We start from the raw sequence: 56,369 nt of genomic DNA, 5'->3' as shown, positions 1-56,369 counted from the left end.
TTCCTCGGCTTCAACCTCTTCTTCCACAGCATCGGGCGCGCGATCATCACCCCGACCTACGAGATCCAGGGCTGAGCACCACGGGGGGCGGCGGTGGAGGGGGACGACGAGCGGCCGCTGCCCACCCTCGAGCGCGTCTCGGCGTTCAGCGACGGCATCTTCGCCATCGCGATCACGATCCTGATCCTGCCGCTGACCGACGTGCAGGTCCGGGACGGGCAGGTCGTCGCCGACCTGCTCGCCCTGGGCCACCAGTTCCTCGCCCTCGTGGTGAGCTTCGCGGTCATCGGCGGCTTCTGGGTCCTGCACCACGACGACCTCACGGCCCTGACCGGCGCGAGCAGGCGGCTGCTGGTGGCCAACCTCGTCTTCCTGTTCTTCGTGGTGATGCTCCCGTTCCCCACCGCGCTGCTCGGCGACGGCGACAGCATCGCCGCGACGATCATCTACGCCGGCTCGATCATGGGCACGTCGCTGACCTCGCTCGCGCTGTGGCGGGTCGCGGAGAAGGACGGCCTGCTCAAGCTGGGCTGGGCCCGCCGCTGGGGTCACGGGAAGTACTGGGGCACCGCCGCGCTGGTCGTCGGCTTCCTGCCGTCGATCCCGCTCGCGTTCGTGTCGCCGACGTGGGCGCGGATCAGCTGGGCGCTGGCGATCCCGTTGAGCATGGTCGCCGACCGGCTCGAGGCGAGGACGGCCCGATGAACGCCGAGCACGTCCACCCCGACGACGTCGACGCCTGGCGGGCCTGGCTCGCCGAGCACCACGACCGCGGCGAGGGCGTCTGGCTCGTCACCTGGAAGGCCCGCACCGGGCGCCCGACCGTCGGCTACGAGGAGTCCGTCGAGCACGCCCTGTGCTTCGGCTGGATCGACAGCACCACGCGCTCGCTCGACGACGAGCGGACCGCGATGTGGTTCAGCCCCCGCCGCCGCGGCAGCGGCTGGGCACGCTCGAACAAGCAGCGCATCGAGCGCTTGGAAGCCGCCGGCCTGATGGCCGCACCCGGCCGCGCGCTGATCGACGCCGCGAAGGCCGACGGCAGCTGGACGATGCTCGACGACGTCGAGAACCTGGTCGTCCCGCCCGACCTCGCCGAGGCCTTCGACGCCCACCCCGGCGCCCGCGAGCACTGGGACGCGTTCTCCCGCTCGGCGCGGCGCGCGATGCTCGTCTGGGTCGTCGAGGCCAAGCGGCCGGCGACGCGCCGCAACCGCGTCACGCAGATCGCCGAGCGCGCCGCCGTCGGGGAGAAGGCGCACCCGAGGGCGTGAAGCACGGACGCACCGGGGTAGCCGGGCGCCCATGATGACCGTCATCACCCACGTCACCCTCACCCCTGGCCGCGAGCCGGAGTGGGACGCGGCGATGCGCGACCGCCTCGAGACCGCCCGCGGGAAGGAGGGCTGGATCGGCAACCAGCTCGTCATCCCGCTCGACGCGCCGCACGAGCGCACGGTGATCGGCACCTGGTCGACCCGCGCGGCCTGGGAGGCCTGGCACGCCGACGACGCGTTCCTCGAGACCCGCGAGCGCATGGAGGGTCTGCAGGAGGGCCCGAGCGAGATGAGTTGGTACGAGGTCGTCTCCGACGAGCGCGCCTGAGGCCAGGATGGCGGGGTGTCCGCACCCTGGGTCCTCGACGAGGACGACGCGCTCGAACTGCTCGCCTACCTGGTCACCGCCGCACGCACGCAGGTCGACGAGGCCGCCGAGTACGGGCCCATGCGCCTGCTCACCGCGGCCCACCGCCTGGCCGAGGCGATGGGGCCGCGGGCCACGGAAGCAACGGCCGAGGCCCTCGACGGTCCGTTGAGCCAGATGCCCCTGCTCGCCGTGCCCCGCGGAGACCGCGAGCAGTACGTCGAGCAGCTCGACGGCGTGTGCCGCTCCGTCGCCGCCCACCTGAAGACGAAGTACGCGCCGTGACCGACCCCGTGCTCGATCCTGTTCTCGCTGCCATCCGCCGCCGGCGGGTCACACGGGCGATGACCGACGAGCCGGTGGCGCGCGAGCAGATCGAGACGATCCTCGACGCCGTGCGCTGGGCGCCGACCGCGGGCAACCGCCATCTCCAGCGCTTCGTCGCGACGACCGACCCGGGCACGCTGCGGGTGCTGCGCATGGTCTCCCCCGGCATGATCGCGAAGCCGACGGCGGCGATCGCCGTCTGCGTCGACCACGCGCTCGTCGCCGAGTACGGCTTCCCGCCGGAGAACCACGGCCCGTGGATCGACGTCGGCACCGCGACGGCGACGCTCCTGCTGGCCGCGCAGGCGGTCGGGCTGGGCGCGGGGCCGGTGAGCTCGTTCAGCCGCGCGGCCGTCGGCGTCGTGCTCGACCTGCCCGAGGGCTGGGTCGCGGAGCTGGTCGTCTGCCTCGGCCACCCGGCGCCCGACCAGCCGCGGGCGATCAAGCCGGCCCGCCTGACCTGGCGCGACCTCACGCACTGGGTGCCATGAGCCCATGGCCCAGCTCGCCCAAGTCAACGCCGCCGTGCTGCGCTTCCCGCTCGACGACGCGCGCCTCGCGGGCTTCCTGACCGCGGTCGACCGGATCGGGACGCTGGCGGAGCGAGCGCCCGGCTTCGTGTGGCGTCACCCCGACGCGCACGTGCAGCCGCGCGTCGAGACGATCGTGAACCTGAGCGTCTGGACCGACTACCCGTCGCTGCACCGGTTCGTCTACCGCAGCGCCCACGGGCAGCTCGTGCGCCGGCGCGGCGAGTGGTTCCGGCACACGACGGGGCCGACCACGGCGTTGTGGTGGGTCCGCGACGGACACGAGCCCACGCCGGACGAGGCACTGGCGCGGCTGACGTACCTGCGCGCCCACGGACCGACGTCGCGCGCCTTCACCGTCCGCCGCCGCTTCGACGCCGAGGGGCGCCCGGAGCGGCGGTGATCAGGGCACGTCGACGCGCCGCGTCACGATGACGCGGTCGCTCTCGTTGCCCCGCGCCTGGCGCAGCTCGGGCGGGCGGGGACGGAAGGTCGGGACCTGGGCCAGCCCGAGGGTCTGGTCGTCGACGAGCAGGGTCGCCGGGCCCGCCAGCTGCAGATCCACGAGAGCCCCCTCGCGCGGCACGTCGTCGAGCTGGAGCCGGAGCGGCCCACCCGCGAGCGGCGTCGACACCGGTGGGCGCCCGGGGTAGGACACCGTGACCGAAAAGGCCGGGACGTCGGAGCGCACCGCGATCGTCGGCGCGCCGCGGGGCGACGACACCTGCAGGCGCACGCCGTCGGGGGTCCGCGCCGCCACGGTGACCGGGCCCGGCACCGGCAACGGAGGCGCCTGCCCGGTGCTCACGGGTTCGTCGAACGCCGGGAGCTGAGCGGGCGCGTCCGGCGTGTACGACCGCGTCCAGTCGGCCGGCGCGGTGTCGGTGGTGACCCAGCGGGCGACGCCCGTGTCCGCATCCAGCGCGTAGTCGAGGCTCGCGCCCTGCGGGGTCCGGGCGTCGGGGCGGTCGAGGAACAGCCCGCCGGCCGCGAGGATCAGCACCCAGACCAGGGCCATGATCGGCAGCGCGTACCCCCGCACCTGACCGGGCCGCGGCAACGCGGACAGCCCGGCGGCGATCGGCACCCCCACCAGCACGAACAGCGCGACCGGCAGCCCGTCGGACACCCCCGCGACGCCGTAGGACGCCACCGCGAACGGGATCAGCAGCGCCACCGCCGGCACCGCGCCGAGCACGAAGAACGGCACCGCGAGCCACGGCCGCTCCCCCGCCAGCGCCACGACGGTGAGCCCCAGAGCCAGCCCCACGACCGGCCACGCCAGCAGGAACACCGAGCCCGGCGCGACGACCGCCAGCCCGATCGCCAGCAGCGCGAGCACGAGCAGCGACCCGGCCGCGAACGCCATCCCGCCGGGCCGGCGCCGCAGCAGGCTGACCATCAGGGTCACGACGACGAACGCCGCGAGGCCTGCGGCGATCTCGTACATCAGCGGGCGGCCGACGAACGGGCCGGTGTCGGCGTACGACGGGCGGATCGCCACGAGCGCCTGCCAGAACCCGATCCCCACGGCGAGCCCGAGCACCAGCGAGAGCAGGTAGCCGAAGAAGCCGCCGACGACCCCGGAGATCGTCGCCTGACGCCGCACCCGCGCCACCACCACGAGGACGAGAGCGAGCAGCAGCGCGAGCCCCGCGACCGGCCAGGCCCACCAGCTGTCGTAGGTGACGGTGCGGCCGAGGACGGTGAAGTAGGTGGAGTCGCCCGAGGCCGGCGCGCCCGAGGCGACAGGGTCCAGCGGCGCCAGGTCGGACGACCCGAGCGTCCGCGTCAGCGCCAGCGCGTTCCCGCCGTGGTTCTGCACCGAGGCCGGGCTGAGGTTCGGGGGCACGTCGCCGGGCGTGTGGTACTGCTCGGCGCCGCCGATGAACGCCGAGTTCATCCCCGGTCGGCCCGCGTCGAGCACGGGCGAGAGGTCGGTGTCGTTGGGCAGGAACCGGTAGATCTCGACCTGCGACGAATCCCCGCGCGGCGCCGGCACCGAGCGCGCCCAGGCGTCGACCAGTCCGGCGTTCCCCGGCGAGGTCTGGAACAGCATCGACGGGCCGGAGACGCCGCGCGCCTCCCAGTTGAGGACCACGGTCGGGCGGTCGCGCGGTAGCTGGTCCCGCACCCACGCCCGCGCCCCGTGCAGGCCCGCCTCCTCGCCGTCGGTGAGCACGACCGTCACGTCGTTGCGCAGCGGCGGGCCGGCACGCAGGGCCCGCACGGTCTCGAGGATCGTCGCGACGCCGGACATGTCGTCGGCGGCGCCCGGCCCGGCGGCCACCGAGTCGTAGTGCGCCATGAGCACGACCTGGCCCGTGGGGTCGGTGCCCGGCAGGGTGGCGACGACGTTCTCCACGCGCGCCGCTCGCGCCTGCCCCTCCTCGGCCGCGATCGACGCCGTCGCCTCGACCCGCGACGCCAGGCCCTCGGCGGCCAGCTGCCCGACCAGCGCGTCGCGGGCGGCATCCGAGGCGGGCGAGCCGATGGGCCGCGGAACTCGGGCGAGTTGGTCCACGGTCGCGACCGCCCGCTCGGCACTGAAGTCACCCGGCGGCGCCGACGCCGGCACCGGGTCGGGCGGCCCCTCCAGGATCACGGCGTAGACGCCGACGACCGCGAGCAGCACCACCGCCACCAGGCGCCCGATCACGTGGAGAACCGTGCCGTACCGATCACCGGCGCGCCATCCGTGATGGTTCCGTGTCCAAACTAAGTGTCCGATTGGTCTGTCTGGGCGTTACGTGATCGACACCGTGTGCGACAGCGTGAGGGCTCGGACAACGACGTCGAGCCGAGGAGTCGGACCATGGGTCAGCTGGACGGGAAGGTCGCCTTCATCACCGGAGCGGCGCGCGGCCAGGGCCGCAGCCACGCGCTGCGCCTGGCCCAGGAGGGCGCAGACATCATCGGCGTCGACCTGTGCGAGCAGGTCGGCACGGTGCGCTACGCGATGTCGACGCCCGAGGACCTCGCGGAGACCGCCAAGCTGGTCGAGGACCTCGACCGCCGCATCGTGACCCGCCAGGCCGACGTCCGTGACCTCGGCGCGCTGCAGGCGGCGTTCGACGCCGGGATCGCCGAGCTCGGCCGCGTCGACATCGTCCTGGCCAACGCCGGCATCGCGAACCAGGTCGGCGGCGAGCCCGACGACGAGGAGCGCGGCTGGCAGGACGTCATCGACATCAACCTCACCGGCGTCTACCACACGGTGAAGGCCGCGGCACCGCGCATGATCGAACAGGGCGACGGCGGCGCGATCGTCCTGACCAGCTCCACCCAGGGCCTGTCCGGGCGCGGCGGGGACGGCGGCGGCGCCTACAGCGGGTACGCCGCGGCGAAGCACGGCGTCGTCGGGCTGATGCGGTCGTTCGCCCACTGGCTCGCCCCGCACAACATCCGCGTCAACACCGTGCACCCGACCGGCGTCAACACGCCGATGGTCGTGAACCCGCAGCTCGAGGCGTGGATGAACGAGAACCCGGAGAAGGGCGACGCGCTGGCGAACCTCCTGCCGGTCGAGATGGTCGAGGCCGTCGACATCTCCAACGCGATCCTCTACCTCGTCAGCGACGCGGGCCGCTACGTCAGCGGCGTGACGCTGCCGGTCGACGCGGGGTTCAGCGCCAAGTGACGGACGATCTCGCCGATGTGCGGGAGAAGGTCGCCGCGCGGGTGGTCGGCCGGGAGCGGGAGCTCGACCTGCTCCTGGCCGCCGTCGCGGCCGGGCGCGACATCCTGCTCGAGGGCCCGCCCGGCACGTCGAAGTCGACGATCCTCGCCGCGATCACCGCGGAGTGGGGCGTGCCGATGGTGTTCGTCGAGGGCAACGCCGACCTGACCCCGACACGCTTGGTCGGCCACCACAGCCCGGCGCGGGTGCTGCGCGACGACTACTCGGCGGACACGTTCGTGCCCGGCCCGCTGCTCGAGGCGATGCGCTCCGGCGGCTTCCTCTACGTCGAGGAGTTCAACCGGGCGCCCGAGGACACCCTGAACACGCTGCTCACGGCCATGGCGGAGCGGCGGATCGCCGTTCCGCGCGTGGGCACCGTGGAGGCGGCGCCGTCGTTCCGGGTGATCGCGACGATGAACCCGTACGACACGATCGGCACGACGCGCCTGTCGACGTCGGTGAGCGACCGGCTCTGCCGCCTCGCCGTCACCTACCAGGACGCCGACGCCGAGCGGGCGATCGTCGCGGCGCGCACCGACCTCGACGCGGACCGCCTCGTCACCGACGCCGTCGCCCTCACCCGCGCGACCCGCGAGCACGAGGCGATCCGGCAGGGCAGCAGCGTGCGCGGGGCGATCGACCTGGCGCTGGTGGTGGACCGGTTGGCGCGGTTGCGGGGTGCTTCCGTGCCTGTCGAGACGGCTCTGCGGGACCTGCCCGCCGCCTACACCGGGCTCGTCCTCGACGGGATGCTGCTCGCGCTCTCCGGCCGCATCCACCTCGACGAGGTCGTGGAGGCGACGCCCGAGACGGTGCTCCGGACGATCTGGGAGTCGTACTTCGTGCTCGACCCCGCGCGCGCCGAGCCGGGTTGAAAGCAGGTCTCGGCGGACGGCCCGATCGTCGACCGGTCGGCGCGCCCGCTGCGCCGCAAGCCCAAGCGGCTCTCGGAGGAGCCCGCGCTCTACGAGCGCGGCGGCGTGGGTGGCGGGCTCGTGCTCTCCGAGGGCACGCGCCGACGCCGGCGCGGGGACCGGTCGGTCGGCGGCCCGACGGCGCCGGGGGCGTCCGACGAGCCCGCCGAGGTGGTGGCGCTGGAGTCGTTGGGGGACCGCACGGTGGACGACGTCGCCCGCGCCCGGTCCCGGCGGATCGCCCGGCGCCTGAGCCTGCGGCCGCCGACCGCGGAGGACCGGCACACCGGCGTCGCGAGCGACCTCGTCAGCACCCGCTGGCACGGCGCGGGCGACGACCTCGATCTCGACGCCACGCTCGAGGTGCTCGCCGCCAACCCGCTGCCCGAGGACGAGGACCTGGCGGTCCGCGAGCGGCAGCGGACGGCGCGGACGGTGGTGCTCGTCGTCGACGTCTCCGGGTCGATGACCGGCGAGCGCGCGCTGACCGCGGCCGCGACCGTCGGCGCCCTGGCCGGCGAGCTGGGGCGGGACCGGCTGGCGGTGGTCGCGTTCTGGTCGGACGCCGCGGTGCTCGTGCGCCCCGGCGAGCGCGTCGAACCCCTGGCGGTGCTCGACCTGCTCCTGCGCGTACCGACCCGCGGGCTCACCAACGTCACGTTCGCCCTGACCACGGCCGCGCGGATGATCACCGGCGCCGGGTCGGGCGACGCGCGCGTGCTGCTGCTCTCCGACGCCGTGCACAACGCGGGCCCCGACCCGCGCGGGATCGCCGGGCGGCTGCCGCGCCTCGACGTGCTGCTCGACGTGTCCGGCGAGCGCGACGTCGAGCTGGGCCGCGACCTCGCCCGCACCGGGCGGGGACGCTGCCGCCTCGTGCGCGACCACCGGGATGTCGCCCCGGCGCTGTCAGCGATCTTCGCGCGCTGAAGCCGTCGCGGCGACCACGACCGGCCACACCGCCTGGGCGAGCACGACGATCCGCTGCGAGAGGCCGTACCAGGTGCCGGTGGTGACGAGCTGGACGGTGAACCAGACGACGAGCACGGACAGGAGGACCGTCGCCGCGGCCGAGGCGACCCGGAGCCGACGGTCCATGGTCGACGAGAACGCGATGCCCAGCGGCCAGAGCGTGTAGGCGGCCCAGGCGAAGCCGCCGGCGACCATGTGGATCACCGAGTAGCCGCCCACCGGCTGCGGGCTCAATCCCGCCACCACCAGCAGGATCCCGCCCGCCGCGAGCACCCGCCAGGCCATCGGCGGGACGCGGGGCCGCAGGCCGTACGCCACGAGCACCGTGAGCAGGCCGACCAGCGCGAGCGTCGTCGCCATGATCCAGCGGCCGGTCGCGGCGAGCCCGGAGAGCGCGCTCAGCGACTGGTCGACGGCGTCGGGACCGGGCTGGACGGACTGCGCGAAGAGCAGGCCGACGACGAACACGACCGGGGTGAGGACGGCCAGCGCCGCCGTCGACCAGCGCGGAGATCGCAAGGCCCACCCCACGACGACGATCGGCCAGACGGTCTCGCCGAGGATCAGGGTGCGCTCCGCGACGCCGAGCCAGGTCCCGTCGGTCCAGGCCTGGGCGCACAACCAGGCGAGCAGCCCGAGCATCGCCAGGACGGCGAGGCCCGAGCCCCGGCGCAGCGTGGCGGTGAGGGAGCGGTCGGCGACCAGCGGGATCGGCCAGAGCGCGAACGCGATGGCCGCGGCGACCGTGAAGGTCATGTGGATCGCGGAGCTGCCGTGCGCGGGCTGGGCGGCGAGCGCGGCGACGATCACCGCGAATCCCCCGCCGGCGAGGATGCCGCGGGCGAGCGCCGGGATGCCGCGCAGCCCCAGCGCGACGAGCACGTAGAGCACGCCGATGAGGGCCAGGGCGGCCGTCATGATCCAGCGGTCGGTGGCGCCGCGGCCGGCGAGCGTGCTGATCGTCTGGCCGACCGGGTCGTACTCGCCGGGCGGCTGCACGGCCTGCGCGAGGACCGCGCCGACGACCAGGACGACCGGCGCCGCGAGGGCCAGGACCAGCAACGTCGGGCGGCGCAGGCGTCCGAGCGCGTCGGGGACGAGGGCCACCGTCACCCGGAGATCCTCCCGCGTCACCGTCCCACCGGCTCACGCAGCATCAGCCACGTCCGGGGCCCGGCGTTGTCCGGGACGGCGTCGCGCACGACCGCGAACCCGGAGCGTGCGTAGTAGGCGATGTTCCCCTCGTCGGTGGTCTCGAGGTAGGCGGGCAGGCCGCGACGGTCGGCGTCGGCGAGCGTCTCGGCCAGCAGCGTGGTGCCCACCCCGCGGCGCTGCCACACGGGGTCGACGCCGAGGGCCAGCAGGAACCAGTGCGGGTCGGGGACGAGCGCCTTGCGCTGCCCGTCGAGCCAGCCCGTGTAGGCGACGAAGCGCCGGAACGCGCCCGGCCCGAGCGTCACGGGGAACGCGAGCATGCCGGCGCGGGCCATGCCGACGACCGACATATCGACGCTGCCGGGCGGGAGCCAGATCGCGACGCCGGCGCGCTCGGGCGTGGTCACCGCCTTCCCGGCGAGGCGGCCGTACCGGACGGCGCCGCGGAAGAAGCGGTCGAGCTTCGCCGGGCGCGCGGACGGATCGGGGAAGACGAACATGAACATGGCGTCGTCGTCGAACGCCCGCGCCGCCGCGGCGGCCGCCCCCGGGACGTCGTCCTCCCCCACCGGTACTGCCTCCCCCATGCCTCCGGATCGTATGGGTGTGCGCTTCGCGCATGTGAGCACTTTCGACGGCTATAGCCGTCGAAAGTGCTCACATGCCGCAGGCACCTCAGCGACTCAAGGTCGTGCTCGGCGCCTCGCCGAACCGGGCCCGGTACTCGGCGGCGAAGCGTCCGGCGTGCGCGAAGCCGTGGCGGTGGGCGACGTCGGCGACGGTCGTGGCGCCGGCCGGGTCGAGGTCGGTGAGCTCCCGGTGCACGGCGTCGAGGCGCCGTCGTCGCAGGTAGGTCACCGGTCCCACGCCGAACTCCGCGTGGAAGACGGTGCGCAGGGTCCGCTCGCTGACCCCCGTCAGCCGCGCCAGCTCGGGCGCCGTCGGGGGGCGGGCGGGGTCGGCGGCGGCGCGGTCGAGCACCCGGCGCACGACCGTCGACGACGCCGGCGGGGCAGGCGCGCGCAGCGCGTCGGTGAACGAGTGCGGGTGTCCGAGCAGCAGCGCCGTCGCGGCCGCGTTCTTCAGCGCCGCCCAGACCCGCGGCGGTGGCCCCTCGGGACCGGCGGCCGCGCACGTGCTGCGCACCAGCTCCGCGGCCCCGCTGACGGTGCCGCCAGCGCGGGGCATCTCGAGGTCGAAGGTCAGCGGACCGTCGGGGGTGCGGCCGAGGAGGGAGGCGAGCTCGCGCTCCAGGTCGGCGCGGTCGATCTTGAGGACGAGCAGGTCCAGGCCCGCGTCCCACCGCATGGTCAGCGGCCCGGACGACGAGAACACCGCCCCGTACGCGGTGTCGGCGCGCACCCGCATCCCCCGGTGCTCGGCGCGGAAGCCGCCGCGCACGGGCAGGTGCACGGTGGCGAAGGCGTCGAGGGGATGCGAGCGGATCTCGACCGCGGCGCCGTAGGAGAACCGCAGCAGCCCGAGGCCCTCGCCGGCGACCCACCGGACGTCGGCCCCGAACGCGGCGCCGTCGCGGCTGACGGCCATCCGGTGGCCGGTCATGAGGGCCTCGGTGCGCTCGTGGGCGTCGTCGGGGTCGGCCGTGCGGAAGCCGCCACGCAGCACGGGCGCCACCTCCTCGGAACCCGTTCGACGCTGGCCGGACCCGTCGGGGGTGTCAAGGGCCACAGTCCGCCTGCCGGAACCGGACAGCCTCGCCGGAAGCGGCTACCGGCCACCCGCGACCCGCTCCTAGCGTCCGACGGCACCGCAGCCCCATCACGAGGACGTGAGCCGGTGAGCACCATCGAGGACACCAGCACGGTCATCCCCCTCGGCGAGTACGCCGACGGTGACTTCTACCCCGGCTACGAGCCGCGGCTGGAGTCCCGGCCGTTCCTCGCCGAGCCGCTCGCGCCGTTCACGCGCGCCGACGAGGACCGCTTCTGGATGCGCGACTCGCAGCACTTCGCCGAGGGCATCACCCCGGCGAGCATGGCCCTGCTCGAGGACGCCCAGACCTGGGGTACGCAGTACGGCGCCGAGATCGTCGGCATCCCGCCGACCGCCGGCATGGTCAACCGGATCGCCGGCGTGCACGTCTACCTCGGGCAGTGCCCGATCACCTCGCTGTGGCAGATGGGCGCGCGCGCCGAGCGCTTCGGGGCGTTCGCCGGGCCGCGGCTCGCCGACTTCGCCACCTACTGGGCGGGCTACCGCGCCGAGCTCGAGGCCGCGTACACGCACTTCGACGCCCTCGACGTCGACACGATGGACCGCGCCGAGCTGCACGCCGCGCTCGTCGACGCGATCGCCTTCCACCGGCGCGGCTGGGGCGTGCACTTCGAGGTCATGTACCTGCTCGCCGCCAACTACGTCGCGCTGTTCCAGCTCACCGCCGACCTCGGCCTCGAGACCGGGCAGATCCCGAAGTGGCTCGCCGGCGAGGAGACCGCCTACCTGCAGACCGACGAGGGGCTCTGGCGCCTCGCCGGGCGGGCCCGCGAGCTCGGGGTCGCCGAGGCGCTGGCCGAGCCGACCGTCGAGGGGGCCCGGGCGGCGCTGGAGGCGACCCCCGGCGGCGCGCAGTGGTGGGCCGAGCTCCAGGAGTTCCTCGCGGTCTGGGGCCAGCGCACCGACGAGACCGCGACGATGGACCGGCCGTCGTGGGCCGAGCACCCGGCGACGCCGCTGGGCACGATCCGCGAGTTCCTCACCCGCCCCGAGGGCCACGACTTCGCGGCGGCGCGCCGCGAGGTGCTCGCCGAGCGCGACCGTCTCGTCGACTCCGCGCGCGCCGCGATCGCCGACGACGGGGACCGCCGGCGCTTCGACGAGGCCCTCGCGTCCAACCGTGCCGCCAACTTCGTCTGGTGGAACGAGGAGCACAACTTCCTCATCGACCGCCGCATCCACCTGCCGATCCGGCGCCTCACGCTCGCCGTGGCCGACCGCCTCGTCGCCGACGGGGTGCTCGACGCGCGCGAGGACGTGTTCTTCCTGTTCCGCCACGAGCTGCTGGACCTGCTCACCGGCGGCGGGCCGGCCGACTGCCGGTCGCTGGTCACCGCGCGCCGCGACTACTACGACCACTGGTCGGCGCGGGGCGGCGAGCTGCCGCCCGTCGTCGGCACCGTGCCCGACGCCGTCAACGACCCGATCATGACCGAGCTCTTCGGCCTCACCCCGGACTACTTCGCGACGATCAAGGGCCGACAGGCCACGGCGACGCTCTCGGGGTTCGCGGCGTCGCGCGGCACGGTCGTCGGCACCGCGCGGGTGGTGCGCGCCGCGCAGGACATCGACCAGGTCCGCGACGGCGACGTCCTCGTCTGCGGCGGCACGACCACCGAGTGGACGCCGGTGTTCGGGCTGGTCAGCGGGTGCGTGACCGACACCGGCGGCACCCTGTCGCACACGGCGATCATCGCCCGCGAGTACGGCCTCCCGTGCGTCGTCGGCACGGGCGTCGCGACCTCGACGATCAGGACCGGTGACCGGGTGCGGATCGACGGCGACCGCGGCGTGGTGGAGGTGCTGGGGTGAATCTCGACGAACTGGCCGGTGTCGCCGAGCGGGCCGCCCGCGCCGGCGGCGCCGTCCTGCTCGACCACCAGGACAAGATCCTCGAGGTCACGCTCAAGGACGCCCGCGTCGACGTCAGCTCCTCGGCCGACCTCGCCGCGCAGGAGGCCGTCATCGCGGCCATCCGGGCCGAACGGCCCGACGACGTCGTGCTCGGCGAGGAGGACGCGCCGGACACGAGCACGCCGGCCGAGGGCCTGCGCTGGTGGGTCGACCCGCTCGACGGCACCCGCGCGTTCATCGACGGCTTCCCGTGGTTCGCGACGGCGGTGTCGGTGACGCTGGACGGCGACCCGGTCGTCGCCACCGTCTACGACCCGCTGCGCGACGAGCTCTACGCCGCCGTCCGCGGAGGCGGGGCGACGTGCAACGGGCGTCGGCTGCAGGTGTCGTCGGCCACGCGCGCGGCCGAGGTCGTGGTGGTCGTGCAGGCGCAGTCGTCGGACCCGGTGGTCATCGCCGAGTTCGCGCGGCTGATGCGGGCGATGCTCACGGTGTCCGGCGGGGTGCGCTTCCCGGGAGCTCCTGCGCTGGTCATGGCCCACATCGCCGCCGGCCACCTCGGCGGCTACGTCGAGCGCGACATGCCGCCGTGGGACGTCGCCGGTGGCCGGCTGCTCGTCGAGGAGGCCGGCGGCCGCGTCACCGACTTCGACGGGCAGACCCGCGACGCGTCCACCCGCTACGACGTCGTCGCCAGCAACGGCGGCGCGCACGACGAGCTCGTCGCCGCCACCGGCATGCGCTTCGAGGAGGGCTGATGACCGTCCACACCGAGATCGCGGTGACGACGACCGGCGGCTGGGCGCGCCCGGGCTGGTGGGACGTCGTCGAACCGGCCGAGGCCGCGGGCCGCTTCGGGCCGGACGACGAGCGCGAGCTCTACGACGACTACTGCCGCCTGGCCATCGACGACCAGGAGCGCTGCGGGCTCGACATCGTCACCGACGGCGAGCACCGCCGCCGTGGCTGGATCGAGAACATCACCGCCGCGCTGCCCGGCCTCGTCCTGCAGCCGGCGCCGCGGCGTCTCGGCGCGCTGGGCTACGACATGCTCGATGTCTGGAAGGTCACCCAGCCGCTCGACGAGCTCGCCTGGATGTGGGACTTCGTCGGCGAGTACCGCTTCCTGCGCGCCGCGACCGACCGGCGCCCGCGCGTCGGCATGCCGGGGCCGTACGGGATGACCACCGAGCTGGACTTCCGCGACGTCTACCCCTCGCGCAAGGCGTGCGCGGAGGCGCTGGTCCCGGCGCTGCGCGGGCACATCCAGGAGCTGCTCGACGCCGGGTGCGACTACATCCAGCTCGAGGAGCCGATCACGCCGGCGGTGGCGGACGACGACCGGACGCCCCAGGCGATGGTCGACGTCATCAACAAGGTCGTCGACGGCTTCGACGGTTGCACCTTCACCGTGCACATCTGCTTCGGCTCGTTCCGCCGCCTGCCCTACGCCAAGCGGACCTACCGCTGGCTCTTCCCGACGCTGCTCGACGCGAACGTCCACGGCTTCAGCCTGGAGTTCGGCGGGCGCGAGATGGCCGAGATCGACCTCGTCGGGCAGTGGGACCCGGGCCGGATCCTCTCGGCGGGTCTCGTCGACATCAAGACGCACTACGCCGAGACCCCCGACGACCTGGTCGAACGCCTGCGCACGTGCCTCAAGTACCGCAGTCCCGAGGCGCTGGAGATCTCGACCGACTGCGGGCTGAGGCGTGTGCCGAGGAACCTCGCGATCGCCAAGATGACGGCCGCCGCCCAGGCCGCGGAGAGGGTGCGCCGGGATGGCTGACATGACCATCAGGGCCGAGACGGTGGGTTCGTTCCTGCGGCCCTCCGCCCTGTCCGACGCGATGGCCGCCGGACGGGCCGACCTGCAGGAGCTCCAGGACCGGGCGGTGCTCGACGTCCTCGAGCTGCAGCGATCCGTCGGCCTGCCCGTCGTCGGGGACGGCGAGATGCGCCGGCGCATCTGGCACGGCCCGGTCCTCGACGTCACCGACGGCTTCGACCCCGAGGGCTTCACGCGCACGTGGACGGCGCCGGACGGGCGGACCGCGTCGCACACCTCGCCCGTGGTCGCCTCGCGGCTGACCGCGACCGGCAGCCTCGTCGACATCGAGGCGGGCTTCGTGCTGGCGCACGCCGACCGCCCGGTGAAGGTGACCCTGCCCGTCCCGACGAACTTCCTGAGCTACTGGACCGACGGCGTCTCCGACCGGGCGTACGCCGACCCGCACGAATTCCTCGACGACCTCGTGGCGATCATGAACCGGCAGGCGCTGGCCCTCGCCGAGGCCGGCGTGCGGTACCTGCAGCTGGACGCGCCGAAGTACACGTTCCTCGACAACCGGCGGCTCTTCCCCGACCCCGAGCGCTGGCAGGAGCAGCTGGCCTCGTACGTGCGGACCGACCGGCGCGTGTTCGACGGGCTGCCCGACGACGTCGTCACCGGCATCCACATCTGCCGCGGCAACTACCGCAGCATGTACGAGAGCACCGTGCCCTACGACGAGATGGGCGAGGTCCTGTTCTCGGAGGCGCGCTACGACCGGCTGCTGCTCGAGTACGACGACGCCCGCGCCGGCGGGTTGGACGCGCTGCGCCACGTGCGGCCCGGGAGCACCGCCGTCCTCGGCCTCGTCACCACCAAGCACCCCGAGCTGGAGTCCGTCGACGACCTGCGCCGCCGGATCGACGAGGCGGCCTCGGTCCTGCCGCTCGAGCGGCTCGCGCTGAGCCCGCAGTGCGGGTTCGCCAGCACGTGGGAGGGCAACGAGCTCTCCGCGGAGGACCAACGTCGCAAGCTCGAGACCGTGGTGCGGACGGCGGAGCTGGTCTGGTCGTAGCGCGTTCCCGGTCCTCGCCTTGATCCTCCTCGGGTCGTCGGGGAGGGTCGGGCGATGGCGACCGAGGCGGAGGCCGAGCCGGAACGCCTGCCGGGGTTCCTCGGGTTCGTCGAACGGGTCGGCAACAGGCTGCCCGACCCGGTCCTGCTGTTCGTGCTGCTCGGGGCCGCGCTTGCGGTGCTCTCGGCGATCCTGGCCGCGGTGGGTCTCGAGGCGCAGGTGCCGGGGGCCGCCGCGCCGACCCCGGTCCGCAGCCTGCTCTCCGGCGAGGGGCTCCGGTTCGCGCTGGGGTCGGCGATCGAGAACTTCGTCGAGTTCCCGCCGCTCGGGACGATCATCGCGGTGCTGCTCGGCATCGCCGTCGCCGACCGCTCGGGGCTGCTGCCGACGCTGCTGCGGGTGACGGTGCTACGGGCGCCGCGGCGGCTCGTGACGCCGGCCCTGATGCTCACCGGCGTCAGCGGGTCGGTGGCGTCCGACGCCGCCTACATGGTGCTGATCCCGCTCGGCGCGATGGTCTTCCGGACGCTGGGCCGGAGCCCGGCCGTGGGTGCGGTGGCCGCGTTCATCGCGGTCGGGGCCGGGTACGACGCGAGCATCTTCCTGACGGCCACCGACGTGCTGCTCGCCGGCATCACGAACCGCGCGGCGGCCATCGTCGACCCGACGGTCGAGCTGACGGCGCTGTCGAACTACTGGTTCTCGATCGCCTCGGCGATCGTCGTGGCGCTCGCCGCGGCGGTGGTCGTGGACAAGGTGGTGGAGCCCCGTCTCGGCGCGGTGGACTCCGACTCGTCCGCGGACGGGGACGACGCCGACCTGAGCGTGTCGGCCACCGAGACGCGGGGCCTCAAGGTCGCCGCGGTGACGTTCGTGGTGTTCCTCGGCGTGTGCGCCCTCGCGTGGCTGCCGCCGGGCGCCCCGCTGCGCGACCCCGAGGGCGGCGGGATCATCCAGTCGCCGTTCGTCTCGAGCATCGCGGTGATCCTGCTGATCGGCTTCACCGCCGTGGGCATCGCCTACGGGCTGGCGACGGGCAGCATCACGCGCGCCGGCGACGTGCCGGCGATGATGCGCGACGGGATGGGCGAGGTCGCCCCGCTGCTCGTGCTGTTCTTCGTCATCGCGCAGTTCCTGGCGTGGTTCTCGTGGACCGGCATCGGCCAGTGGCTCGCGGTGACCGGCGCGGACGGGTTGCGTGCGCTCGGCGCGCCCGCGCCGGTGCTGCTGGTCCTCAGCATCCTGCTGATCTTCCTGCTCGGTCTGGTGATCACGAGCGGGTCGGCGCAGTGGTCGCTGCTCGCGCCGGTGATGGTGCCGATGCTGCTGCTCGTCGGGATCGACGCCGCCGCCAGCCAGGCCGCGTTCCGGATCGGCGACTCGATCGCCAACGTCCTGACCCCGATGAGCCCCTACTTCGCCGTGACGCTGGGCTTCCTGCAGCAGTACCGGCGCTCGGCGGGCATCGGGACCCTCGTGTCGATGACGCTGCCGATCGCGATGACGATGTTCGTGGTCTGGGTCGTGCTGTTCGTGGTGTGGATCGTGCTGCGCCTTCCCCTGGGGGTCTGATGTCCGCGGTCCGGTCGCTGATCGCCTCGCGCCTCGACGACGTGGTCGAGGACCTCGCGATGCTCGTCGACGCGGAGACGCCGAGCACCCATCCGCTGCTGCTCTCCCGGGGCGCGGCCGAGCTCGTGCCGTGGGTGAAGGAGCGGTGGCGCTGCGAGTCCGCGACGACGCTCGGCGACGGGCCGGGCGCGGTGATCCAGGTGGACGTGCCGGGCTCGCTGCCGGGGACGGTCGTGCTGCTCGGGCACCTCGACACGGTGTTCGACGCCGGGACGCTGGCGCGCCGGCCGTTCTCGGTGCGCGACGGGATCGCCCGCGGGCCCGGGGTGTTCGACATGAAGGCCGGGCTCGTGCAGGGCGTGCACGCCGTCGCGGCGCTCGACGAGCTCGGGGTGCCGCGGCCGTCGGTGCGGCTGCTGGTCAACGCCGACGAGGAGGTCGGGAGTCTGGGGTCGCGGTCGTTCCTGGTGTCGGCCGCGGCCGGGGCGTCGGCGGTGCTCGTGCTGGAGCCCGGCGGCGTCGCCGGCACCGTGAAGACCGCGCGCAAGGGCGTCGGGCTGTGGACGGTGACCGCGACCGGCGTCGCGGCCCACGCCGGGCTGGACCCGGAGGCCGGCGCGTCGGCGGTGCACGCGCTCGCGGCGCTGACGACGCACCTCGTGGGGTCGGCGCATCCTTCGCTCGGCACGACGGTGAACGTCGGCGTCTTCTCCGGCGGCACGCGACCGAACGTCGTCGCCGACCACGCGCGGCTCGAGATCGACGTGCGGGCGCGGACCGAGGCGGAGGCGTCGCGGGTCGGCGAGGTGCTGACCTCCTGGCGGCCGGACGACGACCGGGTGCGCGTGGAGGTCGCCGGCGGGTGGAACCGGCCGCCGTGGTCGGAGCCGGCGCCGGAGCTGGTGGCACGTGCTCGTGCTCTCGTCGCCTCGCTCGGGGTGGCGTTCGACCCGCGCGAGGTCGGCGGCGCCAGCGACGGCAACATCCTCGCGGCCGCGGGGCTCCCGGTGCTCGACGGTCTCGGGGCGAGCGGCGGCGGCGCGCACGCGGAGCACGAGCACGTCGTGGTCGGCGACCTCCCGGTGCGCGTCGCCCTGCTCGCGGGGCTCATCGCGGGATCTCCGTCCGCACCCTGACCCCGGAACCGCGCGATTCCCCGTCACGGGCGTCATCTGAACGGGCGGCGAACCACGTTCGTGTGGTTCTCCTGCATCACGGAAAGGTCACCGATGAGTTTCGGACCAGGGGTGATGACGCGCGAACGGGTGAGTTATGGTCCGCCGTGTGAGCCAGTCGGGTGATGTCACTCAGACCAACGTGTTCGACCTGACGAAGCGGGGCTACAACCCGAACCAGGTCGACGGACACGTCCAGGCACTGCTGTCGCGGGTCGAGGTGCTCGAACACGCCCACCGGCAGGAACAGCAGCGCGCCGACGAGGCCGAGGCGGAGCTGACGCGCGTCCGGAACCGTCCGGCCGAGGGTGACGGCCAGGGCGAGGCCGCCGTGCAGAACGGCTTCGGCCACCGCGTCGAGCGCGTGCTGCGCGTCGCCGAGCAGGAGGCCTCGAACGCCCGTGCCACCGCGGCGCGCGAGGCGTCGGCGCTGATGGAGCGCACGCGCAAGGAAGCGGAGTCCCACCGCCAGGACATCGAGCAGAACCTGTCCGCGCGCCGCGCCGCCCTCGACGAGGAGGCGTCCCGACGGCGCGCCGACCTCGACGAACGCGAGCGCGAGCTCGACGAGCAGGCCTCCGCCGCCCGCGAGGAAGCCGAGCAGACGCTCGCCGAGGCCCGCATGGGCGCCGAGCAGATCACCCGCGAGGCCGAGGCCGAGGCCCAGCGCCGCCGCGAGGACACCGAGTCGATCATCCGCCGCCGGCACACCGAGGCCGAGAACGAGCTCCAGCGCCTCAAGGGGCTGCACGACGGCGTGCGCACCGACCTCGGCCGGCTGCTCGAGTCGCTCTCCGGTCAGCTCCCGAACCGCGACGGCCAGCGCCACCTGGCCGTCGCCGCGGCGGCCGCCGACGCCAACACCGCGGTCCACCCGGTGCACGGCGACCACGGCGCGCGGATCGACGAGGCCGGTTCGTCGTGACCGCGGCGCCCTCCGGGTACGGCACGGTGTTCGTGCCCGGGCGGACGGGCGGGTTCGCCCGGCCGCGGGCGACCGACCGCACCGTCGTCATGGCGCCGGTCGCGGACGCGGCGACGTCCGTCTCCCCCGCTCAGCGGGCGCTCGAGGGCCTGCCGTCGGTGCAGCGCCGCGCGCTGGTCCTGCGCTGGTCGCACGGCATGGCGACCCACGAGATCGCCGCCCTCGACGGTGTCGCGCTGGACGTCGTCGAACGCCGCCTCGTCCACGGCGCGCTCGCGTTCTCCCACCTCCTCGGCGTCCCGGCCGGCGTCACGAGCCCGGGTGTCGTCGCGGCCCGCGAGGTCGCCGCGCTCGGGCCGCGGGCCGAGCTCCCGCCCGCGACCGGTGGGCGCGCTCGTGTCGCCGGACCGGCTCGGGTCGCGGCGGCGGTCCTTCCGGCGTCTGCTTCCGCGGCGCCTGCCCCGGTCGCGACGTCCGACCCGGTGCCGCCGCGTGCGGACGTCCCGCCGTCCGGTGTGGCTACGACGCCCCCGCTCGACGAGCCTCGCGACCGGCGCCTGCCCATCGCCGCGGCCTGCCTCGCCGCCGCGTCGATGGCGGCCCTCGGTGTCGCCGCCGCGACGGCCAACGGTCTCGACGTCAGCGGGCTCTCCGGCGACACGACGGGCCCGCCCGCCGGCACCGTGCCCGGCCCGGGGCTCGGTGCGGTGATCCCGGGGCCCGGCTCGGCCCCGGGCCCGCTGGTCCAGGCCCCCGCGGCCGGCGGGACCGACGACCTCGGGCTGCCGAGCGCCTCCTCCGACGCGGGCGGCGCCGTGCCTCCGTCGCTCGCCGCGGCCAGTGCGCCGGCCCCCGCGGGGCTCGGGGTGGTGCCGGGCGGCGCCCCTGGCGGCGGTGGTCCGGCCGTCGGCGGTGGCGGACCGGCCGTCGGCGGGAGCGCGGGCGGTGGTGGTGGGGGCTCGCACAGCAGCGGCCCGGTGACGCCGTCCTCGTCGTCCTCCTCGTCCGCGCCGTCGTCGTCCGCACCGTCCTCGTCCGCGCCGTCCTCGTCCACGCCGTCCTCGTCCACGCTGCCGAGCTCGTCGAACCCGCCGAGCTCGCCGTCGGCCGGGCCGACCCGCAACGACCCGCCCCCGCGCGCCAACGCCTCGAGCGGGGGGCGAGGCGGTGGTGACCGTGGGGAGCGTGGCGGCCGCGGCGAGGGCCGGAGTGGCGACCGTGGTGACCGCGGTGGCGACCGGGGCAACGGTGGCGGCGACCGTGGCGGCCCGCGCGGCAGCGGTCGCTGAGCCGCTATCCGGGACTCCGGTCGACCACCTCCTCTCCCGCGAGGGCGGGCGGTGACACGTCGTCGACGAGCCGCAGGTCGGCCACGTAGACCGCCTCGTCGGTGACCTCGTCCGGCGCGGGCACCGCGTCGAGCCGCACCGCGTCGGCCGGACGGTGGGTCGTACGCCGGTACCGGCGGATCTCCCGCACGACGTAGCGCCGTCGGCAGAGCGCCACGGCCTCCCCGTGCTCGGTGCCGGACGCCAGCTCCGGGTCGAGGTAGAGCGCGCCCTCCACCCAGAGCCGTCCCTCCGCGGCTCCGACGCCGCCCAGTTGAGCGGGAAGAGCCGCCCGTCGACGTCGAGGACGTCCACGTGGCAGCGGCACCCGTCCGACTCGAGCGGCGCCGTGATCAGCGCGCCACGCCCCTCGAAGCACCCGAACTCGTCGACCTTCCACGTCTCGCTCTCCGAGAGCGCCGGCAGGTGCCCGGCGGCGTAGATCGCGGGCGCGACCTCCACCTCGCGCCCCACGACGATCGCCGACAGCTCCCCGGCCGCGAGGTGGTGGGGCAGGAGCTGGACCGTCACCTCGCCGTCCCACCGCTCCTCGCGCAGCGCTCGACGTCCGAGCGTGCGCCGGACGAAGTCGTCCGAGCCCTCGTGGTGGCGCCCGGCCACCGTCCGTTCCCTGGTCCGCCGCGTCCGCGCGGGTTTCGCCATGTGTGCCTCCTCGGTTCTCTCCTGGTTGGAGAGCCGGGAGACGCGATCGGTTCCGACGGTTTCGGGGCCTGTGGACAATCGCTCCCCGATGGACAGAGCCGCGCGCACCGACGACTACACGCACGCCGTCCTGCGCGTCCCCGACCTCGACGGCCGTGCCCTGACCCTCCGACCGCGGCCGGCGGGGCAGGTCGCGGGCACGTTCCCGTTCGACGCGCCCGTCCACGTCGTCACCGCCCACAACCCCGGCGGGGAGCGACCGGGCGCCGCGGAGAACGCGGCTCGTCAGGCCCGTCTCGAGGCGGAGCTCGATGCGCGGGGCTTGCGGCACTGGCGGACGGTGGCGGGCGGCGAGGACGGCGCGCACGCCGAGGAGGGCGCGCTCGTCGTCGGGCTCGACGACCCCGCCGCGTGCGCGCTCGGCGCCGCGTGGGGGCAGGACGCCGTCTTCCGGTGGAGCAGCACCGCGTGGACCGTGCTCGCCTGCGACGCGTCACCGTCGGTCGATCTCGGGTGGACGACCGCGTGACACGTCGTCGTCGGGGGCAGGATGGTCGACGTGAGCGACTGGAATCAGCAGATCATCGAGGAGTTCCGCGCCAACGAGGGGCGGGTCGGCGGCCCGTTCGAGGGTGCGCCGTTGTTGTTGCTGCACCACACCGGGCGGAAGTCGGGCACCGAGCGCGTGACCCCGATGATGTACCAGGCCGTCGACGACGGGTACGCGGTCTTCGCCTCCTACGCCGGGGCGGACGTCCACCCCGCCTGGTACCACAACATGCTCGCGAACCCGGACGTCAGCGCCGAGATCGGCACCGACACCGTCGCCCTCCACGCCCGCGACCTGCCCGCGGAGGAGCGCGACCCGATCTGGGAGAAGCAGAAGAAGGACTACCCGGGCTTCGCCGACTACGAGTCCAAGACCGACCGGACGATCCCGGTCGTGCTGCTCGAACGGCGCTGATGACGCGCCCGGTGTGGAACAAGCTCGCCCACAAGCGGGGCGAGCTGCTCAGCCGCGACCTCGCCCCCGACGTGCACGCCGAGCGCTGGGCACGGCGCTACGACGGTCAGGTCGGCGAGCTCAACCGCTGGGTCGACCACGTCCGGGACACGACCTACGAGAACCTCCCCTACCTCGACCCGGCGAGCGCCGGTCAGGGAGCGCGCGTGCTCGTGCTGCTCCAGGACCCGTCGGGCGAGGCGGAGGAGGGCTCGGGGTTCGTCAGCAGGCACAACAACGACCCCACCGCGCACAACACCTACATCGCGGCCGACCGCGCCAAGCTCGACCAGGACATCGCGCTGCACTGGAACGTGGTGCCGTGGTGGGTCGCGAACCCGGCGAAGCCCGTCCGGTCGCTGGAGAAGGAGGCGGTGCGGGCCCAGCCGTACCTCGTCGCGCTCCTGGAGATGCTCGACCCGGCGCCGTCGGAGGTCGTGCTGCTCGGGAAGCCGGCCGCCCGGGCGTGGACGCGGCTGGTGCGTGCGGGGCTGCCGGAGGGACTGCGCGAGGCGACGGTGGCGCGGGCGCCGCACCCGAGTCCGCTGGTGTACCCGCGGATCGACGCCGCGACCGGGCGTGCCAACGGCGACCTGATCGTCGAGGCGATGCGGATGGCGGGTCAGCGCGCGCGTGGGGAGAAGGCGCGGCCGGCGGCGGGTGGTCCGGCCGGTCGGCGGCGGCCGTTCTGAGCGGGTGTCTTCGCTTTGACGGGAACGCTTCGGTTTCCGAAGCGTTTCTGGGGAAGCCTTCCGGCTCACGTCGGCGGGCCGGGGCGTCGTCGCTTTCGTGCGAACGCTTCGGTTTCCGAAGCATCTCCGGCGACGTCGACCAGTCCTGCCGTCCGGCCCCTACGGCGGCGGAGATCTCGCTAGCGTCGGCACGCGACACGGACCGGCGAGCGGAAGGACGGCGAGATGACCGATCCCCTGCCTCCACCGCTGGAGGCGGACTCCCCGGCCTCGCCGCCCGACGGCAGCACCGTCCCGCGATACCGGCCGCCGGAAGTCGGGGGTGGGACGTTCACCGTCGACCTCGCCCAGGCGCCCCAGGCAATCCGGGAGTTGGAGGACGCAGCCCGAGAGCTGAGCGAGATCCGTCGCGAGGCCGAGCGACTCGGCAAGATCGACCCGCCGGCTGCGGACCTCGTGAGCCGCGACGCGGCGAATGTGCTCGGCGCCGCGGCGGCGGGTGGGAGCGGCTCGTTCGTCGCAGCGCTGGACAGCGGAATCCTGCAGATCCAGAACATGATCACGGCCCTCCAGACCGCGATGACGGACTACAGCGGGACCGATGCGCGGAACGCGGCTGCCCTGAGGCAACGGTGATACGCCTCGTGGCTGCTACCGCGATGCTCGCTGTGCTCTTCATCGCCGGATGCACAGCGGACGCGCCCCCGCCCACACCGACCCGAGCTCCGACGCCCGACCGGTTCGGCGCTCCGGTACCGACCCGTTCGCTCGACGGAACTGCTCTGTCGGATCGTCCGTGCAACCTCCTCGCCGAGAGCGAGCTCCAGTCCTTCGGGCTCCAAGCCAGGGGGCGCTTGCAGCAACTCCCGCTCGGTGCACCGGCGTGTGTATGGGAGGGCCCCGGCTTCAGCCGAGAGGTCTCAGCCGCAGTCATCGTCGATCGGGACTACCTGGTGGACACCTACCGCACTCGCTCGACGTACCAGGTGTTCGATGCCATCACCGTCGGCGGTCTTCCCGCCGTGGCGCAGCAGACCACGGTCGAGGCCCTGACCTGCACGGTGACGGTCGGCATCGCGGTCGGTCAGGCCGTCGACGTCACCTCCACGGAGTTCGGCACAGCGCCGGCACCTCCGTGCGACACCGCTCGGCGCGTCGCCGAGACCGTCGTCGCCGACCTCCCACCCCTCCAGAAGTGACGTCCCTCGACTCCTTCGCCGCGCACCTGACCTCGCTGCCCGCGTCGGTCGGCGCGACGGTGCTCGTCGGGATCGACGGGTTCTCCGGGGCCGGGAAGACGGCGCTGGCCGACGACCTCGGCGCGCGCGAGGACATCACCGTCGTGTCGATCGAGGAGTTCTACCTCGGGTGGGCCGGGCTGGGCGACGCGCCGGCGCGGGCGGTCGCGGGGCTCGTGGAGCCGCTGCGGCGCGGCGAGGTCCCGCGCTGGCGCGCCTGGGACTGGGAGCACGACACCGAGGGCCCGGAGCGGGCGCGGCCGGTGACCACGCGCGTCGTCGTCCTCGAGGGCTGTGGAGCCGGGGCGCGCCTGCTGCGGGAGCACGAGGCGCTGACGGTGTGGGTCGACGCGGACGCGCAGGAGCGGGAAGGGCGGCTGCGGGACCGCGAGGACTGGGCGCTCTACGCCCCGCACCGTGACGCGTGGCGGCGCACCGAGCAGGCGCTCGCCGAGCGGGAGGGCCTCCCGGGCGCCGCGGACGTCGTCGTCCGGCGTCGTGCGGACGGGTCCGTGGAGGTCTCGTCGGCTCGCCGATGAGACTGTGTGTGCTCACGGTGGGTACCGTCCGACTGTGAGCACGACGACGGACGATCCTGCACAGACGACGCCGGACGTCTCCCCCAGCGACGCGGAGCGCTGGCGCGAGGTCGTGCAGTGGAAGGACCGGGAGATCCAGAGCACCTCCGGGATGCTCAGCCCGGTGCTCAACGGCATCGCCGGGGTCCGCGCCGAGGTCACGTCGTTCCTGCGTCGCGTGCCGGGTGTCTCGCAGGTCGACGACGGCGTGCAGACGGCGCTCCACCAGCTCGCGGCGGCCGGCGCCGGGGCGGGTGCGGCGACCCTGCGTCGTGACGCGGTGTTCGCCGACTTCCGCGCGCACGGTCACGACGTCACCGACTTCAAGGACATCCGCGACCTGGACATCGCCCAGATCGAGGCGGCGATGCCGCGGCTCGACCTCGGCTACACGGTGTTCGCCGGCGTCCAGGGCGGCGTCACGGGCATCCTGACCACGACGGGCGTCACGGTCGCCGCCGGCGGCACGGGCGGTGCCGGCCTCGGCAGCCTGCCGGGCATCGCGGTGCTGGCCGCGGCGCTCACCGGCGACACGCTGCTCACCGTCGGGTCGTGCACCCGCGCCGTCGCGCACGTCGCCGCGTATCACGGCTACGACGTCACCAAGCGGTCCGAGCAGATCATCGCGCTCGCCGTCCTGGCCGTCGGACTGTCGTCCGACGAGGACTCCCCGCAGGCGTACCAGGACCTCTCCGAGCTGATCACGGCGAAGACCGAGGAGAACCAGAAGCGCAAGCAGCAGCAGGTGCAGATCAAGCGCCTCGGCCAGGCCGTCTACCAGCGGCTGCTCGGCCAGATCGGGCAGCGCGAGCTCGCGCAGCTCGTGCCGGTGCTGGGAGTGGGCGTGGGGGCGGTGCTGTCGGCGCGGCTGCTGGCGAAGGTCGTCGACACCGCCCGCCACCTGTACGGCGAGCGCTTCCTGCACGACAAGTACGAGCTGCCCTTCGGCGTCGAGCTGCCGTTCGACCCCGCGCACTACGCGCCCTACGTCGACGGCGAGCCCGACGACGGCGGCGACGACATGGACGACGAAGGCGACGAGATCTTCGCGGGCGCCTGACCCGTTCGGCGCAGCGTCCACCCGGCGTTCACCGGGCGGCCACCGATCGGGCAGCTCGCGGATCTCCGGTTCCCGTCCGGGCGACCTAGCGTCAGCCCGGATGACCGCCGCCCTCGCGCCCCTGAGCCTGGTCCCGCCGCCGGTCGACCCGCCGACGAGCCGGGTCTCCGACGTGCTCGCCACGCTGACCGGCTGGCTGCGTGCCCTGCCGGGACCGGGCGACCTGGCGTCCTTCGCGGGGACCGCCGGGGAGTGGCTCGGTCACGCGACGCTCGACCCCGCTCGGGTCGTCCTGGGGCGCGAGACGCCCGAGCCCGCCGTCGGTGACGACGTCCTCGACGCCCGCCCGGCGTTCACGCGCCTCTACGCGACGGTCGGCGCCGTGCAGGCCGGGGCGAGCGGGCTGCTGACCGGGGTCCTGGGCGCGGGCCGGTGGGCACCGGTGGTGGGCGTGCTCGGCGCGCTGGGCGTCGACACCCTGCTCACGACGGCGACCTGCGTGCGCGCCGTGTCCCACGTCGGGGCGAGCTACGGCTTCGCGGTGCGCTCGGACGACGACCGGACCCAGGTGCTCGCGCTCGTCGCGACGACGCTGGGCGGGACGGCCCACGGGGCCTGCGGCACGCAGCGGAGCGGAGCGGCCGCGGCGGAGGCGGACGACCGCCGACAGCTCGCCGGGCTCGTGGTCATGCGGCTCTCGGTGCACCGCGGGCCGACCGAGCTGCTGCGCTTCGTGCCCGCCGCCGGGCCGGTCCTCGACGCGGCGCTCGGCGCGTTCCTCGGGGCGCGGCTGCTGGCGCGCGTCGTCGACGACGCGGAGCGGCACTACCGGGCGCGGTACCTCAGAGAACGCTCCGCATCGGCGTGTCGCGATGCCGAGAATGTGGCGATCCTGGCATGAGACGCCAGCGATGCCGCATCGCTGGTACTCCCCCGGGCCTCAGCGCTCCGAGGACTCCGCGAGGTGGGCGCGGACGTCGGCGACGGACGTGAGCACCTTGTAGCCCAGTTCCCGGAGGCGGTCGCGGGCCGGGTCGGCGACGTCGGGGTCGAGGACGACCGGCGGGGCGAGGGCGCGCCGGCTGATCCCGGTCGGCCAGAGCGCCGCGGCGTCGCTGAGCACGCCGCCACCACGGGGGTCGTGCACGCGCGCGTCGCGGCGCGGGGGCGGGAAGCCCTGGGCGGCGAGGTCGGCCACGAGGTCGTCGAGCGTCTCGGGCACCGCTCCCCCGAGGACCGCGCGCCCCGAGCGTCCGCGCCGGGGCCGGTACTCCACCCCGTCCCCGGGCGCGGACTCGACGACGGCGAGGGGGCCGGTCGGCGCCTGCGGCGTGATCCCGGCGGCCGAGGCCGCGTCGAGCACCGGGGTCAGGGCGCCCTCGGGGTCGGCGACGTAGCGGGACTCGACCACCCGCACGACCGGCCAGCCGCACCGGCGCAGGTCGTGCTCGGCCTCGACGTCGGCGCGAGTCGCGGGACGGCGCGCCTCGTCGCCGTCGCAGAGCACCGCGAGCCGGCCCGTCGCGCCCGTCACGACGAGGTCGAGCACGCGGCCGTGCACCTCGACCTGCGGGACGACCGCGAAACCCCGCTCGGAGAGGTCGGCGAAGACCCGCTGCGCGAACAGGCTGCCGAATGCCGGGTGGCGGTGCTCGCGGTCGACCTCGGCGGGCGCCGGCCGGTTCTCCGGCGCGCCCGCGGACCCGACGGGTTCGACCGCCGTCACGTGTTCGAGGAGCCTGCGGCGCAGGTCGGCGGGGGTGAGGTCGTCGACGGCGACCGAGTGGAAGAGCCACAGCTGGTCGCGGGCGCGCGAGGCGGCCACGTTGAACGCCTGGCGGTAGCGCTCGGCCGTCAGCGCCACGAGACGGTGGCCGGGCGCGACGACCATCGAGAGCCACACGACGTCGCGCTCGTCGCCCTGGAAGTCCGCGGCGACGCCGACCCGCAGCCGCCGGGCCTCCCACTGGTCGACACCGAGGCGCTCCCGCAGCAGACCCTCGATCACTTCGACCTGCCCGTGGCCCTGCAGCACGACCACGCCGAACGTCGCCCCGGCGTAGGCCGGGTCGTCCGCGCAGCGCGCCACGGCGTCGACGAGCGCGGACGCCTCCGCGTCGTTGGCCAGCGACGACCCCTGACCGCGCACGGCCGCGTCCGGCACGAACGTCGCACGCAGCGGCGGGAGCCGGTCGGCGCCGAACTGGCGCAGCGGCACCAGCGGCGCGTCCCCCTCGCCGGGCCCGCTGTAGAACTCCCGCGACGACCAGCCGACGATCTCGGGCATCGAGCGGAAGTGCTCGCGCAGCCGGATCGGCGGCCCGAACGTCGCGCGGAAGACCGAGAACACGCTCGCGCGTGGCGTGAACTGGCTGCGCAGGTAGAACGGCACCTCGGGCAGGTCGGTCTCCAGCCGCGCGAACGCGGGCTCGAGCGAGCCGACGCCGACGTCGGCCGGGGTGCACTGCCGGTCGTCGCCGACGACGATCACCCGCGGCGCGAGCCAGAGCAGGAACAGGCTGGTCAGGTCGGCCTGGCTCGCCTCGTCGACGATCACGACGTCGAACGCGTCGGGGCGCGGTGGGACGGCGGCGAGCACCTCGCGGATCGGCATCACCCAGGCCGGGACCGCGTCCCGGGCGACCTCCACGGCCTCGCGGGCGGCGGCCCGGTAGCGGTCGGCGTGGCGCCCGGTGCCCTTGCCGACCGCGGCGACCGAGGCCCGGTGGCTCTGCAGCGCGCGCATCTGCTCGGCGGTGATCCGGGTCAGCGACGCCCGCCACGCCTTGGCCGCCGCCAGCCGGGCCGTCGCACCGGCGAGCTCGACGTCGAGGTCGGCGAGCCGGTCCGGTGCGTCCTCGGCGGCCGCCCACTGCCGCACCCGCGCGGCCGCCCGCGCGTACGCCCACGCGGACTCGAAGCGCTCCTCGCGGTCGGGCCACGGCTCGCCGGCGTGGGCGCGCAGGAGCGCGGCGACGCCCGGGGCGGCCTTGTCCAGGCGGTCGGCGAGGGTGTCGGCGCGGCGCTGGTCGCGGGCCTCGGCGTGCGCGGTCTCGACGGCGAGCACGGCGTCGGCGTACGCCTCGGGGTCGCGGCGGCGCAGGGCGTCGAGCACCGCGACGAGCTCCGGGGCCTGCCGCGCGGGCGGCACGCCGGCCTGGACCCGCTCGATCACCTCGTCGAGCTCGGCGCGCGCGAGCTCGGCCGCGCGGGTGTCGTCGACGTCCAGGGTCAGCGTGGTCAGCACGCGCAGGCGGGCGAGCGAGTCGACGCGGGGCCGGTCGGCGGGCGGCAGTGCGGCGAGCAGGCGACGGGCCCCCATCGCCGCCGTCAGCACCCGGCCCACCGCCCGGCACGTCGCGCGCAGCGCGAGGACCTGCTCGACGAGCAGGGCGCGGTGCTCGGCGCGGCGCAGCGGGTGCCCGAGCGGGCCGAAGCCCTCGGAGAGCCGGTCGGTGATCTCGAGGATCCGCAGGTGGTGGGCGATCGCGGACGCCCCGGAGACGGTCGCGGGGTCGGCGCCGTGCAGGTGGATGTCGACGAGGTAGGGCTCGACGGCCTTCTGCTCGTCGGGCTTGAACATCCGGCGGGTCGTGCCGCCGTCGGCGAGGAACGTCGCGAAGCGCTCGAAGACCGGCGCGGCGGCGGCCACGTCGACGGAGTCCTCGACGCGGACCTGGGCCGGGCCGGCGCGGCGGTCGTGCTCGAGCATCGCGTCGACGGCGCGCAGCCCGTCGGTCGCGCGCGACCACAGGTGCCCGGCGCGCCCCGAGAGCACGGCGTCGGTGACGCCGTGCGCCCACTCGGCCTCGTCACCGGTCTCGCCCAGCTCGGCGAGCGCGTCGGCGACCCGGCGGCTCACCTCGGGCAGGTGCGCGGCGGCGTCGGGGGGCAGCCCGCCCAGCGCGGCGACGATGTCGCCGACGTCCCCGGACGTGGCGTCGAGGCCGCGCAGGACGGCGGCGGCGAGCCCCGCGACGTGGTCCTCGGGCGGCAGCTCGACCGGCTGCGGCAGCACGAGACGGGTCCGCTCGCGCCGCTCGGGGGTCTCGCTCGCGAGCAGGGTGCGCAGGGTGCGGAACTCGGCGGTCGAGAGCGGCGGCGAGGCGGGCAGCTCGACGTCGGTACCGACGACGTCGGCGAGCCACCCGTCGCGCTCGTGGGCGGTCCGCAGGCGCCGGGCGATCTCGGCGCGCGTGCCCGTCATGCCGGGGCCGAGGTCGCGCGCGACGGTGGTCTCGGCGGCGCGCTCGGCGACCAGCGCGTCGAGGGCGGCGTCGCGCTCGGCCAGCAGCTCGTCGCGGCGCTCGACGAGGTCCGCGACGGCCTGCGCGGACTCGTCGGGGTCGAACTCGGTGCTGCGCGCGGCGAGGCCGGCGATGCCCGGCTCGTGGTCGTCCGCCTCCGCCAGCGAGAGGCACAGGTCGCGCATCTCGGAGGGCAGCTTGTCGCGCAGCACCCGCAGGGCCTGCGCCTTCTCGCTGGTCACGAGCACGCGGCGGCCCTCGGCGAGCAGCGCGGAGAGCAGGTTGGCGATCGTGTGCGTCTTGCCGGTGCCCGGCGGACCCTCGACGACGACGCCGGAGTCGCGCCCCAGCCGCCCGAGGATGCGGCCCTGCGCGGCGCCCACGGGCAGCGGGAACAGCGGGTCGGTGACGGGCGGGTCGTCGTGGCCGGTGCGGGCGAGCCACGCGGCGCGGTCGGCGGGCTCGATCGCCTCGACGAGCTGGGCGAGGCCGACGGGCAGCGGGCGGGACGTGTCGGCCAGGTCGGCGACCATCGCGTCGTAGAACGTGCGCAGCGCCGCGGCCCCGCGGCGCCGGGCGATCAGGGTCGGCGCGGGCACGAGGGCGGTGCCGGGGCCGGTCGGGCCGATCCAGTCGTCGCCGCGCGTGTGCTCGACCCGCAGGCGGCGGTCTGCCCAGGCGGCGAGGACGTCGACGAGGTCGGGGTCGAGCGGGGAGGCGGGGGCAGCCTCGCCGGCGTGGACGGTGTCGTCGACGAGCCCGGTGCCCGCGAGGAGCTCCTCGTCCTCCCAGGCGGTGGCCTCGCCGGCGAGGGTCACGACCATGTCGTCCCCGTCGTGCTCGATCCGCACCGGGCGGGCGAGCAGGTGCACGCGGACGTCCTGGTCGGGGGCGTGCAGCAGCCCGCTGGCGAGGACGAGCTCGACCGCCTCGGGCTGGTCGGCGGCCGCGCGCATGAGGTCGAACAGCGCGTCGAACGTCGCCCGCAGCGGGCCGTCGGCGGGCGCGCGGAGGATCTCGTCGCCGGCCTCACGGGGGCGGCGGACCGCGGACTGGTCGGCGACGTCGACCAGGGGCAGCTCGCCGACGTGGTGGCGGGTGTGTCGCACCGGGCGGGCGCGGGCGAGGGCGACGCGGCGCAGGACGCCGACGAACCGCTGGACCCGGTCGCGCAGGGCGGGGTCGTGCTCGGGCGTCGCGTGGGGGGCGCCGGCGACACCGTTGGTCCGGGGCGCGTCGGTCGGGATCGCGACCGGCTCCTGCGGCACGCCCACCACCCCGCTCCCTTCCCCCGTCGTCCCTGCTCGACGGACCACGATCGCATCCCGCCCCCGGGCCGACCACGCGTGCCCGGGTGCGACGGGGACCCGTCCGGGGGAACTGCTCTCGAACTCTGTGGAACCGTGCGGGGGCCGGGCCCGTCGAACCCCGTGACGGCACCCGCCGTCGGACCGGGCAGGAGGGCGGATGGCGACGAGAGCAGGATCGGACGACCCGGAGGAGGCCGCGCGCTTCCTCGCCGGCCTCGCGGCGGCCGGCGGGCGCGGCGAGCAGGTCACCGCCGTGCTGCGGGCGCGGTACGGCACGTCGCGGACGCTGCTGGCGGGCGCCGAGCTGGCGCTGCTCGACGCGGCCGACGCGCTGCACGCGCGGGGGTGGGGTGCGCGCGACGTCACCGAGGTGGTGCGCCGCCGGCTGTCCGCGGGGCGGGTGGTGCTGGCGGTCGACGTCCTGAGCGCGGCCGCCTCCCGCCGCCCGCGCGGTGACGCCGCGCTCGACGCCGACCTCGCCGACCTGGGGGCCACGCCGCCGGCACGCGACGTGCCGCTGGTGGCGCAGTGGAGCTCGGTGCGCGGTCTCGACCCCGACGACGCGCTGTCGGCGAGCGTCGCCCTCGTCGGCCTGCTGCGCTCCCTGCCGACGCTGCCGTGGCTCGGCGAGGAGCAGCGCGTGCCCGAGGGCGTCGACGCCCGGGTGCTCGCGCGGGTGCGGGGACTGCTGGCGAAGGCCGAGTCCACCGAGTTCCCCGAGGAGGCCGAGGCGCTCTCCGCCAAGGCCCAGGAGCTGATGGGGCGCCACGCGCTCGAGCAGGCGGTGGTGGCGGGTCCCGGCGAGGCCGCACCCCGGGCCGCCGCCCGCCGGCTGTGGATCGACCCGCCCTACGCGAGCGCCAAGTCCAGCCTCGTGCACCAGGTGGCGGGCGCCAACCGGTGCCGCGCGGTGAGCCTCGCCGCGCTCGACATGGTCACCGTGATCGGGCACGCGGCCGACCTCGCGACCGTGGAGCTGCTGGTCACGTCGCTGCTGGTCCAGGCCGACCGGGCGATGCTGGTCGCCGACGACGGCTCGGTGCCGCGCTCGCGGACGCGGTCGTTCCGCCACGCCTTCCTCCTCGCGTACGCGACGCGCATCGGCGAGCGCCTCCAGGCCGCCGCGCACGAGGCCCAGGCGCACGCGCGCGCCGAGCTGGGCGAGGGTCTGCTGCCGGTGCTCGCGGCGCGTGCCGAGGTCGTCGAGCGCACGGTCGGCGAGCTCTTCCCGCGCCTGACCCGCCGGCGCTTCAGCGTCGGCAACGGCGAGGGGTGGGCCGCCGGGCGCGCGGCCGCCGACGCCGCCAGCCTCACGCCGGGCCGCGACGCGCTCGCCGAGCGGTAGGGGCGAGGATGTCGGCATGGCCGGCCCTCGCGAGCGACGTGCCGAGAAGCAGCGTCGCCGCGACGCCAAGCGGGGGCGCACGGCGGATGCGAAGAAGCCCGAGGACCCCGGCCTGCCGCCCGAGACCCTGCAGGCGCTGCTCCGCCGCGCCGCGGCCGACCTCGCCGGCGGCGACGAGGGCGCGCTCACCGAGCTGCGCCGCGTGCTCGCCGAGCATCTGGCCCGGCGGCGGGAGCGGATCCTGGCGGCGTGCGACGTCGTGACGGCGGAGGTGGCGGTCTCCGGTTCTGACGAGCTCGCCGTCGCCCTGGCCGGCGGTGAGACCGTGTCGGGGTGGGCGGAGCGCACCGGGGTGCGCACCGAGGAGGCCGCGGTCGCGACCGTCCGCCTCCTCGCGTCCTTGACCTGAACAATAGTCGAGGTTCTACGTTCCTCCCATGAGCGAGAACACCGTCCGGCTCGCCGTCGTGATCGGCAGCGTCCGCGAGGGCCGCTTCGGCCCGGTCGTCGCCGCCTGGTTCGCCGAGCGCGCACGACGACGCCCCGAGTTCTCCGTGGACGTCGTCGACCTGCTCGAGACCGGGCTGGACGCCGGCTTCACCGAGCGGATCGGGACCGCGGACGCCGTCGTGATCGTGACGCCCGAGTACAACCACAGCTTCCCCGGCCCGTTGAAGACCGCGATCGACGCGACCGGCGCCGAGTGGCGTGACAAGCCGGTCGGGTTCGTCGCCTACGGCGGCCTGTCCGGCGGGCTGCGCGCGGTCGAGCACCTGCGCCCCGTGCTCGCCGAGCTGCACGCCGTCGGGCTGCGCGACACCGTGAGCTTCCACGGCGCCGCCGGGGCCTTCGACAGCACCGGACGGCCTCGCGAGGAGGTCGCCGGCGCCGCCGCGACCGTCCTGCTCGACGCCCTGACCTGGTGGGCACGGACCCTGCGCCGCGCCCGCCTCGAGCACGCCGCCGGGAGCCCGACGTGACCGATCACCACGACCACCACCCGCGCCCCTACCCGGGCCAGGAGCTCTCGGTCGGCGAGGTCGCCGAGCGCAGCGGCGTCGCGGTCTCCGCCCTGCACTTCTACGAGCGCGAGGGCCTGATCCACAGCCGCCGCACCCCCGGCAACCAGCGCCGCTTCCGCCGCGAGGTGCTGCGCCGGCTGTCGTTCATCCGCATCGCCCAGCGCGTCGGGATCCCGCTGGCGGAGATCCGCGCCTCGCTCGACGGCCTCCCGGACGGGCGGACGCCCAACCGCCACGACTGGGAGCGCCTGTCCGCGCAGTGGCGCGAGGAGCTCGACGACCGCATCCGCCGGCTCCAGCAGCTGCGCGACGACTTCACCGGCTGCATCGGCTGCGGGTGCCTGTCGCTCGACCGCTGCGGCCTCGCCAACCCGCACGACCGGCTCGCCGCCGACGGGCCGGGTCCGCGCAAGCTGGTCAGCTGAGCCGGGTGATCCGCCCCGGCGGCGGTGCGGGCACGGCGTCGGGGTGCAGGGCGTGCGCGATCGCCTCGATCCCGTCGACCAGCCGGGGGCCGGCGCGCACGACGTAGGACGCCGAGTCGACGGCGACCATGGGAACGCCTGGCAGGCGCTCGCGCACTTCCTCGGCCTGGGCCACCGCGTCGTCGAGACCGAAGCCGCAGGGGGCGACGAGGACGACGTCGGGGTCCTGAGCCGCCACCTCCTCCCATGACGTGGCGACGCTGCGGCCGCCGTCGATCCCGGCGAGCGGCTCCCCGCCCGCGCGCCGCACCATCGCCGGCACCCAGTGACCGGGGAGGAACGGCGGGTCGACCCATTCGAGGGCGAGGACGCGGGGTCTCGGTCGTCCTCCGACCGCCTGATCGATCGCTGTCAGCCTCTCCTGCAGGCCGGCGACCAGGTCCGTCCCCGCGTCCGGCGCCCCCGCGGCCCGGGCGACGGCCGCGACGGCGTCGAGGACCTCGTCGAGAGTGTGCGGGTCGACGGTCAGCACGGTGGCGTCGAGGTCGAGGTCGGCGAGCGCCTCGGTCACCGTCGACTCCGGGAGCGCGCACACCCGGCACAGGTCCTGGGTGAGCACGAGGTCGGGCGCGGCGTCGCGCAGGGCGTCGCGGTCGAGCTCGTACTGGGGCAGGTTCCGGGCGGCGCGGTCGCGGACGATCGCGTCGATCTCCCCGGGCGTGGGGCCGGCCGGCAGCGCGGTGTCGACGACGACCGGGCGCGTGGCGCGGATGCCCTCGGGCCGGTCGCACTCGAAGGTGACGGCCACGAGGTCGTCGGCGAGCCCCAGCGCGCCGACGATCTCCGTGGCCGCGGGCAGCAGCGACGCGATCCGCACGCGCCCGACCCTAGTTGCGGCCGATCCGACTGTCCGACTCGGATTCAGCCGACGAGCGAGCGCAATCCACGCCGCCGAGGGTGGCAAGCCGCCCGAAGTTCGGCCGCCGACAAAGGTGCCGTCGGGGGGGAGATCGGTTCATTCGTGATGAGGGGGAGAACGTTCCCCCCAAGCGGTAAGAAGAACTCGATATGGCGTTGATAAGAGAGCTCTGACAGCCACTCTGCGAGTTCGCCCTCATATGGAAGGACTTGGCCAGCCACACCCTTCTTGAGAACAGCGACCTCGTCTGGACCTTCGTGGACCCAGCCCAGCTCCGCCAAGCTACACAGCATGCCCTCGGACAGAGTCCCCCTGTACCGTCGCGTCCTCATCTTGACGGAGACCGCCTTGCCGCATCGAGCAACGCGAGTCCCCGGTGGCGCTACTGGAACAAGGGAACCGACTTGGACGACAGGCGGCCCTCCGAACACGACCTGCAGCGTGCGAGTGCCAGCGTCAACCCGCGCTGAACGTACCTGTTCAGCGCCGTCGATCGGCTCCACAGCCAGCACTCGCCCGACCACGGGGCTCGTCGCCATGGGCGGAATATAGACCCATCGGTCAAGCTCTCAGCAGCGACCCTGCCGGCGTCTCAGTGCGCCGCTGCGCCGAGCGCCAAGCGGCGTCGAACCCCTGCCTGGCGCTCTCGCGGCGGTCCTTACTCATGACCATATCAGCGTTCGACTCACGGTTAGGCCGAATCACATATCCGATCCATCCTTCAGCGCTAATGTAGGTCTCGAGTTGCTCGTACAAGGCCGGCTCTTCAGCTGAGAACGGCGTGATATCGATCTCAACGAGGCAGATTCCCACCAGGACTGGAAGACTGGTGACACGGAAGTCGCACTCGGCGGCGACGGCATCACCGCCAGCTCGGGCGACGAGCATCTGTCGAAGTGCTGTCCCGGACTTCGAACCCTCCTCAGCCGAGGCGAGGAAGCGATAAGTGCAGCTTCGCGCCAGGTTGCTCACGACTTGTTCCAGAAAGGCTCCCGGTGCCGTCGAACCGTCTGGCAACGTGACGACATCGAAGTCCAGATCGGGACTAAGCACGTCGACGCTCCGGGCGTAGCGCTCGAGCCGCAAGAGCTCATCGTCCTGCAGCAAGCCCTCCCGAGACGCGTTCGGCGTCTCCGATAGCTCGCGGGCGACATCGTCCACGCGGTCGGCGAGGACGCGGGTGATCCGGCGGACGATCGCCGCATGGCGGCTGGTGCGCGCGCGGGCGTCCGCGAGGGCGTGCTCGATCATCGCCGGCACAGGACCCGAGTCCATCGACGGCGCCGCCCGCTGCCCGAACACGAGGTAGTCCAGGCTGACGTCGAAGAACCTTGCGAGGGCGACGAGCTTCTCGAAGCTCGGCTTGCTCTGCTCCCGCAGGTACTGCGAGAGCGCCGAGGAACTGATCCCCACTGAATCGAGAATCTTCTGTCGATTTCTGCTGTAGCCCTGGCGCTCGATGAGCGATGCGAGCACCTCACCCAACTTCACCGTGCGGTGGTCGACTTGACTCATGCCGTCTCCCCCTCGATCGCGACGATCATTCGTCGTCCGAGCATCAAGCTGAACTGCGTCTGCAGGGGAGCGCAGCTTCACGATGCCACTTGACGGAGGAGTAGGAACCGTCATCATCGAGACTGACGCCGAACCGTGACGGGCCATCGGAACCCGGGGTCAGCGGGTTCGGCCACGTCGGGGGTGATGATCGTGGTCCTCGTTGCCTGGCTCGTTCTCCTCATCGGGATTTTGCTCGGCGCCCTCACCGGGGCAGCGGTGTGCTACAAGGTTCTTCGAGACGAGATGCTCGCTCGAGTTCGACCGCAGATGAATGTCGTCGAACTCAAGGTAGACAATCTGCGAACCGAACTCGGATTCGTGGCCGAGAATCAAGACGCCCTCCGCCGCGAGATCAGCCCGGGCGGTCCGAACGCGCGAGCAAGCTGACGGCTTCTAGTCTGTCAGCCCACGAGCGGGCGCGGGTCGAAGATCGCCCGGATGGTCCGCGCGCGGCCCTCGACGACGTGGGCCCAGTTGACGGTGAGCATCGGGGCGTCGGTCTCGGTGGTGTGCAGGTCGTAGATCGTGCACACGTCGGGGCCGTCGGCGAACACCTGCCGGATCGTTACGTCGGTCACGATGCTCAGCAGGCCGTGCAGGCTCTTGACGTTGTCGTCGACGCCCTCGACGTGGCCCATCGGGCCGTCGAACACGACGTCGTCGGCGAGGACGTCGCGCAGCGACTCGGCGTCGTGGCGCTGCCAGCCCTCGAAGTAGGCGGTCATGGTCTCGGTGGGGGTGCGCATACGTCGACCCTGACCGACGCCCGGCCAAAAGTCGAAGAGCTGGAGAGGCTCGCTGGTACAACTGATGCTTATGGAGCTGCACCAGCTGCGCTACCTCGTCGCGGTGGCCGAGGAGGGCGGGTTCACGCGGGCGGCGGCGCGGGAGCACGTCGCCCAGCCCGGCATCAGCGCGCAGATCGCCCGCCTGGAGCGCGAGCTCGGGCAGACGTTGTTCGACCGCTCGGCGCGCGGGGTCCGGCTCACCCCCGCCGGCGAGGCGGTCCTGCCCCACGCCCGGGCGGCGCTCGCCGCGGTCACCGGCGTCCGCGACACCGCCGACGAGCTCGCCGGCCTCGTCCGCGGGCGGGTGTCGGTGGGGATGGTGCGCGGTGGCGGGGTGATCGACCTCCCGGGCCTGCTCGGCGACTTCCACCGCGACCACCCGGGCGTCGAGATCCGGCTGGTCGAGGCCGCCACCGACGCGCTGCTCGAGGGCCTGCGCAGCCACGACCTCGACCTCGCGTGGGTCGGCCGCGACGGCGACCCGCCCGCCGACCTCGACGTCGACGTGGTCCTCGACGTCCCGCTCGTCGCCGCGGTCCCGCCGGGCGGGCCGCTCGGCGAGACGGTCACGGTGGCCGAGCTCGCCGAGCACACGGTCATCGCCCTGCCCGTCGGCGCCGGCGTGCGTGCGGCGCTGGACCGGGCGGCCGCCGACGGCGGGGTGACGCTGCACCCGGCACTGGAGGCGGGCTCGCCGCCGGTGCTCGTCGACCTCGCCCTCCAGGGGCTCGGGGTGGCCGTGGTCCCGTCGCCGGCTCTTGCCGGTCGCGACGACCTGCGCTCGGTGCCGCTCGTCCCGGAGGTCCGCGCGCAGATCGACCTCGCGCGTCGGCGGGACGCGCCGCTGAGCCCCGCAGCGCGCGCCCTGCTCGACCGGGCCCGGGCCTGGATCGCCTGAACCGGGACAATCTCCGACCGTGGACCTGGTGCTGGGGCTCCGGCTGTTCGTGCGCGGCGCGGTCACGGTGCTGCGCACCCCGCGCCTGCTATTGCTCGGCGCGATCCCCGCGCTGATCGTGTCGGTGCTGTATTTCGGAGCGCTCGGCACGCTGGTCGTCTGGCTGCCCGACATCGCCGCGGCGCTGACGCCGTTCGCCGACGGGTGGTCCGAGGCGCTGCGGACCGGGGCGCGGCTCGCCGCGGGCGCGGCAGTGGTGGCCGCCGCCGCGGCGGTCGCGGTCGTCACCTTCGTCGCCGTGACGCTGGCGGTCGGCGGCCCGTTCTACGAGAAGCTCGCCGAGATCGTCGACGAGGGCATCAGTCCCGTGCCGGGTGCGGTCGAGCCGTCGTGGGTGCGCTCGGTGGCGCGCGGAGTGCGCGACGGTCTGCTGCTCATCGGGCTCTCGGTGCTCGCCGCGATCCCGCTGTTCGTGCTGGGCTTCGTGCCCGTCGTCGGTCCGGTGCTCGCTCCCGTCGCGGCGGCGCTGGTCGGCGGGCGCCTGCTGATGATCGAGCTCACCGCGCCGGCCCTGCAGCGCCGGGGCCTGGACTTCGGCGCCCGCCGCCGGCTCCTGCGCACCCGCCGCCTCGCGACCTGGGGCGTCGGCATCCCGACCTACCTGCTCGCGGCGATCCCGTTCGTCGCGGTCCTCGCCATCCCCGCGGCCTCGGCCGCCGCGACGCTGCTCGCCCGCGAACTGCGCGGGGAGCCGACGGATCAGGAACGCCCGGCGTCGGTGACGTGATCGTGGGGGCTTTCCTGACGTTGAGTGTCAGCGTGGCCGCCACGCTGACTCACCCCGCGGGCTCGGGCGCGTAGTCGGACCAGTCGGGCATCGGCGTGCCGGCGAGGCTCGCGCCGAGGCGGTCGAGGTACCAGCGCCAGCCGGCGTCGACGTCCTCGACCTTCATGCCGGGGACGAGCCGCTGCGCGAACACGAGGACGGCGCCCGCACCCTGCGGCTCGACGGTCAGGTCGACGAGCCACGCCTGGTCGTCGGGCGCGGGGAACTCGACGACGAGGCGCCGGGGCGGGTCGCAGGCGACGATGAGCACGTCGGCGGGCTCGTCGACCTCGCCGCCCGCGTCGACCTCGCCGGTCAGCGTGAACGACACCGTGCCGCCGACGCGCGGCTCGCCGGTCCACGTGCCGATCCAGCGCCCGAGCCGCTCGGACTCGGTGATCGCGGCCCAGACGTCGTCGACGGGGTCGGGGTACTCGCGGCGCCAGACGGCGGTCGTGGTGCCCTCGGGGTCGGTGCGGACCTCAGCCGGCGGCGTGGTCATCGGTGTCTCCTTCGTCGGCGGCACGGCGGGCCCGGCGGCCGCGGTGCATCTCGGTGTCGAGGGCGTCGAGCCGGCTCGCGGGACCGGAGGCAGCGAGCCCGGGCAGCGGCCGGAACCGCTCCAGCCAGGCGTCGAGCTCGGCCAGCGGGCGGCGGTCGAGGGCGTAGATGCGGTGCTGGCCCGCGACCCGCGAGGTCACGAGCCCCGCCTCGCGCAGCACGCGCAGGTGGCGGCTGATCGCGGGGCGGCTGACCGGGAAGTCGGCGGCGATCTCGCCCGCCCCGACCTCGCCGTCCGCGAGGCGCTCGACGATCGCCCGGCGCACCGGGTCGGCGAGCGCTTCGGCGGGGAACACGCCCGCTATGTAACCAGAGCTTTCATTAACCGACAAGTTACAAGAGCGTCGGCTGCTCGTCCTCGTCGTCGCCCTCCGCGACGGTCACCGCCGGGGCGTAGCGCGCGGCGGCGGGCAACACGCGCAAGGAGCCCTCCGCCTCGCGCGCCACGAGCCGCATCGCCTCGAGCACCCCCACCACGTCGGCGGCGAACCGCTCGGCGTCGGCGATCGCCGCCTTCGACCAGTACCGCCCGTACTCGCCGACCAGCTCCGCGAGCACCTCGCGCACCGACGGCCACGGGATCGGGTCCGGGTCCTCGGCGGGACGGAACTGGTAGATCAGCTCGCTGACCAGCAGCAACGCCGCGTGCGCCACGGTGCCGCTGCCGGGGAAGGTGAGGTCGGAGCAGCCGCCGTCGACGTCGAGCGCGGCGAAGCCCTCCTCGCGCGCCTCGACCACGAGCCCCGTGCGCGCCTCGATCCGCCGCGCCTCGTCGCCGGCGTGGCGGCGGAGCTCGGCGAAGCGGGCGGGCTCGAGGTCGTCGGCGAGGACGACGGGGTCCTCGACCAGCCGCCGCCGCGCCGCCGTCGACGCCGACCCCCGCTCGCGCGCCCGGACCACCAGGTCGCCGGCCGACTCCGCGCCCGCGACCGCGCCGGTCGGCAGCAGCGCCATCCGGTCGTTGCGGACCTCGAGCAGCGCGTCGGCGTCCGCGTCGTGCTCGTAGAGCCCGACGCCCCGGTCGATCTCGCGGACCATCCCGTGCGCGATCAGCCACCGCAGCGCCGTGACCAGCGCCCGGCGCGACGCCGTGTCCGTGTCCATGACGATCCCGGCCTCGGCGGCCGCGGAGTGCACGCCGTTGACGAGGTCGCGCAGGCTCGTGCGGTCGGGTCCCGACGTCGTCGCCGCGAGCACCAGCGCGAGCGCCGTGTACTCGGCGGGCGTGAACGCGCGCGGCGTCGTCGAGATCGTCCGCAGCGGCCGGTCGACGGGGACGTGCCCGACCTTGACCAGGCGCGCCGTGTCGGCGGTGACGACGAGGCGGTAGTTCAGCTCCTGCGTGAACCACGCGTCGAGCGCGTCGGCGTGCCGGCGGACCAGCGCGACGATCTCCGGGTCCTGCTCGACCGTGCGCCAGGGCCGCGTCAGTAGCGCCCGCGTCGCGGTGACGAGCTCGCCGTCGCGCTGCGGGTCGCTCCGCGCGGCCGTCACCGTGGGCCCCCGCCCGACGAACGAACGGCGCTTTCGCTGCTACTCGCGAGACGAGAGCGCCGTTCGTTCCCGGACACGCGGCACCTGGCGGGCGCCCGAACGCCGACCCCGCTGACACGAACGGCGAGTTCGCTGCTACCGAAGCAGCGAGAGCGCCGTTCGTTCGTCACGACACCGACCGCGGCCCTCACGGCGCCGGCTCCACGGTCAGGGTGAGGTCGCGGACGCGCAGGGCGCCGGCGTGGGTCGGGACGGTCGTCGACGTCCCGGGCGCGCGGGCGACGGTGCAGCGCACGCCGTCGAGGGCCACGGTGCCCGAGGTCGCCGCCGGGCCGAGGTCGGCGACCGCGCGGGTGAGCACGCGCTGCAGCTCGCGCAGGGCGGGCTCGGACAGGCGGGCGGTGAAGCCGTCGCCGCCGACCTCGAGCAGCTCGGCGCGGGCGGCCGCGGCGCGCTTCTCGGCCTCGGCGCGCCGGGCCAGCAGGTGACGCCGTTCCTGGCTGCGGTCCTGGACCCGGCTGGTGCGCCCGCGGCTGGTGGCGTCGCCGCGCTCGCGCAGGCTGATCGGCACCTGCGCGGTCGGCGCCTCCCACCACGACACCGACGCGTCGACGGGGTCGGTGTCGTCGCCGCCGGCGCCGCCGAGGTGCCGAGCGCCGGCGAGTCCGAAGGCCGCCGCGGCCAGCTCGTGGGTCGCCGACGGGTCGGAACGGTCGAAGAACAGCGCCAGCCGCAGGTAGTCGGCGCGCCGCGACGCCCCGGCCGTGCCGGTGCGCGAGAGGCGGGTGAGGTTCTGGGTCAGCGTGCGGACGGCGTCGACGGCGTCGCGCTCGAGGACCTGGACCCGGCTCGGCCGCCCGACCCCGCCGACGAACCACGACGCGAGGTTCTCCCAGTCGGCGACCGCGGCCCCCGGCTCCCGACGCACGCGCACCGAGGACAGCCCCGCCGCCGCGACCCGTGCCGCCAGCCCGTCCGCCGCGCGCTCCACGATCACCGGCACCCGCGGCAGCACCGTCTCCAACAGCGACGCCAGTGGACGCGCGCGGCGACGCAGGGCCTCGAGCCGCTCGCCGACGTAGCCGACGAGCACCTCGGAGAAGAACGCGAACTCGTCCTCGTCGAGGTCGAACCGCGACTGCCACTGGTTGATCGCCGCGAAGAACTGGGTGATCTCCGCCGAGAAGGCGACGTGCGGGTCGAACACCGCGCGGACGGCCTCGGCGAGCTTGCCCGGGGGCGCGGTCCCGGCGTCGAGCGCGACGAGCGCCTCGAGCCCCGCCCGCACCTGGTCCAGGCGCCCCAGCGAGACGTCCCGCACGTCGTCGACCTGCGCGAGCACGCCCTCGACGAGGTCGTGCACCTCCTGGCCGACGCGCGTGATCAGGTAGCGGTTGCGGCGCCGGTAGTAGTCCTCGACCGTGCCGACCTGGCCGACCGACGCCGACACCTCGAGGTTGCCCCAGGTCCGCAGCGCCTCGAGCCGGGCGGTCACCGTGGCCTCGTCGAGGTCCGAGTCCAGCCGCGCCGTCACCTCGGCCGGCGTCAGCTCCGCGAAGAACGTCCCGGCGAAGACCGCGAGGATCTCCCGGTACTCCGGCGACTCGGTGACGTAGGCGAAGACGCTGGTCCGCACACCGTTCACGCGCGCACCTCGAGCGCGGCACCGTCCCACCTGTAGTGCACGAGCGCGATCGCGCGCAGCTCCGGGTCGCGCAGCACCTCGGTGATCGCCAGCGCCGGGACCGTCGGGTGCGTGCCCCACAGCCGCTCGGAGGTGACGACGAAGTCGACGTCGAGGTCCACGAGCAGCCCGAAGAGCTTGGCGTGGTTGTCCTCGGAGACCTTGGCGAACGCGTCGTCGAGCAGCACGAGCCGCGGCGCGCCGACGCCGTGCGGGTCGTGCGCCGCGGCGCTGGCGGCGGCCGCCGCGGCCATCGGCAGCACCGTGACCAGCTTCTTCTCGCCCTCCGACAGCGTGGTCCGGCGGGTGAGCAGCTCGTCGCTGCGGCCGGGTCGGCGCAGGTAGAGGCGCATCTCGTGCCAGGTGCGGTAGTCGAGGACCTCGGCGATGACCGTCCGATAGGACGCCTCGGGGTCGCGCACGCGGGCCGCCTCCACGAGCGACTTCACCGCCTCGCGGACCTGGTCGTCCTCCTCGGGCGAGCGCAGGTCCGGGTGCTTGCCGAGCAGCTCCAGCGCGGTCGCCGTCTCGGGGTCGAGGTCGCCGCGGGGGCGCCAGTCGAGCCGCACGCCGATGCCCTGGCTGGACGTGACGCCCTGGAGGATCCGGTTCATCCGGTCGACGAGCTCGCGCGCCGAGAACAGGGCGTCGGCGACCTCGCGGGCGATCCGGCCGTGCAGCAGGTTGCGCAGCGCCTGGTCCTGCTGCGCCGAGAGCAGGCTGGTCGCGCGGCGGCGCTGCACCGCGACCCGGTGCACCATCTGCGCGAGCACCGCCCGCGACGGCCCGCTGACGTGCACCGCGAGCGGCATCCCGTCGGCGCTGCGGCGGCTCTCGATGTCCCAGCCGCTGGCCAGGTCGTCACGCGCCGCGCGCAGGGCCTTCTCCAGCGCGTCCTCGCTCACCGACCGCCGCGGCGCCGGGATCCGCTCGCGCAGCGCGGCGACGAGCTCCTCGGCGCCTTCGACGGTGTCGGCGACCGAGGGCAGGGGCTCGGGGGCGGACTCCTCGTCGTCGGTCTCCTCGACGGATTCCGCGGCCTGCAGCAGCCCCGGCACCGCCGCGGCCTCGGCCAGCCGTCCGCGCGCCGAGCGCGCCGCGCGCTGCTTCTCGTCGAGCGCGCGGCGGGTCTCCTCGAGCGTCATCTCGGCCTTCGACAGCGCCACGGCGGCCGCGGTCCGCTGCTCGCGGGCCTCCTCGAGGCGGCCCGCGATCGCCCGCAGCCGCTCGTCGAGCTCCCCGACGCGCGCGGCGACCTTGGCCGGTTCCTCGCCGAGCGACTCCTCGATCGTCGTCAGCTCGGTGCGCACCGAGGCCGCCCGCCCGCTGGCGTCGCGATGCTCGCCGACGGCGGTCGCGTGGTCGGCGGCGTCGCGCTCCCAGGCCGTGATCGCCTCGCGCCACGAGCGGGCCGTGCGGGCGACCCGGTCACGGGCCGAGTCGACGGCGGCGAGCGCGCGCTCGGCGTCGACCACGGCCTCGAGCAGGCCGTCGAGACGGTCGGGGTCGGTGGGCACGCCGGCCTCCGAGGCCGCGCGCGACAGCGAGGCCCAGGCCTCGTCGGCGCGGCGGCGGGCGTCGGTCGCGGCGGTCGTGAGCTCGCGGTGCCGGGCCTCGGCGCCGTCGGCGTAGCGGACGGCGCCGGTCGCGGCGGCCACCGCGTCGTCGACCCCGCGGGTGCCGGGCAGCTCGGCGGCCAGCCGGCGCAGGCCCTCGGCGTGCTGCGTCAGCGCGTCGGCGATCGTGCCGGCGGCGTCCCGGCGGGCCTGGGCATCGGTGATCGACGCCGCGAGCTCCGCCAGGCGGCGCTCCCGGGCCTGGGCCCGCGCGCCCGCGCCGACGTGCTCGGCGGCCGCCTTGGCGTGGCGACCGCGCAGCGGGCCGGCGGCGAAGGTGCCGTCGGTGGTCACGCGGACCGCACCCGAGGACGTCCCCACGGCGGCGAGCACGGATGCCACGGCGTCGGGAGAGACCGCCCCCGTGTCCACGGGCGCGAGCAGGGTGTCGAGCGCCGGGCCGTCGACGGGCGTGGACGCGCCGACCACGAGGTCGCCCGCACGGAGGGTCCCGGTGGAGCCGTCGACGTGGGCGCTGAGCAGGCCCGACGCCTCCAGCGCGGCCTCGAGCCCGGCGCGCTCGGCGTCGCCGAGGTGCTCGCGGAAGTCGACGAGCGAGGCCAGCAGGGCCCCGTCGGCGACGTCGTCGTCGGTGCGCCACGGCGCCCGGGGCAGCGGCAGCTCGCCGGCGGACGCCACGCGGTCGTGCTCGGCGCGCAGGCCGGCGAGCTCCTCGTCGACCTCCTCGACGCGCGTCGCGGCCCGGCTCCGGGCCTGGTCGAGGGCGCTCGTGACGTCGTCGGCGGCGCGTCGGGCCCGGGTGCGCCGGGCGTCGGCGGCGTGGCGGAGGTCGTCGCCGTCCGCGACGTCCCCGCCCGACGGCACGACGAGCCACCCGGTGGCCCCGCCGGGCTCGGCGACCGGCGCCTCCGCGGCGTGCCCGGCGAGCCGGCGGGTCCAGCCCGCGACCGCCTCGGCGTGCTCGTCGGCGGTGGCGCGCGCGGCCCGGCGGGCGGCGGCGGCCTGCTCGGCGGCGGCCTCGTGGGCGGTCTGCGCCTCGCCGGCGGCGGACTCGGCGGCGTCGCCGGCCTCGGTCGCGCGCCGGGCACCGCGGGCCTGCTCGGCGACCCCGCGCACGGTCGTGCGGTGGGCGCGCAGGGCGTCGGCGACGGTCGTCAGCTCGAGGTCGCCGAGGTCGTCGTCGGGGTCGGCCGGCACGTCGACCGTCGTCTCGCCGGCCTCGTCGCGGCGGGGCTCGGTGGCCGGCGCCGGCGGGTCGGGGAGCCGGTCGACGACCCCGGGCGCCGAGGCGGCCCGCGCGGCGTCGGCGACCGCGCGCAGCGCCTCGGCGACCCCGGCGAGGTCGGAGTCGAGCTGACCGCGCGCGGCGGTGACGGTGGCGGCCGCGGCGACGACGCGCTCACGGGCGCGGGCACGGTGGCCGTCGAGAGTGGCGACGTGGGCGTCGGCGCGGGCGACCTCATCGCGACGGCGCACCAGGTCGGCGTGCGCGGTGTACTCGGGCAGCGCCGCGAGGCCGGCACGCTCGGCCGTGGCCTCGGCATGCTCGTCGGTGAGATCCCCGACGTTCCTGCCGGCGGTCTCCTGTGCCGCGGTCGCCTTGTCCACCCCGCTCCTGTCGCGGTCCACCCGCTTCGCGGCGGTCCGGGCGACGTCCACAGCCGTGGCCGCCGACTCGACCTCGGTCATCAGCACCCGTCGGGCGTAGTCGGTGTACGTCTCGACCGCCCCGTCCAGCGCCTCGGCGGTCCGGGCGAGGTCGGTGACGTTGCGGCGGTGGTCCTCGAGGTCCTCGAGCGGCTGGGCCGCGTCGTGCACCGCGTCCTCGGGCACCGGCGGCAGCGCCTCGCGCAGGGTGCGGGGCAGGTCGGTGTCGATGCGGTCGCCGACGCGGGGGTTGCGGACCTGGTGCAGCAGCCGGAAGTACGCCGTCGGGTCGACGCCGCCGAAGAAGCGGCGCGCGATCTCGGCGCGGTACTCGGCGGTCGACGTGAAGACCTGCCCGCGGTGGCCGAGCTCGGAGCGCAGCACGTCGATCGAGAACGGGACGTCGGCCTCGGTGAGCCGCAGGTCGATGCGGACCCGGCGGTCGGTGGAGAACCACCAGGTGGCGACGCGGTCGGTGCTGCGGTTCGCGCGGATGCCGCAGCCGACCGTGCGGTACTCACTCGGCCCGTCCTGCTGGCCGCGCTCGAACTCGATCCACAGGTAGCCGGTGCGTTGGGTGTCGTCGTGGTCCGACAGCATCCAGCTTCGCAGCACCCCGCGCTGCTCGCCCGCGGCGTCGATCTTGCGGACGTCCGCCTCGAGCAGGAACGGCAGCAGCATGTTCATCGCCGTCGACTTGCCCGACCCGTTGACACCCCGCAGGAGCAGGCGTCCGCCGGCGAACTCCAGCACCTCGTCCTGGTACTGGTAGACGTTCAGGATGCCGGCGCGGGAGGGCTTCCAGCGCAGCTGGTCGTCTCCCTGATCGTCTGCGGGCACCCGGAGGAGGGTACGGAGCAGGGTCTAGGTGCCCGCCAACCAGTCGGGGTCGCCGACGAGGTCCAGCACCTCGCGAGGCGTGTCCGTGAACCGCGGGTCGCCGGCGGCGCCGCGCTGCCACGTCAGCGCGCGGGCGATGACGCCGGCGCGGCAGGCGGTCTCGGCCCGGGCCCGGAGCTCCTCCCGTGTCCCGAGATCGCCGAAGACCTCGAGGTAGGCGTCGCGGGGTCGCGTGATCGCGGGGTGGGTCGCGCTGACCTGCAGCGTCCGACGCAGCGAGCCCAGGGCCACGAGCAGGCTCGCGAACGGGTGGGCGAGCACGGCGTCGCCCCAGTCGGCGAAGCGGCCGTCGCGCAGGACGTTGCCGACGTGCAGGTCCTGGTGGTCGACGGTGCTCGGGGCGGTGCCGTCGAGCTCGTGCGACCAGCGTCGTACCCGGCCTCGGTCGCCGTGGCCACCGATCGTCGCCAGGGCCTCGTCGTAGCGGGCCGGGAGCGCCGGCGGGGTGGCGTCGGGCACGCCGAGGTCCCGCATCGCGGCGAGGTGGGGTGCTGCGCGGCGCTGGAGGTCGGCGTAGCGGGGCAGGGCGGCGGTGAGCGCGTCCGACGGGTCCGGGTCGTCGTCACGCACGCTCGGGCCGGTGTCGGGCAGCAGCAGGCGGTGGCGCTCGACGTCGACGGCGAGCGGAGTCGCGACGGCGTCGGGCGCGAGGCGGGCGAGCAGCGCGTGCAGCCCGACCTCGGACGCCATCCCGGGTGCGGGCTCCTTGAGCCACACCGGCCCGTCGGCGGTCGGCACGCGCAGGACCGTCGACCAGGCCCGGTGGCGCTGGGTGACCTCGCCGGTGGGGTGGAGCCCGGTGACGTCCGCGACCCACGCGAGCACCTCGTCGCGCCAGGCGTCGGTCCCGCGGGTCGTCATCGCGCGCCAGTGTCCGGCTACCGTGCCGGGCGTGCTCGTCGTCCTGCCCCCGTCGGAGACCAAGGCGCCCGGTGGTCGCGGGCGCCCGCTCGACCTGGACGCGCTGTCGTTCCCGTCGCTGAACCCGACGCGCAAGGTGCTGGTCGACGAGGTCGTGGCGCTGGCCGCCGACCTCCCCGCCTCACGGGCGGCGCTGGACATCTCCGAGCGCCAGGACGACGAGATCGCCCGCAACGCCGCGCTGTGGACGTCGCGGACCGCGCCGGCGCTGCGCCGCTACACCGGCGTCCTCTACGACGCGCTCGACGCGGCGTCGCTGACCCCGGCGGCGCGGCAGCGGCTGGTCGTGTGCTCGGCGCTGTTCGGGCTCGTCGGCGGCACCGACCCGATCCCGGCGTACCGGCTGTCGGGCGGCAGCGCGCTCCCCGGGCGTGACGGGCTCCGGGTCACGTGGCGCCCGGAGATCTCGCCGCTGCTCGAGGACGCCGGCGACCTCGTCGTCGACCTGCGCTCCGGCCCGTACATGGCGCTGGGTCCGGCGCGCGGCGCCGTGACGCTCGACGTGCACAGCGAGGCGGCCGACGGCTCGCGGACCGTCGTCAGCCACGCCAACAAGTCCCACAAGGGCCACGCCGCCCGGCTCCTCGCGTCGTCGCGGCGACGCCCGAAGGACGCGGGCGGGGTGCTGGCGCTCCTGCGCGACGCGGGCCTGCGCGTCGAGCAGGCCTCCGACCACGCGCTCGTCCTCGTCGTCCCGCGCTGAGCGCTCCTCGGCGTGTCTCCCGGTGTGTCAGCGTGGCGGCCACGCTGACGTTCAACGTCAGTATTTCCGCCAGCTCGACCCGTTCAAGATCGTGGTGACTTTCCTGACGTCTGACGTCAGCGTGGCCGCCACGCTGACACAGCCCCGGTGCCTCGGCCCCCACTCGGCGTGTCGCGCGAGCGAGGATGTGGCGATCCTGGTGTCAGACGCCAGCGATGCCGCATCGCTGGTACAGCCGGCTAGGTACCGGCCTCCGCGAGGACGGCGTCGGCGAGGGGCGGCCAGGCGGCTTTGGCCCAGTCGCCGAAGGCGCGGTCGGCGAGGGCCACGAGCGCGAGCCCGGCGTCCGGGTCCACCCACAGGAAGGTCCCCGACTGGCCGAAGTGCCCGAAGGTGCTCGCCGAGTTGGTCGCGCCCGTCCAGTGCGGCGACTTGCCGTCGCGCAGCTCGAAGCCCAGGCCCCAGTCGTTGGGCTTCTGGTGCCCGAAGCCCGGGATCGTGCCGTTGAGCCCCGGGAACTGCACCGTCCTCGCCTCGGCCACCGTCGACGGGTGCAGCAGCGTCGGCGCCTGGAGCTCGGCCGCGAGGCGCAGGAGATCGTCGACGGTGGAGGTCGCGCCGTGCCCCGGCGAGCCGTCGAGGGTCGTCGCCGTCATCCCGAGGGGCGCGAGGACCGCCTCATGGAGGTAGTCGGCGAACCCGATGCCGGTGGCCTCCTCGATCGTGGCGGCGAGCACCTCGAACCCCGCCGACGAGTACAGCCGCCGGGTGCCGGGCTCGGCGACGACACGGTGCTCGTCGAACGCCAGCCCCGAGGTGTGGGCGAGCAGGTGGCGCACGGTGGAGCCCTCGGGCCCGGCGGGCTGGTCGAGGGTGACGGCCTCCTCCTCGACCGCCACGAGTGCCGCGGTCGCCACGAGCGGCTTGGTCACCGACGCGAGCGGGAAGCGGCGGTCGGCCGGCCCGTGGGTGCCGCGCACCGTGCCGTCGGCGGCGACCACCCCGGCGGCGGCGTGGTCGACGGGCCAGTCGTCGATCTGCGCGAGGCTCTGCACCCCGGCGACCCTAGGGGTCAGTCGGCGAGTGCATCGCGGGCCGCCGACGCCGCGTCGTCGAGCAGCGTGCGGGCGGCGTCGTACCCGCGCGGCTGGTTCGACAGGAGCACGACGACGTAGCGCCCGCCCGCGTCCGGGAAGCCCGTCGAGTGCAGGTCGACGCTCGACCCGAAGCAGCACAGCCACCCCTGCTTCGCGGCCGCCGTGCCGCGCCGGCTGGGGTCGAGCAGGCCGAAGCCCTGGTCGAACCCGTCGGCCGCGGTGGCCGGGGCCGCGGCGAGGGCCTGGAGGACGAAGTCGCGGTCGGCGGGGGCCAGGCGCGTGCTGACGTAGGCGTACAGCGTGGCCACGTCCTGCGCCGACGTCCGCACCTCGCCCCACTGGGAGGTGTCGTCGGGCGGGGTGGTCGACCCGAGCCCGAGCGCCGAGGCCACCCGGCGGATGCCCTCGGGGCCGTCGTAGCTCGACCACAGCGCGTTCATCGCCTCGTCGTCGCTGAAGGTGAGGGCGCGGCGGAACCGCTGCTCGTCGGCCTGCGACGTCTGCACCTCGCCGGCCTCGCGCCGGGTCAGGATGTCGACGATCGTGAAGAGCTTCGCCACCGACGCCGCCCGCAGCGGGGTGCCGCCCTCGCCGTTGGCGACGGTCTGGCCGGTGGTCCGGTCGAGCACCGCCACCCCGAGCGTCACGCCGCTGCGCTCCTCGGCCGCCGGCGCCGTGGCGTCCACCGCCGCCTTGGCCCGGGACGGGGGCGGGGTCGGCGCTGTGGTCGTCGGTGTCGTCGTCGTGGGCGCCGCGACCGGTGGGGGCGCGGGCGCCGGCGCGGGCACGGAACCGCACCCGGCCACCAGCGCCGCCGCGACGAGCGCGCCGGCGAGGCGGCCGCGACGGAGGATCACACGGTGATCCTCCGCCCGCCGGTGTGGGGTCCGCGCGACGGAATGCCCTTCTCCGGGCGACGTCACAGCGGCGGTCACGCCGCCAGCATCACCTCGTCGGCGCGCAGCGCGGCGACGACACGCTCGGTCATGGAGCGCTGGACGGCCCACTGGCGACCCGGCTTCGTACGAGCCGTCAGTCGGAGGGTCATACCGGACGCGGACAGCGACTCGACGCCGAGGACCTGCGGCTTGTCGAGGACGTCACCGCCGTGCCCGTTCTCGTCGATGGCCGCGACGGCGGCCTCCTCGGCGATCGTCGCGGCGTGGGTGACGTCGGTGTCGAGCGCCAGCGGGATGTCGAGGACGGCGACGGCGTGGTCCTGCGAGCCGTTGCCGACGCGCTCGATCGTGCCGTTGCGGACGTACCAGACCATGCCGGTCACGTCGCGGACCGTCGTGGTGCGCAGCCCGACGCGCTCGATGGTGCCGATGGCGTCGCCGAGGTCGACGTGGTCGCCGACGCCGTACTGGTCCTCGAGGAGCATGAAGATCCCGGAGAGGAAGTCCTTGACGAGGTTCTGGGCGCCGAAACCGATGGCGAGCCCGACGACACCGGCCGAGGCGAGGACGGGCGCGAGGTTCACGCCGAACTGCCCCAGGACCATCATGAACGCGGTCCCGAAGATCAGGATGGTGGCCGCGTTGCGGATCACCGAGCTGACGGTGCGCGCCCGCTGGGCGCGGCGCGCTGACCCGAAGGCCTGGATGCGGTCGGCGTCGGTCACGCCGCGGCGCTTGCGCAGGAGCGACAACAGGCCCGGCACGCCGGCGCCGTTGGCCACGTGGCCGATGACGCGGTTGATCACGAACCGGAGGATCACCGCGACGACCACGATCACGGCGACGGCGATGCCGGTGTGGATCAGGGCGTCGAGGGTCAGGGATTCGGGGGAGAACGGCACGGCAACCAACCTCGGGGAGCGGGGGAGCGGTGAGTGGGCGACCGGCCGGACACCGTGCCCGATCATCCGGACCCGTCGCAAACCGCCTGGGTACACGCGCGCTGAACGGACACGGTGAGATGGGTCGGGTCGGGTGGGTGTGAAACTCGGATGAGGGGTAGACAACCGGACATGGCGACCACCAGCGCTGGCACGACCCGGCGCGGCGACCGTTCCCCCCTGCTGGTCGCCCTGGCCGTGGGGGTGGCGCTGCCGGGCCTGGTCCTGCGGCTCGGGGGGCTGCACCTCTCGCCGCCGATCGACGCGCTCCTGTTCGGCGTCGCGATCATCGGCGCGGCGTTCCTGCTCTCCTGGGCCGCCGAGGCCGCCCAGGTCGACATCTCCGCCGGGCTGGCGATCGCGCTGCTCGCGCTCGTCGCGGTGCTGCCCGAGTACGCCGTCGACTTCGTCTTCACGATCCAGGGCGGCAACGCCTACGCGCAGTACGGGCCGACGTGTCTGCCACCGGGTTCCACGGAGCAGTCGCCCTGCGGGCTGGCGCTGGCCAACATGACCGGCGCCAACCGGATCCTCGTCGGCGTCGGGTGGGCGCTCGTCGTGCTGCTCGCCGCGATCCGGTTGCGCCGCGGCGGAGCCGACGCGGGCGCGCCGGGAGGCGCGGGGACGTCGCACCAGCCGGGACGCCCGACGACCGTCACCCTGCTGCGCACCGACTCGGTGCCGCTGGTCTTCCTGCTCCTCGCCACCGTCTACTCGCTGACCCTGCCGCTGCGCACCAGCATCACGCTCGTCGACACCGTGGTCCTCGTCGGCATCTTCGTGCTCTACAGCATCCGCGTCGCCAAGGCGCCAGCCGAGGACCCCGACCTCATCGGCCCCTCGGCCTGGGTCGGGCGCATGGAGGCCCCGCGCCGGCGCACCGGCTACATCGGGCTCTTCGTCGTCGCCGCCGTGATCATCGTGCTGTGCGCCGAGCCGTTCGCGGAGTCGCTCGTCGAGACGGGCACCGAGCTCGGCATCAGCCAGTTCTTCCTGGTCCAGTGGCTCGCGCCGCTCGCCTCCGAGGCGCCCGAGCTGCTCGTCGCCGGCCTCTACGCCTGGCGCCTGAAGACCACCGACGCCCTCGCCACGCTGGTGTCGTCCAAGGTCAACCAGTGGTCGCTGCTCGTCGGCACGCTGCCGATCGTGTTCGCGCTGTCCGCGGGTTCGCTCAACGGGCTGCCGGTCGACGCCATGCAGCGCGAGGAGCTCCTCATCACCGCGGCGCAGTCGCTCTTCGCGGTGGCGCTGCTGGTCACGCTGTCGATCAACGTGGTCGGCGCGCTGAGCCTGCTGGTGCTGTTCGTCGGCCAGTTCGTCCTCGCCGCGACGCTGCCCGCGCCCCTGCAGGAGCTCGAGCTGCTGATCCTCTCCGGCGTCTACGTCGGGGCGGCGATCGTGCTGTTCCTGCGCAAGCGCCACGACCTCGTGCGGCTCCTGCGCGACGGCCTGCGCACCCCGTACGCCGAGCTCGTCGACGCCAAGTGAGCGACCGCCTCGCCGTCATGCTGGTGCACGGCGTCGAGAGCGCCGGCGAGCAGTACGCCGCCCGCGCCACGGCGCTGCTGCGCGAGGAGTTCACCCGCATCGCCGGCGTGCCCGCCGACGACGCCCTGGTCATCAAGCCGGCGTTCTGGGCGCCGGTGTTCGAGCGCGGGCAGGAGGAGCTCAGCGACCGCATCACCGGGCGCGGCGCCCGCTGGCTGGTCGAGATCCTCGACGCCCTCGCGGCCCGCGCCAGCCAGGGATCGACGCCTGCCCTGCTCGCGGCGGCGTCGACGGCGGGCCTGCGCTGGCTGCCGGGCCTCGACGACGCCCACTTCCCGACGCTGCGGTGGCTGATCGTCCACTACCTCGGCGACGCCGTGGCCTACCAGTCGGGCGCCGACGGCACCGGGCACTACCAGCAGGTCCAGGCCGTGCTCGCCGGCGCGCTGCACGAGCTCGCGGAGGAGGCGGGCGGCGAGGCGCCGCTGGCCGTGCTCGGCCACAGCCTCGGCAGCGTCGTCTCCAGCGACTTCCTCTACGACCTGCAGGGCGGGGCTCCCCTCGCCCCGACGGCGGCGCGCATCCTCGGGGACACCCCGCTCGAGCAAGGCGAGACGTTCGGCTGGTTCTACACGCTCGGCAGCCCGCTGGCCCTGTGGGCGCAGCGGCACCCGGACTTCGGCAAGCCGCTGACCGTGCCGCACCCGGCCTTCGCGGGCCGGCACCCCCGCCAGCGCGGGGAGTGGGTCAACGTCTACGACCCCGACGACGTCATCGCCTCGCCCCTGCGCCCGCTCAGCGACGCCTGGGCCGGCGCCGTCCACGAGGACCGGCGCGTCGGCGTTGGCCCGTGGTGGCTCGGCTGGACCCCGCTCGCCCACCCGTACTACTGGAACGACCGCCGCGTCGTCACGCCGATCGCGTCGCAGCTGGCCCAGGCCTGGCACCGGCTGTAGAGCACCGGGCCCGGGCGAGCTCCGTCAGACCTTCGCCCGCTCCACCTGCTCGATGCGGTCCTCCGCCGCTTCCTCGGTCAGCTTGCGGCCGGCCTCGGCGTCGCGGGTGAGGTTCTCGCCGGTCTTGGGGTCGAAGACGTGGACCTTGCGGGTGTCGAGCCAGAACTCCGCCTCGCGCCCCTCGCGGATGCGGCTGGTGGAGTCGATCGACACCACGGCCTGGGTCCGCAGCTGGTCGGAGTCGAGCTCGCGCGAGAGCGCCTTGAGCTGCTCGGCGATCTCGGCGGGCGCCTCGTACGGGATGTAGGCGTACTGCGCGTCGCCGAGCCACTCGGTGACGTCCACCCGGGCGCTGAACGTCGTCCCGTGTGGCTTCTTGGCCTCGTCGACGAGGCTCGCGTCCTCGAAGTACTCGGGGCGGATGCCGACGAGCAGCAGGTCGTGGCCCTTGACCTTCTCGGCGCGCTCCGCACCCAGCTCGACCGTGCCGAACGGCGTCGAGAGGCTCGTGCCCTCGACGCTGGCCGGCAGGAAGTTCATGGGCGGCGAGCCGATGAACCCGGCGACGAACAGGTTGACGGGCTGCTCGTAGAGCTCGCGCGGCGACGCCACCTGCTGGATGACGCCCTTGCGCAGCACGCAGACGCGGTCGCCGAGGGTCATGGCCTCGGTCTGGTCGTGGGTGACGTAGACGGTGGTGATGCCGAGGCGGCGCTGCAGGCGCGCGATCTCGGTGCGCATCTGGCCGCGCAGCTTGGCGTCGAGGTTGGACAGCGGCTCGTCGAAGAGGAACGCGTCCGCGGACCGCACGATCGCCCGGCCCATCGCGACGCGCTGGCGCTGGCCGCCGGAGAGGTTGGCGGGCTTGCGCTCGAGGTGCTCCTTGAGCTCGAGGACGCCGGCGGCCTCCTCGACGCGCTTCTTCACCTCGCCGTCGGGCACCTTCGCCAGGCGCAGCGGGAACGCGATGTTCTCGAACACGCTCAGGTGCGGGTAGAGCGCGTAGTTCTGGAACACCATCGACAGGTTGCGGTCGCGCGGCGCCTTGTCGTTGACCCGGTCGCCGCCGATGACCATGTCGCCCGAGGTGATGTCCTCGAGCCCCACGATCATCCGGAGCAGCGTCGACTTCCCGCAGCCCGACGGCCCGACCAGGATCATGAACTCGCCGTCGGCGATGTCGAGGCTCACGTCGTTCACGGCGGGGAAGCCGTCGCCGTACTGCTTGACGATGTGGCTCATCTCGATCGAGGCCATGGCCAGTCGTTGTCCTTTCTTGAGAAGAGTCAGCCCTTCACGGCGCCGTTGGTGAGACCGGCGACGATGCGCCGCTGGAAGAGCAGGACGAGGAGCACGACCGGGATCGTGACGATCACCGCGGCGGCCGCGATCGGGCCGTTCGGTGACTCGAACTGCGAGGCGCCCGAGAACAGACCGAGCGCCGCGGGCACCGGACGGGCCGCTTCGGTCGAGGTCAGTGAGATGCCGTAGACGAAGTCGTTCCAGGCGAGGAAGAACGCGATGATCGCCGTGGTGAACACCCCGGGCGCGGCCAGCGGCACGATCACCTTGCGGAACGCCTGCCACGGGGTGGCCCCGTCGACCTGGGCGGCCTGCTCCATCTCCCACGGGATCTCGCGGAAGAAGGCCGACAGGGTCCAGATCGAGATCGGCAGCGTCAGCGAGAGGTAGGGGATGATCAGGCCGGGCCAGGTGTTGTAGAGCCCGATCTGGCGCCACAGGTTGAACAGCGGCGTGACGATCGAGATCACCGGGAAGATCGCCACCGCGAGCGCGGTGGACAGGATGAGCTTCTTGCCCGGGAAGTCCAGGCGGGCGATCGCGTACGCGGCGAACATCGAGAGCAGGCACGAGATGAACGTCGCGATGATGCAGATGCCGAACGAGTTGACCAGCGCGGGCAGGAAGAGCCCCGCCGCGTCGCCGACGAGGATCTGCTCGTAGTTGGCACCGGAGAACACGGTGGGCAGGAACTGGCCGTTCGAGATGTCGTCCGACGACTTGAACGACAGCGAGATGATCCACGCCACCGGGAACAGGCAGTAGACGACGATCAGCAGGCCGCCGATACCCCAGCCGACCTTTTCGCGGGTGGACACCGGCTACTCCCCTCGCGCCTGGGACAGGTCGACCTTGAAGCCCTTGATGAACAGGGCGCTGATCAGCACCACCGACAGGAACAGCAGCACCGACACCGCCGACCCCAGTCCGATCTCGACGCGCTCGATCGTCTGCCGGTAGGCGAGGAACG

The 56,369-nt window shown here is 74.5% G+C and carries 58 protein-coding genes (2 of these 58 running past the window's edge); 36 read left to right on the top strand and 22 right to left on the bottom strand.

All coding sequences use genetic code 11. From position 1 onward, the window contains the following. The 7 genes in view from EV188_RS14495 to EV188_RS14465 are tightly spaced (at most 31 nt apart) and all read left to right on the top strand, a layout consistent with a single transcriptional unit that may run on beyond the window. Window positions 1-75 carry the end of a YbhB/YbcL family Raf kinase inhibitor-like protein gene (locus tag EV188_RS14495; protein WP_133826943.1) on the top strand. 468 nt of this gene lie to the left of the window's left edge, so 75 of the gene's 543 nt are visible here — the last part of the coding sequence; its start codon lies beyond the left edge, outside the window; it ends in the stop codon at window positions 73-75. Between the two features lie 18 nt (window positions 76-93). Beyond that, entirely contained in the window at window positions 94-705 is a 612-nt protein-coding gene (locus tag EV188_RS14490; RefSeq protein WP_133826942.1) for a TMEM175 family protein, read from the top strand. Continuing rightward, on the top strand, window positions 702-1,274 hold the full coding sequence (locus EV188_RS14485) for a YdeI/OmpD-associated family protein (protein ID WP_133826941.1): 573 nt from the start codon (window positions 702-704) through the stop codon (window positions 1,272-1,274). Before EV188_RS14490 ends, EV188_RS14485 begins: the two co-directional genes overlap by 4 nt. A gap of 31 nt (window positions 1,275-1,305) precedes the next feature. Next, the gene (locus EV188_RS14480; protein WP_133826940.1) at window positions 1,306-1,605 is read left to right on the top strand and encodes an antibiotic biosynthesis monooxygenase family protein; all 300 of its coding nucleotides are present in this window, start codon (window positions 1,306-1,308) and stop codon (window positions 1,603-1,605) included. A gap of 15 nt (window positions 1,606-1,620) precedes the next feature. Next, the gene (locus tag EV188_RS14475) at window positions 1,621-1,929 is read left to right on the top strand and encodes a DUF6092 family protein (RefSeq protein WP_133826939.1); all 309 of its coding nucleotides are present in this window, start codon (window positions 1,621-1,623) and stop codon (window positions 1,927-1,929) included. Next, complete coding sequence (locus tag EV188_RS14470; protein WP_341770760.1) at window positions 1,884-2,462, top strand: nitroreductase family protein; 579 nt, start codon at window positions 1,884-1,886, stop codon at window positions 2,460-2,462. Before EV188_RS14475 ends, EV188_RS14470 begins: the two co-directional genes overlap by 46 nt. Window positions 2,463-2,466: 4 nt before the next feature. Beyond that, window positions 2,467-2,904 carry a DUF3291 domain-containing protein gene (locus EV188_RS14465; RefSeq protein ID WP_133826937.1) on the top strand — a complete coding sequence of 146 codons (438 nt, stop codon included), beginning with the start codon at window positions 2,467-2,469 and terminating at the stop codon, window positions 2,902-2,904. Here EV188_RS14465 and EV188_RS14460 read toward each other — a convergent pair whose 3' ends face one another. After that, entirely contained in the window at window positions 2,905-5,160 is a 2,256-nt protein-coding gene (locus EV188_RS14460) for a M20/M25/M40 family metallo-hydrolase (RefSeq protein ID WP_133826936.1), read from the bottom strand. It abuts the gene before it with no gap. A gap of 156 nt (window positions 5,161-5,316) precedes the next feature. Between EV188_RS14460 and EV188_RS14455 the strand changes: the two genes are divergently transcribed. The 3 genes from EV188_RS14455 to EV188_RS14445 all read left to right on the top strand — a co-directional run bounded on the left by EV188_RS14455 (window position 5,317) and on the right by EV188_RS14445 (window position 8,027). Next, a complete protein-coding gene (locus EV188_RS14455) occupies window positions 5,317-6,141 on the top strand; it encodes a mycofactocin-coupled SDR family oxidoreductase (RefSeq protein WP_133826935.1) in 825 nt (274 codons plus the stop codon). Continuing rightward, window positions 6,138-7,058 carry an AAA family ATPase gene (locus EV188_RS14450; RefSeq protein WP_133826934.1) on the top strand — a complete coding sequence of 307 codons (921 nt, stop codon included), beginning with the start codon at window positions 6,138-6,140 and terminating at the stop codon, window positions 7,056-7,058. Before EV188_RS14455 ends, EV188_RS14450 begins: the two co-directional genes overlap by 4 nt. Before the next feature lie 105 nt (window positions 7,059-7,163). Beyond that, window positions 7,164-8,027, top strand: a complete 864-nt coding sequence (locus EV188_RS14445; protein ID WP_243741689.1) for a vWA domain-containing protein — start codon at window positions 7,164-7,166, stop codon at window positions 8,025-8,027. Here the strand turns inward: EV188_RS14445 and EV188_RS14440 are convergent. The 3 genes from EV188_RS14440 to EV188_RS14430 all read right to left on the bottom strand — a co-directional run bounded on the left by EV188_RS14440 (window position 8,007) and on the right by EV188_RS14430 (window position 10,859). Beyond that, a complete protein-coding gene (locus tag EV188_RS14440) occupies window positions 8,007-9,182 on the bottom strand; it encodes a DUF998 domain-containing protein (RefSeq protein WP_166659882.1) in 1,176 nt (391 codons plus the stop codon). The two genes, EV188_RS14445 and EV188_RS14440, sit on opposite strands and share 21 nt — an antisense overlap. 17 nt (window positions 9,183-9,199) lie before the next feature. Continuing rightward, window positions 9,200-9,811, bottom strand: a complete 612-nt coding sequence (locus tag EV188_RS14435) for a GNAT family N-acetyltransferase (protein WP_133826931.1) — start codon at window positions 9,809-9,811, stop codon at window positions 9,200-9,202. An 88-nt stretch (window positions 9,812-9,899) separates the two neighbouring features. Further along, on the bottom strand, window positions 9,900-10,859 hold the full coding sequence (locus tag EV188_RS14430; protein WP_208114183.1) for an AraC family transcriptional regulator: 960 nt from the start codon (window positions 10,857-10,859) through the stop codon (window positions 9,900-9,902). Window positions 10,860-11,021: 162 nt separating this feature from the next. Here EV188_RS14430 and EV188_RS14425 point away from each other — a divergent pair, with 162 nt between their 5' ends. The 8 genes from EV188_RS14425 to EV188_RS14390 all read left to right on the top strand — a co-directional run bounded on the left by EV188_RS14425 (window position 11,022) and on the right by EV188_RS14390 (window position 20,619). Further along, window positions 11,022-12,770 carry a PEP-utilizing enzyme gene (locus EV188_RS14425; protein WP_133826929.1) on the top strand — a complete coding sequence of 583 codons (1,749 nt, stop codon included), beginning with the start codon at window positions 11,022-11,024 and terminating at the stop codon, window positions 12,768-12,770. Continuing rightward, on the top strand, window positions 12,767-13,570 hold the full coding sequence (locus EV188_RS14420; protein WP_133826928.1) for an inositol monophosphatase family protein: 804 nt from the start codon (window positions 12,767-12,769) through the stop codon (window positions 13,568-13,570). Before EV188_RS14425 ends, EV188_RS14420 begins: the two co-directional genes overlap by 4 nt. Continuing rightward, window positions 13,570-14,601 carry a cobalamin-independent methionine synthase II family protein gene (locus tag EV188_RS14415; protein ID WP_133826927.1) on the top strand — a complete coding sequence of 344 codons (1,032 nt, stop codon included), beginning with the start codon at window positions 13,570-13,572 and terminating at the stop codon, window positions 14,599-14,601. Before EV188_RS14420 ends, EV188_RS14415 begins: the two co-directional genes overlap by 1 nt. Window position 14,602: 1 nt before the next feature. Next, a complete protein-coding gene (locus EV188_RS14410) occupies window positions 14,603-15,658 on the top strand; it encodes a cobalamin-independent methionine synthase II family protein (protein WP_133826926.1) in 1,056 nt (351 codons plus the stop codon). 54 nt (window positions 15,659-15,712) lie between these two features. Beyond that, window positions 15,713-17,230: an AbgT family transporter gene (locus EV188_RS14405; RefSeq protein WP_133826925.1), complete on the top strand. Its 1,518-nt coding sequence runs from the start codon at window positions 15,713-15,715 to the stop codon at window positions 17,228-17,230. Further along, a complete protein-coding gene (locus EV188_RS14400; RefSeq protein WP_133826924.1) occupies window positions 17,230-18,366 on the top strand; it encodes a M20/M25/M40 family metallo-hydrolase in 1,137 nt (378 codons plus the stop codon). Before EV188_RS14405 ends, EV188_RS14400 begins: the two co-directional genes overlap by 1 nt. A gap of 181 nt (window positions 18,367-18,547) precedes the next feature. Then, a complete protein-coding gene (locus EV188_RS14395) occupies window positions 18,548-19,330 on the top strand; it encodes a hypothetical protein (protein ID WP_133826923.1) in 783 nt (260 codons plus the stop codon). Then, window positions 19,327-20,619 carry an RNA polymerase sigma factor gene (locus EV188_RS14390; protein WP_133826922.1) on the top strand — a complete coding sequence of 431 codons (1,293 nt, stop codon included), beginning with the start codon at window positions 19,327-19,329 and terminating at the stop codon, window positions 20,617-20,619. Before EV188_RS14395 ends, EV188_RS14390 begins: the two co-directional genes overlap by 4 nt. Window positions 20,620-20,623: 4 nt before the next feature. Here EV188_RS14390 and EV188_RS14385 read toward each other — a convergent pair whose 3' ends face one another. Then, window positions 20,624-20,896, bottom strand: a complete 273-nt coding sequence (locus EV188_RS14385) for a hypothetical protein (protein ID WP_133826921.1) — start codon at window positions 20,894-20,896, stop codon at window positions 20,624-20,626. Between the two features lie 513 nt (window positions 20,897-21,409). Here EV188_RS14385 and EV188_RS14380 point away from each other — a divergent pair. The 8 genes from EV188_RS14380 (at window position 21,410) to EV188_RS14350 (ending at window position 26,793) form a co-directional block, all read left to right on the top strand. Further along, the gene (locus EV188_RS14380) at window positions 21,410-21,850 is read left to right on the top strand and encodes a DUF3293 domain-containing protein (RefSeq protein ID WP_166659881.1); all 441 of its coding nucleotides are present in this window, start codon (window positions 21,410-21,412) and stop codon (window positions 21,848-21,850) included. Window positions 21,851-21,871: 21 nt separating this feature from the next. Continuing rightward, window positions 21,872-22,285: a nitroreductase family deazaflavin-dependent oxidoreductase gene (locus EV188_RS14375; RefSeq protein ID WP_208114182.1), complete on the top strand. Its 414-nt coding sequence runs from the start codon at window positions 21,872-21,874 to the stop codon at window positions 22,283-22,285. After that, window positions 22,285-23,016, top strand: a complete 732-nt coding sequence (locus tag EV188_RS14370; protein ID WP_133826918.1) for a uracil-DNA glycosylase family protein — start codon at window positions 22,285-22,287, stop codon at window positions 23,014-23,016. The genes EV188_RS14375 and EV188_RS14370 overlap by 1 nt, the downstream gene beginning before the upstream one ends. Window positions 23,017-23,241: 225 nt before the next feature. Further along, a complete protein-coding gene (locus EV188_RS14365) occupies window positions 23,242-23,652 on the top strand; it encodes a PE domain-containing protein (protein ID WP_133826917.1) in 411 nt (136 codons plus the stop codon). Window positions 23,653-23,660: 8 nt separating this feature from the next. Next, entirely contained in the window at window positions 23,661-24,215 is a 555-nt protein-coding gene (locus EV188_RS14360) for a DUF3558 domain-containing protein (protein WP_133826916.1), read from the top strand. Further along, the gene (locus EV188_RS31580) at window positions 24,212-24,793 is read left to right on the top strand and encodes a nucleoside/nucleotide kinase family protein (protein ID WP_166659880.1); all 582 of its coding nucleotides are present in this window, start codon (window positions 24,212-24,214) and stop codon (window positions 24,791-24,793) included. Before EV188_RS14360 ends, EV188_RS31580 begins: the two co-directional genes overlap by 4 nt. 34 nt (window positions 24,794-24,827) lie before the next feature. Further along, a complete protein-coding gene (locus tag EV188_RS14355; protein ID WP_133826915.1) occupies window positions 24,828-25,892 on the top strand; it encodes an EcsC family protein in 1,065 nt (354 codons plus the stop codon). Window positions 25,893-25,992: 100 nt separating this feature from the next. Continuing rightward, complete coding sequence (locus tag EV188_RS14350) at window positions 25,993-26,793, top strand: hypothetical protein (protein ID WP_133826914.1); 801 nt, start codon at window positions 25,993-25,995, stop codon at window positions 26,791-26,793. Window positions 26,794-26,832: 39 nt separating this feature from the next. On the opposite strand, the gene EV188_RS14345 is transcribed toward EV188_RS14350, so the two are convergent. Further along, on the bottom strand, window positions 26,833-31,407 hold the full coding sequence (locus tag EV188_RS14345; protein WP_133826913.1) for an AAA domain-containing protein: 4,575 nt from the start codon (window positions 31,405-31,407) through the stop codon (window positions 26,833-26,835). 199 nt (window positions 31,408-31,606) lie between these two features. On the opposite strand from EV188_RS14345, the gene EV188_RS14340 reads away from it, so the two are divergent. The 4 genes from EV188_RS14340 to soxR are packed head-to-tail and all read left to right on the top strand — an operon-like array spanning window position 31,607 to window position 34,241. Then, window positions 31,607-32,794, top strand: coding sequence for a DUF2786 domain-containing protein (locus tag EV188_RS14340; RefSeq protein WP_133826912.1), 1,188 nt, complete (start codon window positions 31,607-31,609; stop codon window positions 32,792-32,794). A gap of 16 nt (window positions 32,795-32,810) precedes the next feature. Continuing rightward, window positions 32,811-33,203: a hypothetical protein gene (locus EV188_RS14335; RefSeq protein WP_133826911.1), complete on the top strand. Its 393-nt coding sequence runs from the start codon at window positions 32,811-32,813 to the stop codon at window positions 33,201-33,203. Between the two features lie 28 nt (window positions 33,204-33,231). Further along, window positions 33,232-33,774, top strand: coding sequence for an NADPH-dependent FMN reductase (locus EV188_RS14330; RefSeq protein ID WP_133826910.1), 543 nt, complete (start codon window positions 33,232-33,234; stop codon window positions 33,772-33,774). Then, window positions 33,771-34,241 carry a redox-sensitive transcriptional activator SoxR gene (gene soxR / locus EV188_RS14325; RefSeq protein WP_133826909.1) on the top strand — a complete coding sequence of 157 codons (471 nt, stop codon included), beginning with the start codon at window positions 33,771-33,773 and terminating at the stop codon, window positions 34,239-34,241. The genes EV188_RS14330 and soxR overlap by 4 nt, the downstream gene beginning before the upstream one ends. Here the strand turns inward: soxR and EV188_RS14320 are convergent. The 3 genes from EV188_RS14320 to EV188_RS14310 are packed head-to-tail and all read right to left on the bottom strand — an operon-like array spanning window position 34,234 to window position 36,675. After that, window positions 34,234-35,118 (bottom strand): ABC transporter substrate-binding protein, encoded by an 885-nt coding sequence (locus tag EV188_RS14320; protein WP_133826908.1) that lies wholly within the window; start codon window positions 35,116-35,118, stop codon window positions 34,234-34,236. The genes soxR and EV188_RS14320 overlap by 8 nt on opposite strands. Before the next feature lie 44 nt (window positions 35,119-35,162). Then, the gene (locus tag EV188_RS33215; protein WP_133826907.1) at window positions 35,163-35,699 is read right to left on the bottom strand and encodes a hypothetical protein; all 537 of its coding nucleotides are present in this window, start codon (window positions 35,697-35,699) and stop codon (window positions 35,163-35,165) included. A 22-nt stretch (window positions 35,700-35,721) separates the two neighbouring features. Continuing rightward, window positions 35,722-36,675 (bottom strand): helix-turn-helix domain-containing protein, encoded by a 954-nt coding sequence (locus EV188_RS14310; protein ID WP_166659879.1) that lies wholly within the window; start codon window positions 36,673-36,675, stop codon window positions 35,722-35,724. Window positions 36,676-36,861: 186 nt separating this feature from the next. On the opposite strand from EV188_RS14310, the gene EV188_RS14305 reads away from it, so the two are divergent. Then, entirely contained in the window at window positions 36,862-37,104 is a 243-nt protein-coding gene (locus tag EV188_RS14305; protein WP_133826905.1) for a hypothetical protein, read from the top strand. A gap of 14 nt (window positions 37,105-37,118) precedes the next feature. Here the strand turns inward: EV188_RS14305 and EV188_RS14300 are convergent, their stop codons facing one another. Beyond that, on the bottom strand, window positions 37,119-37,463 hold the full coding sequence (locus EV188_RS14300; protein ID WP_133826904.1) for a nuclear transport factor 2 family protein: 345 nt from the start codon (window positions 37,461-37,463) through the stop codon (window positions 37,119-37,121). A 70-nt stretch (window positions 37,464-37,533) separates the two neighbouring features. Between EV188_RS14300 and EV188_RS14295 the strand changes: the two genes are divergently transcribed. After that, window positions 37,534-38,403, top strand: coding sequence for a LysR family transcriptional regulator (locus EV188_RS14295; RefSeq protein ID WP_133826903.1), 870 nt, complete (start codon window positions 37,534-37,536; stop codon window positions 38,401-38,403). A gap of 19 nt (window positions 38,404-38,422) precedes the next feature. Continuing rightward, entirely contained in the window at window positions 38,423-39,190 is a 768-nt protein-coding gene (locus EV188_RS14290; RefSeq protein WP_133826902.1) for an EI24 domain-containing protein, read from the top strand. A gap of 49 nt (window positions 39,191-39,239) precedes the next feature. Here EV188_RS14290 and EV188_RS14285 read toward each other — a convergent pair whose 3' ends face one another. The 6 genes from EV188_RS14285 to EV188_RS14260 all read right to left on the bottom strand — a co-directional run bounded on the left by EV188_RS14285 (window position 39,240) and on the right by EV188_RS14260 (window position 47,953). Next, entirely contained in the window at window positions 39,240-39,731 is a 492-nt protein-coding gene (locus EV188_RS14285; RefSeq protein ID WP_133826901.1) for an SRPBCC domain-containing protein, read from the bottom strand. Continuing rightward, the gene (locus EV188_RS14280; RefSeq protein WP_133826900.1) at window positions 39,712-40,086 is read right to left on the bottom strand and encodes an ArsR/SmtB family transcription factor; all 375 of its coding nucleotides are present in this window, start codon (window positions 40,084-40,086) and stop codon (window positions 39,712-39,714) included. The genes EV188_RS14285 and EV188_RS14280 overlap by 20 nt, the downstream gene beginning before the upstream one ends. A 37-nt stretch (window positions 40,087-40,123) precedes the next feature. Further along, the gene (locus EV188_RS14275) at window positions 40,124-41,284 is read right to left on the bottom strand and encodes a TIGR02678 family protein (protein WP_133826899.1); all 1,161 of its coding nucleotides are present in this window, start codon (window positions 41,282-41,284) and stop codon (window positions 40,124-40,126) included. Window positions 41,285-41,471: 187 nt separating this feature from the next. Further along, a complete protein-coding gene (locus tag EV188_RS14270; RefSeq protein WP_243741688.1) occupies window positions 41,472-42,929 on the bottom strand; it encodes a TIGR02677 family protein in 1,458 nt (485 codons plus the stop codon). Further along, on the bottom strand, window positions 42,926-47,032 hold the full coding sequence (locus tag EV188_RS14265) for a TIGR02680 family protein (protein WP_166659878.1): 4,107 nt from the start codon (window positions 47,030-47,032) through the stop codon (window positions 42,926-42,928). Before EV188_RS14265 ends, EV188_RS14270 begins: the two co-directional genes overlap by 4 nt. Before the next feature lie 24 nt (window positions 47,033-47,056). Then, window positions 47,057-47,953, bottom strand: coding sequence for a phosphotransferase family protein (locus tag EV188_RS14260; RefSeq protein WP_133826897.1), 897 nt, complete (start codon window positions 47,951-47,953; stop codon window positions 47,057-47,059). 31 nt (window positions 47,954-47,984) lie between these two features. On the opposite strand from EV188_RS14260, the gene EV188_RS14255 reads away from it, so the two are divergent. Beyond that, a complete protein-coding gene (locus tag EV188_RS14255) occupies window positions 47,985-48,716 on the top strand; it encodes a YaaA family protein (protein WP_133826896.1) in 732 nt (243 codons plus the stop codon). A 239-nt stretch (window positions 48,717-48,955) separates the two neighbouring features. Here EV188_RS14255 and EV188_RS14250 read toward each other — a convergent pair whose 3' ends face one another. From EV188_RS14250 to EV188_RS14240, 3 genes are all read right to left on the bottom strand, one after another. After that, a complete protein-coding gene (locus EV188_RS14250; protein WP_133826895.1) occupies window positions 48,956-49,771 on the bottom strand; it encodes a serine hydrolase domain-containing protein in 816 nt (271 codons plus the stop codon). Between the two features lie 17 nt (window positions 49,772-49,788). After that, window positions 49,789-50,670, bottom strand: a complete 882-nt coding sequence (locus EV188_RS14245) for a serine hydrolase (RefSeq protein ID WP_133826894.1) — start codon at window positions 50,668-50,670, stop codon at window positions 49,789-49,791. Between the two features lie 74 nt (window positions 50,671-50,744). After that, window positions 50,745-51,614, bottom strand: a complete 870-nt coding sequence (locus EV188_RS14240; RefSeq protein WP_243741687.1) for a mechanosensitive ion channel family protein — start codon at window positions 51,612-51,614, stop codon at window positions 50,745-50,747. Between the two features lie 171 nt (window positions 51,615-51,785). Between EV188_RS14240 and EV188_RS14235 the strand changes: the two genes are divergently transcribed. Then, the gene (locus EV188_RS14235) at window positions 51,786-53,141 is read left to right on the top strand and encodes a sodium:proton exchanger (RefSeq protein WP_133826892.1); all 1,356 of its coding nucleotides are present in this window, start codon (window positions 51,786-51,788) and stop codon (window positions 53,139-53,141) included. Further along, complete coding sequence (locus tag EV188_RS14230) at window positions 53,138-54,097, top strand: hypothetical protein (protein WP_133826891.1); 960 nt, start codon at window positions 53,138-53,140, stop codon at window positions 54,095-54,097. The genes EV188_RS14235 and EV188_RS14230 overlap by 4 nt, the downstream gene beginning before the upstream one ends. 24 nt (window positions 54,098-54,121) lie before the next feature. On the opposite strand, the gene EV188_RS14225 is transcribed toward EV188_RS14230, so the two are convergent. The 3 genes in view from EV188_RS14225 to EV188_RS14215 are tightly spaced (at most 29 nt apart) and all read right to left on the bottom strand, a layout consistent with a single transcriptional unit that may run on beyond the window. After that, window positions 54,122-55,354: an ABC transporter ATP-binding protein gene (locus EV188_RS14225; protein ID WP_133826890.1), complete on the bottom strand. Its 1,233-nt coding sequence runs from the start codon at window positions 55,352-55,354 to the stop codon at window positions 54,122-54,124. Window positions 55,355-55,383: 29 nt separating this feature from the next. Beyond that, window positions 55,384-56,217, bottom strand: coding sequence for a carbohydrate ABC transporter permease (locus EV188_RS14220; protein WP_133826889.1), 834 nt, complete (start codon window positions 56,215-56,217; stop codon window positions 55,384-55,386). 3 nt (window positions 56,218-56,220) lie between these two features. Beyond that, a protein-coding gene (locus EV188_RS14215) for a carbohydrate ABC transporter permease (protein WP_133826888.1) crosses the window boundary here: on the bottom strand, window positions 56,221-56,369 show its final stretch. The gene runs 799 nt beyond the window's last position; only the last 149 of its 948 coding nucleotides appear in the window; its start codon lies off the right edge, out of view; it ends in the stop codon at window positions 56,221-56,223.

Origin of the sequence: Actinomycetospora succinea, from assembly GCF_004363095.1 — a bacterium.
Taxonomy (GTDB): Bacteria; Actinomycetota; Actinomycetes; order Mycobacteriales; family Pseudonocardiaceae; genus Actinomycetospora; species Actinomycetospora succinea.
Note: the sequence above shows the minus strand (reverse complement) of the source record. Positions and strands in the feature narration are given on the sequence as shown.

Bases quoted from the DNA above. Each gene is read 5' to 3' on its own strand.
- EV188_RS14485 (WP_133826941.1), top strand. From the start codon at position 702: ATGAACGCCGAGCACGTCCACCCCGACGACGTCGACGCCTGGCGGGCC.
- EV188_RS14480 (WP_133826940.1), top strand. From the start codon at position 1,306: ATGATGACCGTCATCACCCACGTCACCCTCACCCCTGGCCGCGAGCCG.
- EV188_RS14465 (WP_133826937.1), top strand. From the start codon at position 2,467: ATGGCCCAGCTCGCCCAAGTCAACGCCGCCGTGCTGCGCTTCCCGCTC.
- EV188_RS14455 (WP_133826935.1), top strand. From the start codon at position 5,317: ATGGGTCAGCTGGACGGGAAGGTCGCCTTCATCACCGGAGCGGCGCGC.
- EV188_RS14435 (WP_133826931.1), bottom strand. From the start codon at position 9,811: ATGGGGGAGGCAGTACCGGTGGGGGAGGACGACGTCCCGGGGGCGGCC.
- EV188_RS14415 (WP_133826927.1), top strand. From the start codon at position 13,570: ATGACCGTCCACACCGAGATCGCGGTGACGACGACCGGCGGCTGGGCG.
- EV188_RS14410 (WP_133826926.1), top strand. From the start codon at position 14,603: ATGACCATCAGGGCCGAGACGGTGGGTTCGTTCCTGCGGCCCTCCGCC.
- EV188_RS14405 (WP_133826925.1), top strand. From the start codon at position 15,713: ATGGCGACCGAGGCGGAGGCCGAGCCGGAACGCCTGCCGGGGTTCCTC.
- EV188_RS14400 (WP_133826924.1), top strand. From the start codon at position 17,230: ATGTCCGCGGTCCGGTCGCTGATCGCCTCGCGCCTCGACGACGTGGTC.
- EV188_RS14380 (WP_166659881.1), top strand. From the start codon at position 21,410: ATGGACAGAGCCGCGCGCACCGACGACTACACGCACGCCGTCCTGCGC.
- EV188_RS14375 (WP_208114182.1), top strand. From the start codon at position 21,872: ATGGTCGACGTGAGCGACTGGAATCAGCAGATCATCGAGGAGTTCCGC.
- EV188_RS14370 (WP_133826918.1), top strand. From the start codon at position 22,285: ATGACGCGCCCGGTGTGGAACAAGCTCGCCCACAAGCGGGGCGAGCTG.
- EV188_RS14365 (WP_133826917.1), top strand. From the start codon at position 23,242: ATGACCGATCCCCTGCCTCCACCGCTGGAGGCGGACTCCCCGGCCTCG.
- EV188_RS14350 (WP_133826914.1), top strand. From the start codon at position 25,993: ATGACCGCCGCCCTCGCGCCCCTGAGCCTGGTCCCGCCGCCGGTCGAC.
- EV188_RS14340 (WP_133826912.1), top strand. From the start codon at position 31,607: ATGGCGACGAGAGCAGGATCGGACGACCCGGAGGAGGCCGCGCGCTTC.
- EV188_RS14335 (WP_133826911.1), top strand. From the start codon at position 32,811: ATGGCCGGCCCTCGCGAGCGACGTGCCGAGAAGCAGCGTCGCCGCGAC.
- EV188_RS14330 (WP_133826910.1), top strand. From the start codon at position 33,232: ATGAGCGAGAACACCGTCCGGCTCGCCGTCGTGATCGGCAGCGTCCGC.
- EV188_RS33215 (WP_133826907.1), bottom strand. From the start codon at position 35,699: ATGGCGACGAGCCCCGTGGTCGGGCGAGTGCTGGCTGTGGAGCCGATC.
- EV188_RS14310 (WP_166659879.1), bottom strand. From the start codon at position 36,675: ATGAGTCAAGTCGACCACCGCACGGTGAAGTTGGGTGAGGTGCTCGCA.
- EV188_RS14305 (WP_133826905.1), top strand. From the start codon at position 36,862: ATGATCGTGGTCCTCGTTGCCTGGCTCGTTCTCCTCATCGGGATTTTG.
- EV188_RS14300 (WP_133826904.1), bottom strand. From the start codon at position 37,463: ATGCGCACCCCCACCGAGACCATGACCGCCTACTTCGAGGGCTGGCAG.
- EV188_RS14295 (WP_133826903.1), top strand. From the start codon at position 37,534: ATGGAGCTGCACCAGCTGCGCTACCTCGTCGCGGTGGCCGAGGAGGGC.
- EV188_RS14285 (WP_133826901.1), bottom strand. From the start codon at position 39,731: ATGACCACGCCGCCGGCTGAGGTCCGCACCGACCCCGAGGGCACCACG.
- EV188_RS14260 (WP_133826897.1), bottom strand. From the start codon at position 47,953: ATGACGACCCGCGGGACCGACGCCTGGCGCGACGAGGTGCTCGCGTGG.
- EV188_RS14235 (WP_133826892.1), top strand. From the start codon at position 51,786: ATGGCGACCACCAGCGCTGGCACGACCCGGCGCGGCGACCGTTCCCCC.
- EV188_RS14225 (WP_133826890.1), bottom strand. From the start codon at position 55,354: ATGGCCTCGATCGAGATGAGCCACATCGTCAAGCAGTACGGCGACGGC.